General features: G+C 75.9%; 51 protein-coding genes, 1 tRNA gene and 1 pseudogene (1 of these 53 running past the window's edge). 25 read left to right on the top strand and 28 right to left on the bottom strand.

Going from position 1 to position 56,936, the window contains the following annotated elements:
- Window positions 1-107: 107 nt before the first annotated feature.
- Together ACI79V_RS16780 and ACI79V_RS16785 are read right to left on the bottom strand one after the other, a co-directional pair.
- Complete coding sequence (locus ACI79V_RS16780; RefSeq protein ID WP_456890951.1) at window positions 108-1,337, bottom strand: saccharopine dehydrogenase family protein; 1,230 nt, start codon at window positions 1,335-1,337, stop codon at window positions 108-110.
- A 37-nt stretch (window positions 1,338-1,374) separates the two neighbouring features.
- The gene (locus ACI79V_RS16785) at window positions 1,375-2,088 is read right to left on the bottom strand and encodes a trimeric intracellular cation channel family protein (RefSeq protein WP_456890953.1); all 714 of its coding nucleotides are present in this window, start codon (window positions 2,086-2,088) and stop codon (window positions 1,375-1,377) included.
- Between the two features lie 125 nt (window positions 2,089-2,213).
- Here ACI79V_RS16785 and ACI79V_RS16790 point away from each other — a divergent pair, with 125 nt between their 5' ends.
- Window positions 2,214-4,211, top strand: coding sequence for a putative bifunctional diguanylate cyclase/phosphodiesterase (locus ACI79V_RS16790; RefSeq protein ID WP_456890955.1), 1,998 nt, complete (start codon window positions 2,214-2,216; stop codon window positions 4,209-4,211).
- Window positions 4,208-5,119, top strand: a complete 912-nt coding sequence (locus ACI79V_RS16795) for an ABC transporter substrate-binding protein (protein ID WP_456890957.1) — start codon at window positions 4,208-4,210, stop codon at window positions 5,117-5,119. Before ACI79V_RS16790 ends, ACI79V_RS16795 begins: the two co-directional genes overlap by 4 nt.
- A 33-nt stretch (window positions 5,120-5,152) precedes the next feature.
- On the opposite strand, the gene nagA is transcribed toward ACI79V_RS16795, so the two are convergent.
- Window positions 5,153-6,283, bottom strand: coding sequence for an N-acetylglucosamine-6-phosphate deacetylase (nagA, locus tag ACI79V_RS16800; RefSeq protein WP_456890959.1), 1,131 nt, complete (start codon window positions 6,281-6,283; stop codon window positions 5,153-5,155).
- 122 nt (window positions 6,284-6,405) lie between these two features.
- On the opposite strand from nagA, the gene ACI79V_RS16805 reads away from it, so the two are divergent.
- The 6 genes from ACI79V_RS16805 to ACI79V_RS16830 all read left to right on the top strand — a co-directional run bounded on the left by ACI79V_RS16805 (window position 6,406) and on the right by ACI79V_RS16830 (window position 12,752).
- On the top strand, window positions 6,406-7,929 hold the full coding sequence (locus ACI79V_RS16805) for an ABC transporter substrate-binding protein (RefSeq protein WP_456890961.1): 1,524 nt from the start codon (window positions 6,406-6,408) through the stop codon (window positions 7,927-7,929).
- Between the two features lie 8 nt (window positions 7,930-7,937).
- Entirely contained in the window at window positions 7,938-8,870 is a 933-nt protein-coding gene (locus tag ACI79V_RS16810) for an ABC transporter permease (protein ID WP_456876252.1), read from the top strand.
- Window positions 8,867-9,805 (top strand): ABC transporter permease, encoded by a 939-nt coding sequence (locus tag ACI79V_RS16815; protein WP_456890963.1) that lies wholly within the window; start codon window positions 8,867-8,869, stop codon window positions 9,803-9,805. The genes ACI79V_RS16810 and ACI79V_RS16815 overlap by 4 nt, the downstream gene beginning before the upstream one ends.
- Window positions 9,802-10,836 carry an ABC transporter ATP-binding protein gene (locus ACI79V_RS16820; protein ID WP_456890965.1) on the top strand — a complete coding sequence of 345 codons (1,035 nt, stop codon included), beginning with the start codon at window positions 9,802-9,804 and terminating at the stop codon, window positions 10,834-10,836. Before ACI79V_RS16815 ends, ACI79V_RS16820 begins: the two co-directional genes overlap by 4 nt.
- Window positions 10,833-11,900 carry an ABC transporter ATP-binding protein gene (locus ACI79V_RS16825; RefSeq protein ID WP_456890967.1) on the top strand — a complete coding sequence of 356 codons (1,068 nt, stop codon included), beginning with the start codon at window positions 10,833-10,835 and terminating at the stop codon, window positions 11,898-11,900. The genes ACI79V_RS16820 and ACI79V_RS16825 overlap by 4 nt, the downstream gene beginning before the upstream one ends.
- Before the next feature lie 99 nt (window positions 11,901-11,999).
- Window positions 12,000-12,752 carry an MIP/aquaporin family protein gene (locus ACI79V_RS16830; RefSeq protein ID WP_456890969.1) on the top strand — a complete coding sequence of 251 codons (753 nt, stop codon included), beginning with the start codon at window positions 12,000-12,002 and terminating at the stop codon, window positions 12,750-12,752.
- 22 nt (window positions 12,753-12,774) lie between these two features.
- On the opposite strand, the gene ACI79V_RS16835 is transcribed toward ACI79V_RS16830, so the two are convergent.
- The 6 genes from ACI79V_RS16835 to ACI79V_RS16860 all read right to left on the bottom strand — a co-directional run bounded on the left by ACI79V_RS16835 (window position 12,775) and on the right by ACI79V_RS16860 (window position 18,426).
- A complete protein-coding gene (locus ACI79V_RS16835) occupies window positions 12,775-14,448 on the bottom strand; it encodes a helicase-related protein (protein WP_456890971.1) in 1,674 nt (557 codons plus the stop codon).
- Window positions 14,449-14,719: 271 nt separating this feature from the next.
- Complete coding sequence (locus ACI79V_RS16840; RefSeq protein WP_456890973.1) at window positions 14,720-16,213, bottom strand: protein kinase domain-containing protein; 1,494 nt, start codon at window positions 16,211-16,213, stop codon at window positions 14,720-14,722.
- A gap of 250 nt (window positions 16,214-16,463) precedes the next feature.
- On the bottom strand, window positions 16,464-16,898 hold the full coding sequence (locus ACI79V_RS16845; RefSeq protein ID WP_456890975.1) for an arsenate-mycothiol transferase ArsC: 435 nt from the start codon (window positions 16,896-16,898) through the stop codon (window positions 16,464-16,466).
- Window positions 16,895-17,707, bottom strand: coding sequence for an aquaporin (locus tag ACI79V_RS16850; protein ID WP_456890977.1), 813 nt, complete (start codon window positions 17,705-17,707; stop codon window positions 16,895-16,897). The genes ACI79V_RS16845 and ACI79V_RS16850 overlap by 4 nt, the downstream gene beginning before the upstream one ends.
- Entirely contained in the window at window positions 17,698-17,994 is a 297-nt protein-coding gene (locus ACI79V_RS16855) for an ArsR/SmtB family transcription factor (RefSeq protein ID WP_456890979.1), read from the bottom strand. Before ACI79V_RS16855 ends, ACI79V_RS16850 begins: the two co-directional genes overlap by 10 nt.
- Before the next feature lie 78 nt (window positions 17,995-18,072).
- Entirely contained in the window at window positions 18,073-18,426 is a 354-nt protein-coding gene (locus ACI79V_RS16860) for a metalloregulator ArsR/SmtB family transcription factor (protein ID WP_456890981.1), read from the bottom strand.
- A 147-nt stretch (window positions 18,427-18,573) separates the two neighbouring features.
- Here ACI79V_RS16860 and ACI79V_RS16865 point away from each other — a divergent pair, with 147 nt between their 5' ends.
- The 3 genes from ACI79V_RS16865 (at window position 18,574) to ACI79V_RS16875 (ending at window position 21,503) form a co-directional block, all read left to right on the top strand.
- Window positions 18,574-20,022 carry an NAD(P)-binding domain-containing protein gene (locus tag ACI79V_RS16865; RefSeq protein ID WP_456890983.1) on the top strand — a complete coding sequence of 483 codons (1,449 nt, stop codon included), beginning with the start codon at window positions 18,574-18,576 and terminating at the stop codon, window positions 20,020-20,022.
- A 9-nt stretch (window positions 20,023-20,031) separates the two neighbouring features.
- Complete coding sequence (locus ACI79V_RS16870; protein WP_456890985.1) at window positions 20,032-21,348, top strand: MFS transporter; 1,317 nt, start codon at window positions 20,032-20,034, stop codon at window positions 21,346-21,348.
- A 68-nt stretch (window positions 21,349-21,416) separates the two neighbouring features.
- Window positions 21,417-21,503: transfer RNA gene (locus ACI79V_RS16875), tRNA-Ser, on the top strand.
- 94 nt (window positions 21,504-21,597) lie between these two features.
- Here the strand turns inward: ACI79V_RS16875 and ACI79V_RS16880 are convergent.
- Window positions 21,598-22,461, bottom strand: a complete 864-nt coding sequence (locus tag ACI79V_RS16880) for a hypothetical protein (protein ID WP_456890987.1) — start codon at window positions 22,459-22,461, stop codon at window positions 21,598-21,600.
- Window positions 22,462-22,699: 238 nt separating this feature from the next.
- Complete coding sequence (locus ACI79V_RS16885) at window positions 22,700-23,707, bottom strand: hypothetical protein (protein ID WP_456890989.1); 1,008 nt, start codon at window positions 23,705-23,707, stop codon at window positions 22,700-22,702.
- Window positions 23,708-23,962: 255 nt separating this feature from the next.
- Between ACI79V_RS16885 and ACI79V_RS16890 the strand changes: the two genes are divergently transcribed.
- Entirely contained in the window at window positions 23,963-24,934 is a 972-nt protein-coding gene (locus ACI79V_RS16890; protein WP_456890991.1) for a GGDEF domain-containing protein, read from the top strand.
- Between the two features lie 58 nt (window positions 24,935-24,992).
- Here ACI79V_RS16890 and ACI79V_RS16895 read toward each other — a convergent pair whose 3' ends face one another.
- Window positions 24,993-26,102 carry an NAD(P)/FAD-dependent oxidoreductase gene (locus tag ACI79V_RS16895; RefSeq protein WP_456890993.1) on the bottom strand — a complete coding sequence of 370 codons (1,110 nt, stop codon included), beginning with the start codon at window positions 26,100-26,102 and terminating at the stop codon, window positions 24,993-24,995.
- A 121-nt stretch (window positions 26,103-26,223) separates the two neighbouring features.
- Between ACI79V_RS16895 and ACI79V_RS16900 the strand changes: the two genes are divergently transcribed.
- Window positions 26,224-26,772, top strand: coding sequence for a mycothiol transferase (locus ACI79V_RS16900; RefSeq protein WP_456890997.1), 549 nt, complete (start codon window positions 26,224-26,226; stop codon window positions 26,770-26,772).
- Window positions 26,773-26,794: 22 nt separating this feature from the next.
- Complete coding sequence (locus ACI79V_RS16905) at window positions 26,795-27,304, top strand: NUDIX domain-containing protein (RefSeq protein ID WP_456891000.1); 510 nt, start codon at window positions 26,795-26,797, stop codon at window positions 27,302-27,304.
- Here the strand turns inward: ACI79V_RS16905 and ACI79V_RS16910 are convergent.
- Window positions 27,301-28,113, bottom strand: a complete 813-nt coding sequence (locus ACI79V_RS16910) for an endonuclease/exonuclease/phosphatase family protein (protein ID WP_456891003.1) — start codon at window positions 28,111-28,113, stop codon at window positions 27,301-27,303. The genes ACI79V_RS16905 and ACI79V_RS16910 overlap by 4 nt on opposite strands.
- A gap of 65 nt (window positions 28,114-28,178) precedes the next feature.
- Here ACI79V_RS16910 and ACI79V_RS16915 point away from each other — a divergent pair, with 65 nt between their 5' ends.
- From ACI79V_RS16915 to ACI79V_RS16925, 3 genes are all read left to right on the top strand, one after another.
- The gene (locus ACI79V_RS16915) at window positions 28,179-29,069 is read left to right on the top strand and encodes a 1,4-dihydroxy-2-naphthoyl-CoA synthase (protein ID WP_456876241.1); all 891 of its coding nucleotides are present in this window, start codon (window positions 28,179-28,181) and stop codon (window positions 29,067-29,069) included.
- A gap of 18 nt (window positions 29,070-29,087) precedes the next feature.
- Window positions 29,088-29,420 (top strand): hypothetical protein, encoded by a 333-nt coding sequence (locus ACI79V_RS16920; RefSeq protein WP_456891005.1) that lies wholly within the window; start codon window positions 29,088-29,090, stop codon window positions 29,418-29,420.
- 127 nt (window positions 29,421-29,547) lie between these two features.
- Window positions 29,548-30,144 carry a TetR-like C-terminal domain-containing protein gene (locus ACI79V_RS16925; RefSeq protein WP_456876446.1) on the top strand — a complete coding sequence of 199 codons (597 nt, stop codon included), beginning with the start codon at window positions 29,548-29,550 and terminating at the stop codon, window positions 30,142-30,144.
- A gap of 30 nt (window positions 30,145-30,174) precedes the next feature.
- Here the strand turns inward: ACI79V_RS16925 and ACI79V_RS16930 are convergent, their stop codons facing one another.
- Window positions 30,175-30,882, bottom strand: coding sequence for a TetR/AcrR family transcriptional regulator (locus tag ACI79V_RS16930; RefSeq protein WP_456891007.1), 708 nt, complete (start codon window positions 30,880-30,882; stop codon window positions 30,175-30,177).
- A gap of 107 nt (window positions 30,883-30,989) precedes the next feature.
- Here ACI79V_RS16930 and ACI79V_RS16935 point away from each other — a divergent pair, with 107 nt between their 5' ends.
- Window positions 30,990-31,943 carry a Gfo/Idh/MocA family protein gene (locus tag ACI79V_RS16935; RefSeq protein WP_456891009.1) on the top strand — a complete coding sequence of 318 codons (954 nt, stop codon included), beginning with the start codon at window positions 30,990-30,992 and terminating at the stop codon, window positions 31,941-31,943.
- Here the strand turns inward: ACI79V_RS16935 and ACI79V_RS16940 are convergent.
- The 6 genes from ACI79V_RS16940 to ACI79V_RS16965 all read right to left on the bottom strand — a co-directional run bounded on the left by ACI79V_RS16940 (window position 31,856) and on the right by ACI79V_RS16965 (window position 38,927).
- Window positions 31,856-33,082 (bottom strand): glycosyltransferase, encoded by a 1,227-nt coding sequence (locus tag ACI79V_RS16940; RefSeq protein WP_456891011.1) that lies wholly within the window; start codon window positions 33,080-33,082, stop codon window positions 31,856-31,858. The two genes, ACI79V_RS16935 and ACI79V_RS16940, sit on opposite strands and share 88 nt — an antisense overlap.
- Window positions 33,079-34,044: a glucosyl-3-phosphoglycerate synthase gene (locus tag ACI79V_RS16945; RefSeq protein ID WP_456891013.1), complete on the bottom strand. Its 966-nt coding sequence runs from the start codon at window positions 34,042-34,044 to the stop codon at window positions 33,079-33,081. Before ACI79V_RS16945 ends, ACI79V_RS16940 begins: the two co-directional genes overlap by 4 nt.
- 167 nt (window positions 34,045-34,211) lie before the next feature.
- The gene (locus tag ACI79V_RS16950; protein ID WP_456891015.1) at window positions 34,212-35,186 is read right to left on the bottom strand and encodes a glucosyl-3-phosphoglycerate synthase; all 975 of its coding nucleotides are present in this window, start codon (window positions 35,184-35,186) and stop codon (window positions 34,212-34,214) included.
- A gap of 89 nt (window positions 35,187-35,275) precedes the next feature.
- Window positions 35,276-37,444 carry a phage holin family protein gene (locus ACI79V_RS16955; protein WP_456891017.1) on the bottom strand — a complete coding sequence of 723 codons (2,169 nt, stop codon included), beginning with the start codon at window positions 37,442-37,444 and terminating at the stop codon, window positions 35,276-35,278.
- On the bottom strand, window positions 37,441-38,121 hold the full coding sequence (locus ACI79V_RS16960; protein ID WP_456891019.1) for a DedA family protein: 681 nt from the start codon (window positions 38,119-38,121) through the stop codon (window positions 37,441-37,443). The genes ACI79V_RS16955 and ACI79V_RS16960 overlap by 4 nt, the downstream gene beginning before the upstream one ends.
- Window positions 38,118-38,927, bottom strand: coding sequence for an MBL fold metallo-hydrolase (locus ACI79V_RS16965; RefSeq protein ID WP_456891021.1), 810 nt, complete (start codon window positions 38,925-38,927; stop codon window positions 38,118-38,120). Before ACI79V_RS16965 ends, ACI79V_RS16960 begins: the two co-directional genes overlap by 4 nt.
- A 125-nt stretch (window positions 38,928-39,052) precedes the next feature.
- Between ACI79V_RS16965 and ACI79V_RS16970 the strand changes: the two genes are divergently transcribed.
- Entirely contained in the window at window positions 39,053-39,328 is a 276-nt protein-coding gene (locus ACI79V_RS16970) for a hypothetical protein (RefSeq protein ID WP_456891023.1), read from the top strand.
- Window positions 39,329-39,367: 39 nt separating this feature from the next.
- On the opposite strand, the gene ACI79V_RS16975 is transcribed toward ACI79V_RS16970, so the two are convergent.
- A complete protein-coding gene (locus ACI79V_RS16975) occupies window positions 39,368-39,706 on the bottom strand; it encodes an ANTAR domain-containing response regulator (protein WP_456891025.1) in 339 nt (112 codons plus the stop codon).
- A 603-nt stretch (window positions 39,707-40,309) separates the two neighbouring features.
- Here ACI79V_RS16975 and glmS point away from each other — a divergent pair.
- The 5 genes and pseudogenes from glmS to nrfD all read left to right on the top strand — a co-directional run bounded on the left by glmS (window position 40,310) and on the right by nrfD (window position 48,091).
- The gene (glmS, locus tag ACI79V_RS16980) at window positions 40,310-42,109 is read left to right on the top strand and encodes a glutamine--fructose-6-phosphate transaminase (isomerizing) (RefSeq protein ID WP_456891027.1); all 1,800 of its coding nucleotides are present in this window, start codon (window positions 40,310-40,312) and stop codon (window positions 42,107-42,109) included.
- 35 nt (window positions 42,110-42,144) lie between these two features.
- Window positions 42,145-42,621, top strand: coding sequence for an MmcQ/YjbR family DNA-binding protein (locus tag ACI79V_RS16985; RefSeq protein WP_456891029.1), 477 nt, complete (start codon window positions 42,145-42,147; stop codon window positions 42,619-42,621).
- A 39-nt stretch (window positions 42,622-42,660) separates the two neighbouring features.
- Window positions 42,661-45,939: pseudogene (fdh, locus tag ACI79V_RS16990) on the top strand (formate dehydrogenase).
- Entirely contained in the window at window positions 45,939-47,012 is a 1,074-nt protein-coding gene (locus ACI79V_RS16995) for a 4Fe-4S dicluster domain-containing protein (RefSeq protein ID WP_456891031.1), read from the top strand. The pseudogene fdh and the gene ACI79V_RS16995 overlap by 1 nt, the downstream one beginning before the upstream one ends.
- A 5-nt stretch (window positions 47,013-47,017) precedes the next feature.
- A complete protein-coding gene (nrfD, locus tag ACI79V_RS17000; RefSeq protein WP_456891034.1) occupies window positions 47,018-48,091 on the top strand; it encodes an NrfD/PsrC family molybdoenzyme membrane anchor subunit in 1,074 nt (357 codons plus the stop codon).
- A gap of 37 nt (window positions 48,092-48,128) precedes the next feature.
- Here nrfD and ACI79V_RS17005 read toward each other — a convergent pair whose 3' ends face one another.
- Window positions 48,129-48,950 (bottom strand): SDR family oxidoreductase, encoded by an 822-nt coding sequence (locus ACI79V_RS17005; RefSeq protein ID WP_456891038.1) that lies wholly within the window; start codon window positions 48,948-48,950, stop codon window positions 48,129-48,131.
- The gene (locus ACI79V_RS17010; RefSeq protein WP_456891041.1) at window positions 48,947-51,016 is read right to left on the bottom strand and encodes a SpoIIE family protein phosphatase; all 2,070 of its coding nucleotides are present in this window, start codon (window positions 51,014-51,016) and stop codon (window positions 48,947-48,949) included. The genes ACI79V_RS17005 and ACI79V_RS17010 overlap by 4 nt, the downstream gene beginning before the upstream one ends.
- 476 nt (window positions 51,017-51,492) lie before the next feature.
- Here ACI79V_RS17010 and ACI79V_RS17015 point away from each other — a divergent pair, with 476 nt between their 5' ends.
- Window positions 51,493-51,786: a hypothetical protein gene (locus ACI79V_RS17015; protein WP_456891043.1), complete on the top strand. Its 294-nt coding sequence runs from the start codon at window positions 51,493-51,495 to the stop codon at window positions 51,784-51,786.
- Here ACI79V_RS17015 and ACI79V_RS17020 read toward each other — a convergent pair.
- From ACI79V_RS17020 to ACI79V_RS17040, 5 genes are all read right to left on the bottom strand, one after another.
- Entirely contained in the window at window positions 51,752-52,957 is a 1,206-nt protein-coding gene (locus ACI79V_RS17020; RefSeq protein WP_456891045.1) for a glycoside hydrolase family 3 N-terminal domain-containing protein, read from the bottom strand. The two genes, ACI79V_RS17015 and ACI79V_RS17020, sit on opposite strands and share 35 nt — an antisense overlap.
- A 110-nt stretch (window positions 52,958-53,067) precedes the next feature.
- Window positions 53,068-54,072 carry a UDP-glucose 4-epimerase GalE gene (gene galE / locus ACI79V_RS17025; protein ID WP_456891047.1) on the bottom strand — a complete coding sequence of 335 codons (1,005 nt, stop codon included), beginning with the start codon at window positions 54,070-54,072 and terminating at the stop codon, window positions 53,068-53,070.
- Between the two features lie 101 nt (window positions 54,073-54,173).
- On the bottom strand, window positions 54,174-54,860 hold the full coding sequence (locus tag ACI79V_RS17030; RefSeq protein ID WP_456891049.1) for a response regulator transcription factor: 687 nt from the start codon (window positions 54,858-54,860) through the stop codon (window positions 54,174-54,176).
- Window positions 54,857-55,582 carry an ATP-binding protein gene (locus ACI79V_RS17035; protein WP_456891051.1) on the bottom strand — a complete coding sequence of 242 codons (726 nt, stop codon included), beginning with the start codon at window positions 55,580-55,582 and terminating at the stop codon, window positions 54,857-54,859. Before ACI79V_RS17035 ends, ACI79V_RS17030 begins: the two co-directional genes overlap by 4 nt.
- On the bottom strand, window positions 55,579-56,936 hold the 3' portion of the coding sequence (locus ACI79V_RS17040) for a hypothetical protein (RefSeq protein WP_456891053.1). Its footprint extends 304 nt past the window's final position; only the last 1,358 of its 1,662 coding nucleotides appear in the window; the start codon falls outside the window, past its right edge; the stop codon is at window positions 55,579-55,581. The genes ACI79V_RS17035 and ACI79V_RS17040 overlap by 4 nt, the downstream gene beginning before the upstream one ends.

Genomic DNA, 56,936 nt, shown 5'->3' on the forward strand with positions numbered 1-56,936 from the left:
CCCCCCCCCCCCCCCCCCCCCCCCCCCCCCCCCCCCCCCCCCCCCCCCCCCCCCCCCCCCCCCCCCCCCCCCCCCCCCCCCCCCCCCCCCCCCCTGCCGCCCGTCCGTCAGAGGGCGGCGACCTCGTAGGTGTGCCCGGCCGCGCGCAGCCGCTCGACCAGCACGTCGCCGAGCGCCGTCGCGGGCGTGAGCGACCCGGCGCGGTCGGGCAGCCGGTCGCCGTCGAGGGCGAGGCCGAGGGCCACCTGCCCGAACATCACCGACGTCGCCGCGTACCCGGGATCCCCCTTCCCGGCCGCGGTGGCGCGGTAGCGCCGCCCGCTCTCGGTGTCGGCGTCGACGACCATGCGGAACCAGCCCTTCTCCCGCTCGGACTCCGACGGGCCGGTGCCCGGCTCGGGCAGCACGCGGTCGACCAGCGCCCGCGTGGGCGGGAAGGCCAGTGCGCCCACGGCGGCGGCCAGGCCGGTGGTGACGCCCGCGGCGGTGAACGCGCCGGTGATGCCGCGGCCGGCGCTCATCGACTCCCCGTAGCGCAGGCCCCGCCCGTAGGCCCACTCCTGCAGCGCGTTGCTGCGCCGCACGATCCGGGTGTTGAAGGACGCCATGACGAACGGCGCGGTCCAGCGGCCGTCGGCGGCGAGGGCGGGCAGTGCGGCATCCGAGGGCTGGCGGGTGTCGGGCTCGGCGGCCCGGTCGGGGGAGAGGGCGAACGGGTCGGCGAGCAGGCGGCGGACGGCCCGGTCGCGGGCCGCGTCCTCGATCATCCCGCGCATCGTGGCGACCGTGCCGCCGCTGGCCCCGCCCCGGAGGCTGGCCACCAGGCGGACGTCGGTGAGCCCGCCCGCGCCGTCCGCCCGCGCCCGCTCGGCCAGGAGCAGCACCGACAGGTCCGAGGGGATGGAGTCGTAACCGGCCGCGTGCACCAGGCGGGCGCCGGTCTCGCGGGCGACGGCGTCGCAGCGGTCGATGGCCTCGCGGACGAACAGCACCTCGCCGGTGAGGTCGGCGTAGTGCGTCCCGGCGCGGGCGCACGCCTCGACCACCGGCAGCCCGTAGCGCCGGTAGGGACCGACGGTGGTCACCAGCACCCGGGTGCCCTCCGCGAGCCGGGTCAGCGAGGCGGGGTCCCCGGTGTCGGCCTCCAGCAGCGGCCACGAGCGGCCGGCAGCGGGCAGGTCGGCGGCGGCCGCGGCCAGCTTCTCCCGCGAGCGGCCGGCCAGCGCCACCCGCAGGTCGGGCGGGGCGGCCTCGGCCAGGTAGCGGGCGACCAGCCGGCCGACGAAGCCGGTGGCACCGAAGAGGACGACGTCGTGCTCACGCTGGGGTCCGGTCACCGCCCGATCCTGCCCCGGGAGGGTCCGGGCCCGCCCGTCAGCCCCGGGTCCCGCGCCGCCGCCGCGGCGGACGGTCGGCCCGCGAGAGCCGGTTGCGTGCGCGTCCGGGCAGGTCGACGGCGACCGGGGCCTCCCACCCGCGCCACACCGACAGCACCCGCAGCCCCGAGACCAGGGCGATGACGACCAGCGCGACGGGGATCGGGTCGAGGCCCAGCGGCCCGGCGAGCACGGTCAGCGCCGTGGCGCCGATGAGCGCGGCGACGGCGTTGTAGGGGCCCGGCTGCACGATGTCGGCGCGCTGGCCGAGCAGGACGTCGCGGATCACGGCCCCGCCGACGGCGGTGAGGGTGCCGATGAACACCACCGAGGCGCTGGGCAGGCCGGCGAGCTGGGCCTTCTGCGCGCCGATCACGGTGAACAGGCCGAGGGTGAGCGCGTCGAGCACCACGAGCAGCGCGGTCAGCCGCGACAGCCAGCCGGAGAACCAGAAGGTGACCATCGCGGTGATCGCCACGGCCGGCAGGTAGGTCCGGTTGGTCAGCGCCACCGGCGGGCCGGCGGCCAGCAGCACGTCACGGATGAGCCCGCCGCCGAGGCCGCCGCTGACCGCCAGCAGCAGCACCCCGGAGACGGCGAAGCCCTCCCGCGCGGCGAGCAGCCCGCCGGTGAGCGCGCCGACGACGATCGCCGCGAGGTCGATCGCGACCGGGACGCGCAGGGTCTCGACCGCCGCCGCGAGGGTGCTCACGGCTGCCCATCCTCCCGCCGGGGGGACGGCGTCCGGGGCAGGTGTACCACCCGGACGGGGGAGGACCGGTCCTGTGGCGGAGGCCACCCCTCAACCCGCGGACGATCACGTCCGATACGAGCGGCATGCGTCGGTCCTCGTCCCCCGGGGTGGCCGGCACCCGGCTGTTCGCCGTGTACGCCGCGGCCAGCCTGGTGCCGGTCGTACTGCTGGGCGGTGGTCTCGCGGCGGGCATCCGGCAGGACGCCGTCGACCGCGCGCTGGAGTACGGCCACGCTCAGGCGGCCGTGGTCGAGGAGATGGCGATCGCACCGGCGCTGCGCGGCCAGGACCTCGCCACCGGGGTGACCGGTGCCGAGCTCGAGCGGCTGCGGGCGGCCACCGACCTGGCCGTCTTCCGCGGCTCGATCCTGCGGCTGCGGCTGCGCGACTTCTCCGGCGCGGTGGTCTTCGCCGACGACGGCGCCACCGGCCCCGAGGCCGCGCTGCCCGACTACCCCGCCGGTGAGGACGTCGTCCCGGCCGCCGACCCCGCGTTCGCCACGGCCGCGACGGGGGGCACCGACGTCGCCCTCCTCGACGACGACGGACTGGCCGTCGGGCGGATGATCCGCGTCCTGCAGCCCATCGTGGCCGACACCTCGGGCCGCTCGGTCGGGGTCCTCGAGCTGCTGCTGCCCTACGACACCGTCGCCGCCGAGGTCGAGGCGGCGACCACCCGCACCTACTGGCGCCTGGGCGCCGGCCTGGGCGCGCTCTACCTCGTGCTCGCCGGGATCTCCTGGTCGACCACCCGCCGGCTGCGCCGCCAGGCCGCGCAGGCCGCGCACGACGCCCTGCACGACCCCCTGACCGGGCTGGCCAACCGGGAGCTGTTCGCCCGCCGGGTGGCCGCCGAGCTCGGGCGCGGCACGCCGGGCGCCGTCGTCCTCGTCGACCTCGACCGGTTCAAGGAGGTCAACGACACCCTCGGCCACCACGCCGGCGACCAGCTGCTGGTCGAGGTGGGCCGCCGGCTGACCGCCACCGTGCGCGCGGAGGACACCGTGGCCCGTCTCGGCGGCGACGAGTTCGGCCTGCTGCTGCCCGGGATGGACCGCGCCGCCGACGCCCGCGAGCTGGTCCAGCGGGTGAGCGACGCGCTGTCGGTCGAGACCGTCGTCGAGGGCGTCCCGCTCGCCGTCGAGGCCAGCTGCGGCATCGCCATGCACCCGGCCGACGCCACCGACGTCGAGACGCTGCTGACCTGCGCCGACGCCGCCATGTACCAGGGCAAGCGCGGCGCCACCGGCGTCGTCGTCTTCGACCCCCGCGCCACCGCCCCCTCGCCGTACTCGCCGGTCCTGCAGCACGACGTGCGCCGGGCCCTGGAGGACGGCGACCTGCGGCTGCACTACCAGCCGCAGGTGGACCTGGCCTCCGGCCGCACCGCCGGCGTCGAGGCGCTGCTGCGCTGGCAGCACCCCGAGCGCGGGCTGATCGGGCCCGGCGGCTTCCTGCCGGCGCTCGAACAGTCCGGCGTCATGGGCGCGCTCACCGAGTGGGTGCTGCGGCAGGCGCTGGCCGACTGCGCCGCCTGGAGCGCCGCCGGCGAGGACTGGACGGTGTCGGTCAACGTCTCGGTGCGCAACCTGGAGACGCCCGGCTTCGCCGCCACCGTGGCCCGGCTCGCCGCCGAGGCCGGTGTGCCGCCGGCCCGGTTGCACCTCGAGGTCACCGAGACCGCGCTGCCCGCCGACCTCGCCACCGCCTCGGCCTGCCTGGCCGAGCTGGCCGCGCACGGCTTCGGCGCCGCCCTGGACGACTTCGGTGTCGGCTTCGCCAGCCTGTCGCACCTGCGCTCCCTGGCGCTGACCGAGGTCAAGGTCGACCGGGCCTTCGTCACCGGCGTGGACGTCTCGGCCGAGGACGCCGCCGTCGTGCGGTCGCTGGTCGAGCTCGCGCACGGCCTGGGGCTGTCGGTCTGCGCCGAGGGCGTGGAGACGCCCGAGGTCGCGGCCTGGCTGCGGGCGGTCGGCTGCGACCGCGCCCAGGGCTGGTTGTTCTCCCGGCCGCGCCCGTGGCCGGAACTCACCTGCGCGGCCGCAGGGGTGTCCGCGCCCTCCGTGGAGGTCCTCGCGTGACCCGCACCCACCGTGCCCTCATCGGCACCGCCGTCCTCGCCGTCGCCCTGGTCACCGCGGGCTGCGGGACCTCCGGGGACCCGGCCGCACCCGCGTCCGACGCGGCGCCGGCCGTGACCGTGGACGAGCGGCTGCACGCCGCGCTGCCCGAGGACGTCCGCGACAGCGGCGTCCTGACCGTGGCCAACGACCCGTCCTACCCGCCGGCCTCGTCCTTCGGCCCCGACGGGCGCACCATCGTCGGCTTCGAGCCCGACCTCGGCGCCGCGCTCGGCGACCTGCTCGGGGTGGAGGTGCAGTTCGAGGCCTCTTCCTTCGACACCCTGCTCGACGACCTCGCCGCCGACCGGTTCGACCTGGTGATGAGCGCGGTCACCGACACCGCCGAGCGCGAGCAGCAGGCCGACTTCGTCAACTACTTCCGCGCCGGCTCCTCGATCGTCGTGGCGCGGGGCAACCCGCACGGCATCCACGACCTGGCCGGGCTGTGCGGGCGCAGCGTCGCCGTCGAGGCCGGGACGGTGCAGGTCGGGCTGCTCGAGCGGGCGCAGGCGGCGTGCGTGGGGCGGATCGACGTCCACGAGCTGCCCACCAACGACGACGCGCTGCTCGAGCTGCGCACCGGCCGCGCCGACGCCGTCGTCGCCGACTACCCGCCGGCGGTCTTCGTGACCACCGACCCGCGGACCCAGAACAGCTTCCAGCTGGTCTCCGACACCCAGTACGAGCCCGGGCTCTACGGCATCGCCGTCGCCCCCGACCGCCCGGAGCTGCGCGACGTGGTGACGCAGGCGCTGCAGCGGCTCGTCGACGACGGCGTCTACCAGCAGCTGCTCGACCGGTGGGAGGTCGGCCACGGCGCCGTCGACGCGGTGACCGTCAACGGCGGCCTGCCCCCGGTGGACTGACCGGGCCGCCGTGCCCCGACGCCGTCCCGGCGGTCAGCGGATCCGCCGCCCGGCCGCCCACACCGCCGTGACGGACCGGTCCGCCGCCAGGGCGACGACGTCCGCCGCGTACCCGGGCGCGAGCCGGCCGAGCCGGTGCCCGAGGCCCAGCGCCCGCGCCGGGGTGGCGGTCAGCGCGGTGACCGCGGCCACCGGGTCGACGCCGGCGGCGAGCGCGGCCCGCAGCGCGGCGTCCTGGGTGAGCGTGGACCCGGCGAGCGTGTCGGTGCCGGTGAGGACCGCCCGGTCGCCGCGCACGGTGACCGCCCGCCCGCCGATGCGGTGCTCGCCGTCGCCGCTGCCCGCCGCGGCCGTCGCGTCGGTGACCAGCGCGACCCGCCCCGGCGCGCCGGCCACCAGCAGCGCGGCGACGACGGGGTGCACGTGCACACCGTCGAACACCAGCTCGAGCGTGACCCGGGGGTCGGCGAGCGCCGCGCCGACCGGGCCCGGGTGGCGGTGGTGCAGGCCGGGCATCGCGTTGAGCGCGTGCGTGAGCAGCCGGGCACCGGCGTCGAAGGCCGCCGCGGTGAGCGCGGCGTCGGCCTCGGTGTGCCCCACCGCGACGACGACACCCGCGGCGGTGAACGCGCGCACGGCCTCGAGCGCGCCGGGCAGCTCGGGCGCGATGGTGACCTGCCGCAGCGTACCCCGGGCGGCGGCCAGCAGCCGGGCGACGTCGCCGGGGGTGGGGGCCCGCAGGTGGCGCGGGTCGTGGGCGCCGCAGCGGGTGGCCGCGAGGAACGGGCCCTCGAGGTGCGCGCCCAGGACCGTCGGCTCCTCCTGCGCGAGGTCGGCGATGCCCGCCAGCGACCCGGCCAGCTCCTCGACCGGCGCGGCGACCAGGCTGACCACCGACCGGGTGGTGCCCGCGGCCCGGTGCACGGCCAGCGCCCGGCGGACCGCACCGGGGCCGTCGTCGAAGGAGTGACCGCCGCCGCCGTGGACGTGCAGGTCGACGAAGCCCGGCACCAGTTCCGCGCCGGCGAGGTCGACGGTCTCGTCGGCGTGCGGACGGGGTCCGGTGCCGGTGGCCGCGACGGTGTCGCCGTCGAGGAGCACCCAGCCGCCCTCGACCGGCCCGCCGGCGTCGAGCAGCCGGTCGCCGGCCAGCAGCGTGCGCACGGACGGGGATCTCCCCGCCCGGGAGGTCGAGGGAACGTAACGATCGGGTTCTCGTTCGGCGCGGACACGGCGACAGGGCCAGGGTCGGGGGCGGACGACACCGCCGAACCCCGGAGGTCAGCGTGCGCACGACACCCCTCCTGCCCCTCGCCGCCGCGGCGGCCCTGGTCCTCACCTCCTGCGGAGGCGGGGAGAGCGTCGACACCGGCGGTGGCGGCGGAGCCGACGAGAACGTGCTGGTCGCCGCGGTCAGCGCCCAGCCCGACCAGTTCGACCCGCACGCCACCAACGCCTACGCGAGCTTCCAGGTGCTGGAGAACGTCTACGACACCCTCGTCGTCCCGAGCGCCGAGGACCTCACCATGCAGCCGAGCCTGGCCGAGTCGTGGACCACCAGCCCCGACGGCCTGGCCTGGACGTTCACCCTCCGCGAGGGCGTCACCTTCCACGACGGCAGCGAGTTCGACTCCGCCGACGTCGTCTACAGCTACCGGCGGATCATCGACGAGGAACTGGCCAACGCCTACCGGTTCGCCACCGTCACCGACGTCGCCGCGCCCGACCCGCGCACCGTGGTCCTCACGCTCAGCCGGCCCACGCCCAACCTGCTGGAGCTCATCGGCTCGTTCAAGGGCATGGCGATCGTCCCGGAGAACGCCGCCGACGACCTCGACCTGCAGACCGAGGCCAACGGCACCGGGCCGTTCCGGCTGGAGAGCTCCGACGCCAACGCCACCGTGCTCACCGCCTTCGAGGAGCACTGGGCCGGTGCGCCCACCGTCGACGGGGTCGAGTTCCGCTACGTCGCCGAGCCCAGCGCGGCCCTCACCGCGCTGCGCAACGGCGAGGTGCAGTGGACCGACAACGTCCCGCCGCAGAACATCGAGTCTCTGCAGGGCGAGGAGGACGTCGAGCTCGGCTCGGTCACCAGCGTCGAGTACTACTACCTGTCGATGAACTACGCCGTCCCGCCGTTCGACAACCGGGACGTGCGCCGGGCGATCGCCACCGCGATCGACCGCGAGGAGGTCACCCAGGCCGCCCGCTTCGGCGCCGCGCAGGCCAACCAGACGGCGATCCCCGAGGGCAGCCCGTGGTTCCTGGACTACGCGCCGTTCACCCCCGACCAGGAGGCCGCCCGGCAGCTGCTCGCGCAGGCCGGCGTGCAGACGCCGCTGACGATGGGGCTGATGGTCACCGACGAGATCCCCGAGACGGTGGCCGCCGCCCAGGTCATCGCCAGCCAGCTGCAGCCGATCGGCGTCGAGGTGGAGATCCAGGAGGAGGACCTCGCCACCTGGCTCGACCGGCAGGACCAGGGCGACTTCGACGCCTTCCTGCTCAGCTGGATCGGCAACATCGACCCGGCGGACTTCTACGAGAACCAGCACCTGTCCACCGGCGGCAGCAACTACCAGGGCTACAACAACCCGCAGGTCGACGCCCTGCTGACCCGGGCGGCCACCGAGCCGGACCAGGCCACCCGCAAGGGCCTCTACGACGAGGCCGCGCGGATCGTCGTCGACGACGTCAGCTACCTGTACCTGTACAACCCCGACGAGGTGCAGGCCTGGTCGGCCGGGCTGACCGGGTACCAGGTTCGGCCCGACGCGGCGATCAACTTCGAGACGGTGCAGCTGCCCTGACCGGGTTCCTGCTCCGGCGCGCCGGCCAGGCCGTGGTGGTCCTGGCCGGCGTCAGCGTCCTGGTCTTCTCGCTGATCCACCTCGTCCGGGGCGACCCGATCCGCCTGGCGCTGGGCACCCGGTACTCCCAGGAGACCTACGACGCCCTGCGGGAGCGCAGCGGCCTGGACCTGCCCCTCGTCGAGCAGTACCTCACCTGGGCCGGGCGGGCGGTGACCGGTGACCTCGGGGTGAGCTTCCGCAGCGGGGAGACGGTCACCTCACTGATCGCCGAGCGGCTGCCGGCGACGCTGACCCTGGCCTTCGCCGCGCTGCTGGTGGCGCTGGTCATCGCCGTGCCGCTGGGCGTGCTCTCCGCGCTGCACCCGCGGTCGCTGGTCGACCGGCTGGCCACCGTCGTCAGCCAGATCGGCATCTCGGTGCCCGACTTCTGGCTGTCGATCATGCTGATCCTGGTCTTCGCCGGGACGCTGGGCTGGTTCCCCTCGGGCGGCTACGTCCCGCTCACCGAGGACCCGCTGGGCTGGCTGCAGCGCCTGGTGCTGCCCGCGGTGGCCACCGGCGTCGTCTCCGGGTCGGTCATCACCCGGTTCGTCCGGTCCAGCGTGCTCGAGGCGCTGGGCTCCGACCACGTGCGCACCGCGCGGGCCAAGGGCGTGCCCGCCCGGCAGGTGCTCACCTGGCACGTGCTGCGCAACGCCCTGCTGCCGCTGGTGACCGTCACCGGCGTCCAGCTGGCCTACCTGCTGTCGGGGGTGGTCGTCGTGGAGATCGTCTTCTCCTGGCCGGGCCTGGGCCAGCTGGCCTACCAGGCGGTGCGCGACCGCGACTTCCCGGTGCTGCAGGGCGCGGTGCTGCTGTTCGCCCTCGTCTTCCTGGTCGTCAACCTGCTGGTCGACCTGCTCTACGGCCGCATCGACCCGAGGATCACCCGCCGATGACCGCACTGCCCACGCCGGGTGCCACCCCGGCGCAGCCCCCGCCGTCCGGGCCGCTGCCGACGAGCACCCCGCCGCGCCCGCGGTGGCGGGAGACCCTCGGCCTGCTCGCGCGCAACCCGACCGCCGCCGTCTCCGCCGTCGTGCTGGTGGTCATCGTGCTCGTCGCGGTCTTCGACGAGACCCTGGCGCCCGACGGGCCCAACGACCAGGACCCCTCGCGGCAGCTGCAGCCGCCGAGCTGGGAGCACCCGTTCGGCACCGACGAGTTCGGCCGCGACGTGTTCAGCCGGGTGGTCCTCGGCGCCGGGACGTCGCTGCGGGTCGGCTTCCTGTCCGTGGCGTTCGCCCTCGTCGTCGGCACGGTCATCGGGCTGCTGGCCGGCTACCACGGCCGGTGGGTCGACGACACGCTCATGCGGATCATGGACGTGCTGTTCGCCTTCCCCGCCGTGCTGCTGGCCATCGCGATCGTGGCGATCCGCGGCGCGGGGCCGGCCAACGCCATCCTGGCCATCGGCATCGTCTACGTGCCGATCTTCGCCAGGGTCACCCGCGCCAGCGTGCTCGGCGTGCGCGAGGAGGTCTACGTGCGGGCCTCGCGGTCGGTGGGCGCGTCGGACTGGCGGCTGGTCACCCGGCACGTGCTGCCCAACGCCGCGCCGCCGATCATCGTGCAGACCTCGGTCAGCCTGGCCTTCGCCGTCCTCGCCGAGGCCGCGCTGTCCTTCCTCGGCCTGGGCCCGCGCCGGCCGGAACCGTCGTGGGGGCTGATGCTCGCCGACGGCCGCGACTTCATCGACCAGGCCTGGTGGTACACGGTGTTCCCCGGCCTGGCCATCGTGGTCACCGTGCTGTGCTTCAACCTGCTCGGCGACGGGCTGCGCGACGTCCTCGACCCGCGCCAGCGCACGCTCATGGCCGGGGGCGGCCGGTGAGCGCGGCCGCGGACACCGCCGTCGAGCCGGTCCTGGCGGTGGAGGACCTGCGCGTGGACCTGCGCACCCCGCGCGGGACGGCGCACGTGGTCAACGGGCTCTCCTACACGGTCGGCCCGGGGGAGACCGTCGCCGTCGTCGGGGAGTCCGGCAGCGGCAAGAGCGTCTCGGTGCTCGCGCTGGTCGGCCTGCTGCCGGCGGGGACGGCCACGGTGACCGGCCGGGCGCTGCTGCGGGGCGAGGACCTGCTGACCATGCCGCCCGAGCGGCTGCGGCAGGTGCGCGGCCCCGGCGTCGGCATGGTGTTCCAGGACCCGATGACCTCGCTCAACCCGGTGCTCACCGTGGGCCGGCAGCTCACCGAGGGCCTGCGCGCCCACGGGCCGGTGTCCCGGGCCGCGGCGCGCGCCCGGGCGGTGGAGCTGCTCGCCGAGGTGGGGCTGCCCGACCCCGGCCGGGCGGTGGACCGCTTCCCGCACGAGCTCTCCGGCGGCATGCGGCAGCGGGTGGTGATCGCGATCGCGCTGGCCAACGCGCCGGCGCTGCTGGTCGCCGACGAGGCCACCACCGCGCTCGACGTCACCGTGCAGGCGCAGATCCTCGAGCTGGTCGAGCGGCTGCAGGCCGAGCACGGCACCGGCGTCGTCTGGATCACCCACGACCTCGGCGTCGTCGCCGGGATCGCCGACCGGGTGCTGGTCGTCTACGGCGGGCGCTGCGTGGAGGACGGCACGGCCGACGACGTCCTCGAGCGGCCGGTGCACCCCTACACCCGCGGCCTGCTCGGCGCGCTGCCCGACCTGGCCGCGGCCGGCGACGGCGACCTGGCCACCATCGCCGGCACCCCGCCCCCGCCCACCGACCTGCCCGCCGGGTGCGTGTTCTGGCCGCGCTGCCCGGTGCGCGGCGACGCCCGCTGCGAGACCGAGCAGCCGCCCCTCACCCCGGTGACGAGCCTTCATCGCGACAGAGGCCCGCGTGGCCTGCCGCACCGGGCGGCGACGTGGTGCGCGGAGGGGGAGGCGTCGTGACGTCGACGGGCGAGCGCGAGGTGCTGGTCTCCGCCCGCGGGCTGGAGGTCCACTTCCCGCTGCGCTCGGGCGGGCCGCTGCGCCGCGCCGCCGGCGCGGTCCGCGCGGTGGACGGCGTCGACCTCGACGTGTACCGCGGCGAGACGCTGGGGCTGGTGGGCGAGTCCGGGTGCGGCAAGTCCACGCTCGGCAACGCGCTGCTGCGGCTGGTGCAGCCGACCGGCGGCACGGTGACCTTCGACGGCGCCGACGTCACCGCGATGTCGCGCCGGCAGCTGCGCGACCTGCGCCGGCGCGCCGGGATGGTGTTCCAGGACCCGTTCGCCTCGCTGGACCCGCGGCGCACCGTGGCGCAGACGGTCGGCGAGCCGCTGGAGGTCCACGGCCTGCACCCGGGGCGGGCGGCGCGCGCGGCCCGGGTCCGCGAGCTGCTCGAGCTCGTCGGCCTCGACCCCGCCGTCGCCGCCCGCTACCCGCACGAGTTCTCCGGCGGGCAGCGGCAGCGGGTCGGCATCGCCCGGGCGCTGGCCGGGGAGCCGGACTTCCTGGTCTGCGACGAGGCGATCGCGTCCCTCGACGTCAGCGTGCAGGCGCAGGTGCTCAACCTGCTGCGCCGGCTGCAGCGGCGGCTGGGGCTGACGCTGCTGTTCATCTCCCACGACCTGGCGGCGGTGCGGCACGTGTCCGACCGGATCGCGGTCATGTACCTGGGCCGGGTGGTCGAGGTCGGGCCCGCCGCCGCCGTCGCCGCGGAGCCGCAGATGCCCTACACGCGGGCGCTGCTGTCGGCGGTGCCGGTGCCGCACCCGGAGCTCGAGCGCTCCCGGCGGCGGATCGTGCTGCGCGGCGACGTCCCCTCGCCGGCGCGGGTGCCCAGCGGCTGCCGGTTCCGCACCCGCTGCCCCGACGTGTTCGGGCCCTGTCCCGACGTCGACCCGGCGCTGCAGCCGGCCGGCGCCGCGCCCGGCCACCTGGCGGCCTGCCACCTGCACGGCGTCACCGGGACGCCGGTGCAGCGGGAGCGGCCCGGCGCGCCGGTCGACGCCGGCGACCCCGCCCGCTGACCAGCGGCACCGCACCGGCTCGTTTCGTCGTGCGGCCGTCCGGCTAACGGGCGCCGGGGAGGCGGCGTACACGGCGCCGCTGCGAGCGGGGAGCGCGTGATGGCGTCGAGCAGGACCGACCGGGGTGCCGTCACCACCGGTCTCTACGGCAGCAGGATCGGCCCGCGGGTGGGGCGCCCGGCGCTCACCGAGTTCGTCGGGACGGCGATCCTGGTGTTCGTCGGGACCAGCGTGGTGGTGGCCGGGCCCGCCACCGGCAACGGCGTCTACGACCTCCTCGCGGTGGTGCTCGCCTTCGGTCTGACGCTCACCGCGCTCGCCGCGGCCCTCGGGCACGTCTCGGGCTGCCACCTCAACCCCGCGGTCACGCTGGGGCTGGCCGTGACCCGGCGCTTCCCCTGGTCGGCCGCCGGCGCCTACGTCGCCGCCCAGCTCGCCGGCGGGCTCGCCGGCGCAGCGCTGACCTGGGCGCTGTACGGCCAGGCGGCGCGGGACGAGGCGCGCCTGGGCGCCACCACGCCACAGGAGTTCGTCTCCACCGGCCAGGCGTTCCTCGCCGAGGTCCTGGTGACCTTCGTGCTGGTGCTCGTCGTGGTGTCGGTCGCCACCGACGCCCGCGCCGAGAACGCCATCGCGCCGGTGGCCGTGGGCCTCGCCCTGGCCGCCGGAATCTTCGTCGCCGGGCCGCTCACCGGCGGCGCGGTCAACCCGGCGCGCGCCTTCGGACCCGGCGTCCTGGCGGGACAGCTGTCGTCGCTGTGGATCTACCTCGTGGCGCCCGTCGTCGGCGGCGTCCTCGCGGCCCTCGTGTACGACCGCCTGCTCTCCACGGGCGAGCCGCCGGAGGCCTGACCGCAGCGCGGCCGCGCACCGGTCAGCCGTGGCCGCTGCGGGTGGGCCGCCGGCCCTGCCGGGAGCCCGACCGCGGGACCCGGCGCCCGCCGCGCCCGGCGTCCCGGCCGCCGGCGCGGGGGTGCCCGTCCCGGGCCCGTCCGCGCGGTGCGCTGCACGGGCGGCAGGTGGAGAACCAGGGGGCGATCGCGGTGCCGCACTCGACGCACGCGCTCGACCGGCTCACCGCGATGGCGTCGGGCAGCAGCTCGCTGATCGCCTCGGCGCACTCCTCCTCGACCCAGGCGGCGTCGTCGCTGCTCAGCCCGGCCACGCCGGGGAACTGCCGCAGCAGCGTCTGGGCGTCGCGCGCGGCCGCGGCGGCCTGCTCGAAGTCCTCGACACCGCCGCCGACCGGGACGTCGGGCAGCACGAGCTCCGGCCGGACCGGCAGCCCGACGGCGTGCCGCAGCGCCGCCCGGGCCAGCACCAGCCAGCGGGTGCGCCGCGGCGGGTCGTAGTCGATCGGGAGGCTCACCAGCCGCCAGACGGTGCGCAGGTCGCCGGCCGCGCCGAGCGGGCCGCGCAGCATCGGCAGCAGCGCCTGCACCCGCAGCACGAGGGAGCTGACGTCGTCGGGGGTCATGGCCTGGTCTCGGGTGGCCGCGCGGGCCCAGGCCTGCCAGCGGACGAGGGCCTCGGGCAGGTCGACGGCCTCGAAGGCACCGAGGTCCTCGAGCTCGGGGCGCAGCCGCGGCCGGCGCCCGGGCAGGTCGCTGGGCCGGTCACCCCGGGCGACCTCGGCGCCGACGGCCACCAGCGCCGCCGACGGCCGCAGCTTCGGCACGCCGGTCAGCACGCCCACGGTCCCGTGCCCGGTCAGGCCGTAGCGGCCGGCCCGCCCGGCGATCTGCGCGGCCTCCCAGCTGCGCAGCGGCCGCAGCTCGATGCCGTCGAACTTCGTCGTCTCGGCGAACAGCACGGTGCTGGCCGGGACGTTGATGCCGTGCCCGATGACGTCGGTGGTGACCAGGACGTCGAGCTCCCCGGTGGTGAACCGCTCGATGACCTCGCGCCGGGTGGCCGGGGGCAGCGCGCCGTAGAGGACGCCCACCTTCCCCGGCCGGTGCCGGTCCAGTTCCGCGGCGACGGCGTAGACGGTCTTGCGGGAGAAGGCGACGACGAGGGTCTGCGGGCGGACGCCGGTGGTGCGGACCGGCGCGCGCAGCACGTCGAGCCGGGACAGCCGCTGGTGGTGGACGACGTCGACGGACCCGGCGTCGGCGACCAGCGGTGCCAGCAGCGGGTGGGCCTCGGCCGCCGCGATCAGGTGCATCTCGCGGTACTCGCCGGTCAGCAGCAGCCGCGCCCAGTGGTGGCCGCGGTCGGGGTCGGCGACCCAGTGCGACTCGTCGAGGACGAGGAGCTCCCCGCGCATCGGGGCCTTCTCCACCGTGCAGCAGACGACGGGCGCGGAGGGGTCGATCTCCTCCTCACCGGTGGACAGGCCGACGGTGCCCTCGGGCAGCACCGCCGCGAGCTTGGCGTAGGCCTCGTGGGCGAGCTGGCGCAGCGGCGCGGCGTAGACCCCGGAGCCGGTGGCGGCCAGCGCCTGCAGCGACTCGTAGGTCTTGCCGGAGTTGGTCGGGCCGAGGTGGAAGACGACCCGCTGGGGCGGCGTCGCGCGGACGGGCAGCTCCGGCGCGGCGCCCTCCACCCACAGCTGCTGGGCGCGCCGCTCGGCGCGGGCCGCCTCGCGGTCGGCCTCCCGGTCGGCACGGCGGTCGGCCTCCCGGTCGGCCGCGGGAGCGACGGCGGGGAGCTCGTCGGCGGGGCGCCGCCTCCGGCGGCGGACGGTGGACGTCGGGGGAGCGGTGTCGGGCAGGGGAGGTCCTCGGGTCGGTCGTGCAGGGGTGCGCGGCCGCCGCGTCTCTCGCGGGGCGACTCCGGGTCAACACCGGACCGGCCGCGGACATGCCCGGGCGGGCTCAGTCGTCGCCCTCCCGGTCCTTGTCCCTGTCCTTGTCCTTGTCCTTGTCGTCCCCGTTGCCGTTCCCGTTGCCCTGGTCGCCCTCGTCGCCGTTGCCGCCGCCCTCGTCCTCCTGCTCCGCCGGTGCCGGCACCGGGGCAGGGGCGGGGGCCGGAGGAGGGGCGACGGCGTGGGTGAGGGTCACCGACTGGCCGGGCAGCAGCTCGCCGACCGGGTCGACGGCGATGACCTGCCCGTCCGCGACGTCGCTCGTGGTCAGCGGGCGCCGCTGCACCTGCAGGCCGAGGGTGACCAGCTCGGCCTCCACGTCGGCGACCGGGCGGCCGACCAGCGCGGCCGGGTCGAGCCGGACCGTGCTCGGCGGGGCCGGGGCGCTCGTGGTCGTGGGCGCGGCCGTGGCGCGGTCGGGCGTGGAGGCTGCGTCCCCGTCCCCTCCGCCCAGCAGGCCCGAGACGCCGAGCACGACGACGAGCGCCGCGACGGCCGCGCCGGCGAGGGCGGCCCACGTCCTGCGCCGGCGCGCAGGGTCCTCCGTTCCCTCCGCGACGGTGGTGTCCCCGGTGCGGTCCGCCGGGAGCAGGGGAGGCGCGGCCGGGCCGGTCGCCGTCGATGCCCCGGTCAGGGGGAGCACCGCCGTGGCGTGGCGGTCCACGTCGGCGCGGGGTGCGGCCGGGGCCAGTGCGTCGACGGCGTCGCGCACGGCGGCACCGTCGGCGAGACGGGCCGCGGGGTCCCTGGCCATCATCCGCGCCACCAGGTCACGGACGCCGGCGGGCACGTCGGGCGGCAGGGGCGGGGCCTGGTCGCGGATCTTCAGCAGCGCGATCTGCACCGGTGACTCGCCCTCGAACGGCAGCCGCCCGGCCAGGCACTGGTAGGCCACGACCCCGAGGGCGTAGACGTCGCTGGCCGGGGTGGCGGGCACGCCGTCGGCCTGCTCCGGGGACAGGTAGTGCGCGGTCCCGAGCACCTGGCCGGTCTGCGTCAGCCGCTCGCTCGCCGCCGACCAGGCGATGCCGAAGTCGGTGATCTTCACGCCGCCGTCGGCGGTCACGAGCACGTTGCCCGGCTTGACGTCGCGGTGCACGACGCCGGCCTCGTGGGCGGCGGCCAGCGCCGTCGCCGTCTGGCGGACGATCCGCAGCGTCCGGTCGACCCCGAGCCGTCCCTCCTGCGCGAGCAGGTCCGACAGCGCGGTGCCGTGGACGAGCTCCATGACCAAGTAGGGCAGCGGTCCGCGGCTGGTGTCGGCCTCGCCGTAGTCGTGGACCGCGGCGATGTGCGGGTCGTTGAGCAGCGCGGCGTGCTGCGCCTCGGAGCGGAACCGGTTCAGGAACGCGGGGTCGCCGCTGTACTCGGGACGCAGCGTCTTCACGGCGACCGACCGCTGCAGCAGCGTGTCCTGGGCTCGCCACACGACCCCCATGCCGCCTGCGGCGATGACCGACCCGAGCCGGTACCGGACGTCCAGGAGGTCTCCTGGCGAGGTCATCGGAACCGCTCCGCATCTGGTCGACCGTCGGGGGGCGCTCGTGCCGTCGCCCTCCCCGGCGGTGTCGACCACCGGGGAGGGCGACGGCACCTCGGGCTCACCGGCCCCGGCCGCGCCGCGCGGGACGCGACGCGGCCCGTCCGCGCGGGACGGGCCGGTTGGCGTCAGTCTACCGCCGGAGGACGGGTTCCCCGGCCGGCGCGAGGGCGTGGCGCGCGGGGGACGGCGCCCACCGAGCCGGGCCCGGCCGTCAGCGACCGAGGACCGACGGAGGGAGCCGGTGGTGCGGCGCAACCTCCGCGAGCAGCTCGCGGACGCGGGTGTCGAGGTCGGCGACGATGCCCCGCACGGTCTCGAGGTCCTGGCCCTTCGGGTCGTCGACCGGCCAGTCCTCGATCCGGGTACCGGGGACGACGGGGCAGGACTCCCCACAGCCGAGGGTGACCACCACGTCGGCGCCCTCGACGAGGTCGTAGCTGAGCGTGGTCGGCGTGTGGTCCCTCACCGGCAGACCCGCCTCGTCGAGTACCGCGGCGACCACCGGGTTCACGGCCGAGGCCGGCTCGGAGCCCGCGCTGCGGACCTCGACGGCGTCACCGGCGTAGTGCCGGGCCAGCGTGGCCGAGGCCACGGAACGGCCGCTGTTGTGGATGCAGGCGAACAGGATGGACGGCTTGTCGGTCACGGGACCTCCGGAGCGGATGAGGGGTCGGCGGGTCGGTGTGAGGGCCGGCGGCCGGCGCTGGTGTCCACCGGGCGGTGGCCCGCGCCGGACGGTGGTGCGATGGGGTCCTCGTGCGGGACGACGGCGTCGGCGGCGACGTCGGCGACCGTCGGGTGGAGCAGCGCCACCACGGCCACACCGGCGGCCCCGCCGACGAGCTGTGCGAGCACGAACGCGGGCACCGAGGAGGGGGCGATGCCGGCGAAGGTGTCCGACAGCATGCGGGCGACGTCGATCATCGGGTTGGCGAACGACGTCGAGGACGACCAGAAGTAGGCCGCGGTGATGTACGCACCGACGGCGAACGGGGCCATGTGGGCCCGGCCGGCGCGCACCAGGCCGAAGACCAGCACGACGAGACCGGAGGTGGCCAGCGCCTCGGACAGCCACAGACCGCCACCCGAGCGCTCGGTCGTGGCGATGCTGACCGCGGGCAGGTCGAACATCAGGTTCGCGGCGACCGCGCCGAGCGCTCCGCCGGCCAGCTGTGCCGGCAGGTACACGGCGACCTGCCGGGTGGTGACGCCGCCGAAGGCCCGGTCGGCCAGGGTGACCACCGGGTTGAAGTGGCCGCCGGACACCGGACCGAAGGCCAGGATGAGCGCGACCAGCCCGGCGCCGGTGACCAGCGCGTTCTCCAGCAGCTGCAGGCCGGTGTCGTCCGGGGAGAGCCGGGAGGCGGCGATGCCCGACCCGATGACGACGGTGACCAGTCCGGCCGAGCCGAGGAACTCCGCGACCGCCTGGCGGGTCAGCAGGCTCAGTCGCACGGCCGCTTCACCGCCACCGCCAGCCGGGCGCGGGAGGCCAGCTGCGCGTAGTGCGCCGACACGGCCTCCAGCACCTCCGGACGCAACCGGTAGTAGGTGAACCGCCCGGCCGGCTCGGCCGTCACGACGCCCAGGTCCCGCAGCACCCGCAGGTGGTTGCTGACGTTCGAGCCGGTCGCGCCGGTCTCCTCGACCAGGTGGCAGACGCACAGCTGCTCGCCGGCGAGCAGGTGGACGATCCGCGCCCGCATGGGATCGCCCAGTGCGCGCAGCAACTCGTCAGCCACCGGTGATGTCAGCACAGGCTGATGAGACGGGCTCCGGATCGGCGGGTCAAGGGAACAACCGGTGAACTCGCGGGTGCCTCAGCGCGGCGCCAGCACCGCGCGCAGGGACTCCAGCGCGGCCGGGTTCACCGCGTACCAGACGTTGCGGCCGCGCTTCTCGCTGACCAGGACGCCGGCGGAGACCAGCCTGCCGAGGTGGTGCGAGACGGTGGGCTGGCTGCGACCGACCGGGTCGACCAGGTCGCAGGCGCACACGGCCTCCCCGGCGGTGGCCAGCAGCGACACCAGGCGCAACCGGACCGGGTCGGCCAGTGCGGCGAACTGCCGGGCCAGGGTCTGCGCGCCGTCCTCGGTCAGGACCTCGGCGGCGAGCGGCGCGCAGCACGCGACCGCCTCGGGCCGGCCGAGCGCCTGCACCTCGATCGCGGTCATCGGCCTCTCCTCGGTCCCGCGGGATGCCCCCGACGTATTGACAGACGTCGATGATACGCGGACCCTCTCACATCGACGGTGATCGATACATCAGCGCCGACCGAACCGCCGGCAGGACGCTCTGCCGGCCCGTGGAGGAGCCGCACCATGACCAGTCGCACGCGCACCAGCCCCCTCACGACCGGCCCCACCGGCGGGCCCGCCGGCACGGACCTGCCGGTCGTCGTCATCGGTGCCGGCCCGGTTGGCCTGGCCGCGGCCGCCCACCTCGGGAAGCGGGGTCTGCGGCCGCTGGTGTTCGAGGCCCGCGACGCCGTCGGCGCCGCGGTGCGCGCGTGGGGGCACGTGCGCACGTTCACGCCCTGGCCGTTCGTCGTCGACGCCGTCGCCGAGGAGTTGCTGGCCCCCACCGGCTGGTCCCGCCCCACCGGCGACACCCCACCGACCGGATCGGAGCTCGTGACCGCCTATCTCGAGCCGCTCGCCGCCGTCCTCGGCCCCGACGTGGTGCACACCGGCACGCGCGTCCTGGCCGTCTCGCGGGACGGGCTCGACAAGGCCCGCAGCGTGGGCCGCGACACCCGCCCGTTCCTCGTCCGCGTGCGAGACGCCTCGGGACGGACCAGGGACGTCCGCGCCCGCGCGGTCGTCGACGCCTCGGGCACGTGGGGCCGGCCCAACCCGCTGGGCGGCTCCGGGCTGCCCGCGGTGGGCGAGGCCGAGGCCGCCGCGGCGGGACTGCTCGTCGGACCGCTGCCCGACGTGCTGGGCGCCGACCGGGCCCGGTTCGCCGGTCGGCGCACGCTGGTCGTCGGCGCGGGGCACTCCGCGGCGAACACCCTGCTGGCCCTGGCGCGGCTGGCGGCCGAGGAGCCGGGCACCGAGATCGTCTGGGCGATCCGGGGCACCGACGCCCGCCGGCTCTACGGCGGTGGCGAGGCCGACCAGCTGGCCGCCCGTGGCCGGCTCGGGTCCGACCTGCGGTCCCTGGTCGCCTCCGGCGCCGTCACCCAGGTCACCGGGTTCTCCACCACCCGGCTGGAGCCGGCCGCCGACGGGCGGTCGGTGACCGTGGTCGGCACCACCGCCGAGGGCGAGCGGCGGATCGAGGACGTGCACGCCGTCGCGGCGGCCACCGGCTTCCGCCCGGACCTCGGCCTGCTGAGCGAGGTCCGCCTCGACCTCGACCCCGGGCTGGAGGCGCCCGTGCGGCTGGCCCCGCTGGTCGATCCCGCCTTCCACAGCTGCGGGACCGTCCCGCCACACGGTCACCGCGAGCTCGCCCACGAGGGCGAGCCGGGGCTCTACGTCGTCGGGACGAAGAGCTACGGCCGGGCGCCGACGTTCCTGATCACCACCGGCAACGAGCAGGTCCGGTCCATCGCCGCCCACCTGTCCGGCGACGAGGCGGCCGCCGCCGAGGTGCAGCTGGTGCTGCCCGAGACCGGTGTGTGCTCGGTCCAGCGGGGGCCGTCCCGGCTCGCCGAGCCGGTGGACGCCGCCCACGCGGCGTGGGCCGGCGGTGGGCCGCGGCTGGGGTTCGCGACCGGCGTCGGGGGTGGCCGGAGCGCGGACACCGCCGCCTGCTGCGGCTGAGCAGCGGCGGTGGGCGACGTCGTCGCGGCCCCCCGCCGGGGAGCCGGGTGGCGGTTCCACGGCTGGCGGATCGTCGCCACCCTGGCCGTGACCGAGACCCTGTCGTGGGCGGTCCTCTACTACGCGTTCGCGGTGTTCCAGCTGCCCATGCGCGCCGAGCTCGGCTTCTCCGCGGCGGAGACCTCCGGCGCCTTCTCCCTCGCCGTGCTGCTCACCGGCGTCGCCGCCGTGCCCATCGCGCGGTGGCTGGACCGGCACGGCGCCCGCGGGTTGATGACGGTGGGCTCCGCGGCCGCGGTCCTGCTCGTGCTGGCCTGGTCCCGGGTGCACACCCTGACCGGCCTGTACCTGGTCTTCGCCGGCATCGGCGTGGTGTCGGCCGCGGTGCTCTACGAGCCCGCGTTCGCCGTCGTGGTCCGCTGGTTCACCGTCGACCGGGGCCGCGCCCTGCTCGCCATCACCCTCGTCGCCGGGTTCGCCTCCACCGTCTCGCTGCCCGCCAGCACGGCGTTGATCGCCGCGCTGGGCTGGCGGGACGCGCTGGTCGTGCTCGCCGGGGTGCTGGCGGTGGCCACGGTGGTCCCGCACGCGCTGGTGCTGCGCCGTGACCCCGCCGACCTCGGGCTGCTCCCCGACGGCGCACCCGGCCCTCCGCCGGCCCCCGTCCGTGCCGGGCCGGAGCCCGCACCCCGGCGCACCCTGGCGGCCACCGCCCGCGCCGCGCTGGCCGACGTCCGCTTCCGCCGGCTGACGCTCGCCTTCGCGGCGAACACCTTCGCCGTCGTCGTCGTGGCGGTGCACCTGGTGCCGTACCTGACCGAGCGGGGACACTCGGCCGCCTTCGCCGCGACCGCCACCGGCGCGCTCGGCGCGCTCTCGGTCACCGGCCGGCTCCTGGTCACCGGCGCCAGCCGCCGCTGGCCGGTCGCGACGGTGACCGCCGTCGCCTTCGGCCTCCAGTCCGTGGCGGTCCTGCTGCTCCTCGTCGCCGGTGCGAGCACCGCCGGGGCGGCCGGCTCCGTCGTGCTGTTCGGGCTCGGCTTCGGTGTCGGCACGATCGCCCGCCCACGGATGCTCGCCGACGCCTACGGCACCCGGGACTACGCCACCCTCGCTGCGCTGCTCGGCGTGGCGCTGACCGCGGCCAAGACGGCCGGGCCGGTGACCGCCGGGGTGCTGCGCACGGCGACCGGCGGCTATGCGACCGCGCTGGTCACCGTCGCCGCCGTCGCGGCGCTCGCTGCGGTCGCGGTGGCCGCCGCCGGCTCGGCTCCCGGACCGTCCACCGGGCCGGACGCCCCCGGCGGCCAGATGGTCATCCGGTGACCGGCGCGGGTAGCGTCGGCGCACCGAACTCCCGTCGCGCGGGGCTCTGCGCCGGTGGTGGGCTCGGAGGAGGGCTCGCCTAGCGGCCGATGGCGGCGGTCTTGAAAACCGCTATGGGGTCACACCCATCGTGGGTTCGAATCCCACGCCCTCCGCACCGATCTGGCCATCCGTCCGGGTGCCGGGTGTCTCCAGGTCCCCGTTCCACCCACGCGGCTGGAGCGGCGCAGGGACAGGGGAGTCGGTCGCTCAGCAGGCGACCGCAGGCCGCGCGCCGTTGCCGAACTCCAGCCGGACGCCGCTGCCGCGCGTGATGAGCAGGGCGGCTCCGTCCTCCCGGCTCCAGCCGGACGGCAGGAGCAGGTACTGACCGCCGGACTGCACCACCATGCGCAGACCGTCGTACCGCCAGCGGTAGGCGGCGTCGGCGTCCTGGCACGGGGTCTCCGTCACCCCGGGGGCCGTCAGGCTGAGGCTCTTCTCGCTGTACAGCGTGACGGCGTAGAGGCCGGGCGGAGCGGCGCCGAGCTGCCGGCCGCGGCTCTCCCCGACGCCGACGGCGTACGTACCGACCGCCCAGAACAGCCCGATGCTCACCAGGACGAACACGGCCGCCCACTCCGTCATCGTCGCGGCGGGTCCGGGGGACCACGGTCCCCGCTTCCCCGCGGCCCCGGCCAGCAAGGAGCGGACGAGGTGAGCCGCGTAGGCGAGGAGCAGCGCGCCGATCGACAGCCCGAGGCCACGGGCCTCCGGGAAGGTGGTGAAGACCGCGCCGTTCCGGACGGTGTCGGTGACGGCGAGCCCGACCAGCACCAGCCCGGTGACCGCGCAGAGCGGGGCGAGCACCGAGAGGAGCCGGCTGCGCACCCCGTCCGGCACCGTGCCGACCAGCAGCTGGTGTGCCCACAGCGCGACGACGGTGGCGCCGGCGACCACCACCAGCGGCGGGATCATCCCGTCGGCGCTGCGCACCAGGTAGTCCTGGGCCGACAGGTCGAGCACCGTGTACTGCACGCCGAGGTACCGGAAGAGACCGGTGGCGTGCATCCGGCCGAAGTAGAGCAGCAGCGCCGTCAGCAACGTCGTGGGGGCGACCACCGTGCTGAACACGCTCAGCACCTTCGGCAGGCCCGTGGCCAGGTCCGTCGTCAGTTCCGCGTCCGGCCCCGGGGGTCCCGGCCGGCGTGTGCGGATCCGACGGGGACGGGTGCCGGCCCCTCGCTCGGGACGCCGGACGCCGTCGCCGCTGCCCTCCGGAGAGCCGGCCGAGCGGCGGCGCGGCGCGGTCCCCTGCCTCGATGGGCGGCTCATCCCACCGCCTTCCGCGCGGGTGCGGGTGCTCCGCTGGTCAGGATCCGGATGCCTGGGTGCCGTCGCACTCCGCCGGCGCGCCCGTCTCGTCGACCCCCGGATCGACCACCGCCACGAGGATGACGGCCTCGCCGGGAGGGCTGCTCTCGACGAGGGCGCTCAGCGCCCCCTCTCCCGGTGGCGGGGTCGTCGCCACCGCACACCACCCGCCGTTCGCCCCCGGCGCGGACCCCTCGGTGTCGATCTGCACGTCGACACAGTCCGGGTACTCGCCGCACTCGGCGAGCTGTGCCTCCCTGAACTGGTCGAAGGTGAAGAAGGCGCCCAGCCGGTCGATGATGTCCGCGTCCGGCGGGGCTCCGCCTGGGCGGGGAGCGGCGCTCGAGCCGGTACCGGGTTCGCCCCCGGGCCGCGCGGTGCCGGGGTCGGGCTGGGGCGCGGTGGTGCCGGGGTCGGGCTGGGGTGCCGGGGCGGTGGTGCCCGGGTCGGGTTGCGGCGCGGGGTCGTTGGTGCCGGGGGCCGGCTGGGGTGCCGGGTCGTCGGTGCCGGGGGCCGGCTGGGGTGCCGGGGCGTCGGTGCCGGGGGCCGGCTGGGGTGCCGGCGCATCGGTGCCCGGGTCGGGTTGCGGTGCCGGCGCATCGGTGCCCGGGTCGGGTTGCGGTGCGGGGTCGTCGGTGCCCGGGTCGGGTTGCGGTGCCGGCGCATCGGTGCCCGGGTCGGGTTGCGGTGCGGGGTCGTCGGTGCCGGGGTCGTCGTCGCCGCTCGGTCCGTTGCCGTCTCCGCCGTCGGCCGGCCCGGTGCCGGGCGGGTCGCCGGCAGGGGCTCCCGGGCCCGGGTCGACGGGGGACCCGTTCCCGTCGCCGGCCGGGTCGCCGTCGCCGTCGCCCGTGTCGTCCTGACTCGGCGGCGTGGGGGCTGCGTCCGCCTGCGGAGCGCTCACCGACGCGTCGGCCGAGCTGCTCGCGGGATCGGTGCCGCCGCACGACGAGAGGACGGTGCTCAGGACGACCACCGAGACCACGACTGCACCCCGCCTGGCGGACATGGTGACCTCCCTAGCCCTGGGACCTCCCTGGGGGACAGAGGCGATGGGCCGTGGTCCCGATACACCGGGGAGCCGTCGTGCACGGTGTCCGGGGAGGCCGGACGGCACCTCGTCCAGGTCGGACGGCCGTCTTCCGCCCCCTTCGGGTGGGTCGGCTCAGGGCAACCCCCCGTTGCCGCCGATGCAGCGGGTGTGGCCGTTCCCCCGGGACTGAGAGCGCGGCAGCCGGGGGCGGCTGCGCGGTCCCTCGTGCTCATGCTCGGCGTCTCCGCCGCCGTCCTCGCCGTGGTCAGCACCTTCGGCACCAACGCGGCGACGGCGTTCACCGTGGGCGCCTCCTGGGCGGGGGTCACCCTCCTCGTGGTCCTGGCCCTCGTCGTCGGGTCCACCGACGCCGAGCGGCTCGACCGCGGCGGGGTCCTGGTCGGGGCCGGGGTCGCCGGCGCACTCCTGGTCTGCGGCCTCAACCTGCTCACCCAGGACTCCTCGGCCGGCGCCCAGGCGTTCCTCGCCTTCCCCGTGCTCTGGGCGGCGTCGCACCTGCGCCGCACCGCGGTCGCCCTCGTGACGGCGACGGCCGTGGCCGCCAACGCCGTCGTCGTGCCGCTGCTGGTCCCCCTCGAGGTGGGCGTCAGCGACGTCCTCATCACCGGGGTCGTGCTCACCGTCGTCGCGTCGATGCTCGAGCGCTCCTGCGCGGTGCAGGAGCGGCTGGTCCGGGCGCTCGAGCAGCAGGCCACCGTGGACACCCTCACCGGCCTGGTCAACCGCCGCGTCCTCGACGACGCCCTGACCGTGGCCCTGGCCGGCTCCGGGACCGACGGCACGGCCCTGCTGCTGCTCGACGTCGACTCCTTCAAGCAGATCAACGACGAGCACGGCCACCCCGTCGGCGACGACGCGCTGGTGCACCTCGCCGGCATCGTCCGGGGGCAGATCCGCGCCGGCGACGCCGTGCTGTCCCGCCTCGGCGGCGACGAGCTCGCCGTGCTCCTGCCCGGCTGCAGCTCCGAGGTCGCAGTGGCCCGCGCCGAGTCGGTGCTCGAGTCGGTCCTGTCCACCCCGCTCACGCTGCCCGACGGCAGCCTGCTGGCGATGTCGGTGAGCGTCGGGGTGGCGCACTCCCGCGGCGCGCTGGGCCGGCGCGAGTTCTACGCCGCCGCCGACCGGGCCCTCTACCGCGCCAAGCGCGGCGGCCGCGGCCGGGTCGAGGTCGCCACGGCCTGACGGACCGGTTCCGGCAACCAATATCGCGATAAAGGCACCTCGTCAGCAGAGGACGTGATCAGCGGAGGTGGCGGGCCGCGGCGGTGAGGGTCCGGGCGGTGAGCCGGCCGTCGGCGAGCCCGAGCGCCACCACGTCGTCGAACACCCGCTGGTCGGCCGCGGCCGCGCGGAAGGCGGCGTCCATCACCACCGGCCAGCGGCTGATCCAGGACGCCGCCGACGCCGACCGGTGGTGGGCGCCCAGCCGGCGGCGCAGCGCCCGCCGGTGCGCCGCTCCCGCGCCCGCCCCGGCCGCCGCCGCGCGCCCGGCCAGCGCCCCGGACAGGACGGCGTAGAAGATCCCCTCCCCGGTCATCGGGTTGACCAGCGACGCGGCGTCCCCGGTGAGCAGCACCCGCCCGTCGGGCTGGCGCGGCCGCCCGGTCGACAGCGGCAGCCGGTGCGCCCGCAGCCTCTCCGGCTCGACCCCCGGCAGCAGCCGGTGCAGCCCCTCCACCAGCGCCGCGCGGGTGGCCCCGCCGGACACCAGCTCCCCGTAGCCCACGTTGGCCCGCCCGTCGCCCAGCGGGAACGACCAGGCGTAGGCCGGCCAGCGCTGCTCGGTGGTCACCAGCACCTGGGTGCCGGCCTGCCCGGGCGGTTCCGGCGCGTACCCGCGCAGCGCCACCGCCATCCGGTCGTCGCGGTTGCGCCGCAGGCCCAGGGCCCGCCGCACCACCGACTCCGCGCCGTCGGCACCGACGAGCACCCCGGCGGTGAGCACCCCGTCGACGACGACCCCGCCGGGTGTCGGCGCCACCGCGCGGACCGCGTGCCGGCGGAACACCGCGCCCCGGTCGAGCGCGGCGGCCAGCAGGCGGGCGTCGAACACCTCGCGCGGCACCACCGACGACGGCCGGGCGGTCGCCCGCTCGACCGCGGCCCCGCCCGGTGAGCGCAGCGCCAGCCGGGGTGCGGGTGCGTATCCGGCGGTCAGCGCGGCGGCGTCGACGCCCAGCCCGGCCAGCACGTCCAGCGCCTCGGGGGCGATGCCGTCGCCGCAGACCTTGTCGCGGGGGAAGTCCGCCCGGTCGAGGACGAGCACCGACGCGCCGGTGTCCAGGGCGGACAGGGCGGCCGCCGCCCCCGCCGGGCCGCCCCCGACCACGACGACGTCCCAGCGCTCCACGACGGCGACGCTAGGCAGCGCGGCGGGCGGCGGCCAGCCGGGCGGCGGCCGCCGGTTCCGGTCCTGGTCCGTCCCGACCGCCCGGCGGAGGATGGCGGCACCGGCGTCCCGAGGAGGCCCCGTGTCCGCACGCGACGAGCCGACCGTGCTGCTGACCCTGCTCGCCGACCAGCGCACCGCCCTCCGCAACGCCCTCCACGGGCTGACCGAGGAGCAGGCCCGGGCCACGCCCAGCGCCAGCGCGCTGTCGCTGTCGGCGCTCGTCAAGCACGTGACGCAGGGGGAGCGGGCCACCGTCGCCGGCCGGATCGGGCGCCGTCCGCACGGGATGGCGGCCGACACGCAGGCGGGGTGGATGGCGGGGTTCACCGTCGCCGCCGACGAGACCGTCGACGTGCTGCTCGACCGCTGGGCCGCGGTGGCGCGGGAGACCGAGGAGGTCGTGCGCGCCGAGCGCGACCTCGACCGCCGGGTCGAGGTCCGCGCGGACGTCGCGCGGTGGCTGCCGCCGCGCACCGTGGTCACCGTCCGCTGGCTGCTGCTGCACCAGGTCCAGGAGCAGGCGCGGCACGCCGGGCACGCCGACGTCATCCGCGAGTCGATCGACGGCAAGGGCGCCTGGCAGCTGGAGGCCGAGGCGCAGGGCATCGCGGCGCCGAGCTGGGACTGACCCGGGGGCGGAGGTCCGGCCGGTGCGGTGGAATGGGGGCGTGGTGACCAGCGGGCTGACCCCCACCGACGGCTGGACCACCTGCTCCCTGGGCCACCGTCACTGGGGCCGCGCCGGCGCGGCGGGCCTGCTGGTCCACCGCGACGGCGCCACCGGCCCGGAGCTGCTGCTCCAGCACCGCGCGCTGTGGTCGCACCACGGCGGCACCTGGGGGACGCCCGGCGGCGCGCTGCACCTGGGTGAGACGCCCGAGCAGGGCGCGCTGCGGGAGGTCGAGGAGGAGCTCGGGCTGCCCGCGCGCGACCTGGTGCTCGGCGCCCGGTCGGTCGACGACCACGGCGGCTGGGCCTACACGACGGTGCTCGCCCGCCCGGTGGGCGACCTCGACCCGTCCCGGCTGCGACTCGACGGCGAGAGCACCGGCGTGGCCTGGGTGGCGCTGGCCGCCCTGCACCAGGTGACGCTGCACCCCGGTCTCGCCGGCTCTCTGGACCGGCTGCGGCCGCTGCTCCTCGACGGGACGGCCGCCTAACCCCTCTCGACGGTCACCGTCAGCGCCCGGTGGTCACCCACCGGCAGCGCCCGGGCGACGGCGTCCCGGCCGGTCGCGGCACGGCCCAGCGCCAGCAGGTGGTCGAGCTGCAGTCGCGGCGCGTGCACCGGGAAGCTCGGCTCCCGCACCAGCCGGGTCGCCCCCAGCAGCCGCGCCGGGACGTTCCCGGGCAGGTTGAGGTCGCCGGCCAGCACGACCGGGCCGGGAAGCGCCGCCGCCCACCGGCGCAGCCGCCGCAGCTGGCGGACGGCGGTCGGCGGCGAGAAGGACAGGTGGGTGGCCACCACGCTCATCCCGTCCAGGCAGGCGGCGACGGCGACGCGCGGCTCGTCCGGGATCCACCACGTCCGCAGCCGGCCGGTGCCCGGGTCGGGTGCCCGCAGCGGCAGCCGCGCCCGCCCGGCGCCCAGTCCCAGCACCGCCCAGCGGCGCACCGGGCGGCGGGACAGCAGGGCGATGCCGTAGGACGGCGTGGCGACGGCGTCCCCGGGCCCGCGCAGGCCCGCCGGGTCGGCCGGGGTCCAGGTGCCGCGGAACGGGCTCGGCGTGCCGGTGAGGGTGGCCGCCGCCCGCCAGTCGACCGCGTGCAGCGCCGCGGCGAGCGCCGCCGCCTGGTCGGTGTCCCCCGAGCGGGGCTGGCAGGCGTCGACCTCCTGCACGGCGAGCACGTCGACGGGGAGGTCGGCGACGGCGGCGCCGAGGCGCGGCGCCGTCAGCACGCGGCCGTCGGGACCGCGGCCGGAGGCGAGGTTGAGGGTGCCCACACGCAGGGCCTCGCCGTCGGGCACGCGTCCGACGCTAGCCGCGCGGCGGCCGCCGCGCCCGGCCGGGCGGGACTCGATACCTTCTCCGGGTGAGCGCCCGCGACGACGTCTCGGAGATCTTCGACAGCGGGGCGTGGCGGCCGGTCGACGGCTTCGACTTCGCCGACCTCACCTACCACCGGGCCGTCGACGCCGGCGTCGTCCGGATCGCCTTCGACCGGCCCGAGGTGCGCAACGCGTTCCGGCCGCAGACGGTCGACGAGCTGATCACCGCGCTCGAGCACGCCCGGCTGTCCACCGACGTCGGCTGCGTGCTGCTCACCGGCAACGGGCCCAGCCCCCGGGACGGCGGCTGGGCGTTCTGCTCGGGCGGTGACCAGCGGGTGCGCGGCCGGCACGGCTACGAGCACGAGGTCGGGCGCACCAGCGGCCGGCTGCACGTGCTCGAGGCCCAGCGGCTCATCCGGTTCATGCCCAAGGTCGTCGTCTGCGTCGTCCCCGGCTGGGCGGCCGGCGGCGGGCACAGCCTGCACGTGGTCTCCGACCTGACGCTGGCCAGCGCCGAGCACGCGCGGTTCAAGCAGACCGACGCCGACGTCGGCAGCTTCGACGGCGGCTTCGGCTCGGCCTACCTCGCCCGCCAGGTGGGCCAGAAGTTCGCCCGCGAGGTGTTCTTCCTCGGCGAGGAGTACTCGGCGGAGGACGCGCACCGCATGGGCATGGTCAACCGGGTCGTGCCGCACGCCGAGCTCGAGGCGACCGCGCTGGACTGGGGGCGGCGGATCGTGGCCAAGAGCCCGACCGCGCAGCGGATGCTCAAGTACTCGTTCAACCTGGTCGACGACGGGCTGGTCGGCCAGCAGCTCTTCGCCGGGGAGACGACCCGGCTCGCCTACGCGGCCGAGGAGGCCGTCGAGGGCCGCGACGCCTTCCTGGAGAAGCGCGACCCCGACTTCTCCCGGTTCCCCTGGCACGTCTGACCCAGTCGAGGAGGACCAGTGATCGTCGAGGTGGTGGGAGGCGCCGACGAGCGTCCCGAGGTGCGGGTCGTCGACGTCGACGACCTCGGCCGGCTGCACCTGGCGCTGGGCCAGGTCACCGACGAGGAGGCCGACCAGGCGCTGCGGGACGCGGGCCTCGGCCGGCTGGAGGACGCCGAGACCGGCTCCCTCGACGCCGCGGCGCTCCGCGCCGCCGCCGAGTCGCAGGCCGACGCCGCGGACTGGGCGCAGCGCTGGGACCGGATGGTCGAGCAGGCCCGCGACCGGGGCTGGGTCAGCGAGGACGGCGCGACGCTGCAGGTCCACGTCGAGAGCGCCGCCGGGGCCTGAATCGGGCCGTGACCTGTGTGTTCGGCCGTCACCGCCGCGGTCCCCGGAATTCGGTCGTTGTGGTCACTCCATCCATTCGTCAGTATGAGGCTGTGCACAACCTGATGACGTGCGAACGGATCCGCTCGTGAGCGGCACGCCCGGGCGCCCGCTGAGCGCTGAGCTGTCCGAGCAGCTGGTCGCGGTCGCCGTCGACATCCTCGCCGAGGAGGGCTGGGGCCGGCTCAACAGCGACCGGGTCGCGGCCCGGGCACGCGCGGGCAAGGCCGGCATCTACCGGCGCTGGCCCTCGATGTCCGCGCTGGCCCGCTCGGCGGTCAGTCGCTTCCGCCTGGTCACCCCGCCCGACGACGAGGGCTCGCCCCGCGCCGACCTGGTCGCGCTGGTCGCCTCCTGGCGCCGCCCGCTCTCCCGCGAGGAGCGGGCCGTGGCCAGCCTCGTCGGCGCCGCCCGCCACGACGAGGACCTGCGGGCCGGCCTCGACGCCGCCCTCGTCCACCCGCTCACCGCGGCGGTCGAGGTCATGGGCGCGCGCTGGGCGGAGCGAGGTGACGAGGTGCCCGACGAGCGGCTGGCCCTGCTGCGCTCGGTGCTCGAGGCCTTCTGGTGGCAGCGACTCACCGTCGCCGGCGACGGCGCCATGGTGGCCGAGCACGTCGAGCAGGTGGTCGACGAGGTGCTGATGCCGATCGTGGCGCCGGCCGTGGAGCCCGTCGCCCGCTGATCCGCGGCCCGCGACCCCGGCGCCGCGCCCTCAGACGGCGCGCAGGACGCCGGGGTCCTCGTCGTCCCGGAGGACGCCGGGCCTGACGCCGAGGTCGGCACCGGCGTCGTCCTGCAGGCGGGCGAGCAGCCGGTCGGTGAGCGCGCGGGTCCGCGCGGCCAGCGCCGGGACGTCCTCGGGGGCGGGCAGCCGGTCGCGCAGGGCGGTGACCAGCGTCCGCGTGGTCGCCAGCCACGTGGCGGCCACCAGCGCGGCGGTCAGCCGGGGGTCGGCGGGCGCGGGCTGTTCGGCGTCCGGGCCGGTCCACGCCTCCTCCAGGGCGACACGCAGCAGCCGCTCGGCCTCGTGGTGCAGCTCCCGCTCGGCCGCCTGCAGCGTCGTCGACCGGTCGAGCGCGCCGACGGTGCACCGCCCCTCGGGCGTGCCCAGGCGCTCGACGAAGCGGCCCATCGCGTCGGTGAGGTGCTCGCGCAGCGCGGTCAGTGGCGGCACGCCGGGCGCGCGGCCCCGCACGGCCTCCGCCGGGCCGGGGACCCACGGCGACCGGCCCGACCAGAACAGCTCCTCCTTGGTCGCGAAGTGGTTGAACACCGTCTGCACCGCCACGTCGGCGGCGGAGGCGACGTCGGCGATGGTCACCGCGTCGAAGCCGCGTTCGTGGAACAGGCGCTGCGCGTTGTCCCGGACGTGGGCGTGCGTCCGGGCCTTCTTCTGGGCCCGGCGGGACTGCTCACTCACGGTCGGCAGGCTAACAACGCGGTGGCGCACGAGCGTGGGATGCGGAACGAGATCAGCCGGAGACGGGGCCGTGGTTCCCCGGGCCCGGACCGGGGCAGTTCCGCGGCATGACGCTGAAGGCGGGCCTGGTCGGGGCCGGTGGGGTGGGGGCGCGGCACGGGCGCACGCTGGCGGGACTCGACGGCGTGGAGCTGGTGGGGGTGGCCGACGCGGTCCCGTCCGCGGGGGCCGCGCTCGCCGCGGAGCTGGACGTGCCCGCCCTCGGCATCGACGAGCTGCTGCGATCCGGCGCGGACGCGGTCTGGCTGTGCGTGCCGCCCTTCGCGCACGGGGAGCTCGAGCTCGCGGTGGTCCGCGCCGGGCTGCCGCTGTTCGTGGAGAAGCCGCTGGGTGCCGGGCTCGCCGTCGCCGAGGAGGTGGCCGCCGCCGTCGCCGCGGCCGGCGTACCGACGGCGACCGGCTACCACTGGCGGCACCTGGACACCGTCGCCGCGGCCCGCGCGCTCTGTGCGGCGCACCCGCCGCGGCTGGTGTCGGTGACCTGGCTGGACAAGGTGCCGCCGCCGGCGTGGTGGCGGCGGGCCGACCGGTCGGGCGGGCAGGTGGTCGAGCAGGCCACCCACGTGCTCGACCTGGCCCGCGTGCTCGCCGGCGAGGTGACCGAGGTCGAGGCGGTGACGGCGCCCTCGTCGGACCCGTCGCGGGACGTCGACGACGCCACCGCGGCGCTGCTGCGCTTCGCCTCCGGCGCCGTGGGCACGCTGACCGCCGCGTGCGCCCAGCCGGCGAAGACCCACGCCGGGCTCGAGCTGTCCTGCGCCGGCGTGGCGGTGGAGCTCACCGAGACGTCGCTGACCGTGACGACGGCGGAGGGCGCCGAGCACCGCGAGCCGTCGGTGGACGCCCGCACCGCCGTCGACCGGGCCTTCGTGGACCTGCTGGTCTCCGGCACCCGGGCCGAGGGCCTGGTCGACTACGCCGAGGCGCTGCGCACCCACCGGGTGGCCGTGGCGGTCGCCGAGTCGGCCAGGACCGGGTCGCGGGTGCGGCTCGACGCCTGAGCGGCGCGCCGCACCACCTCGGCGTAGAGCCGCTCGTAGGTCGCGGCCATCACCGCGGGGGCGAAGCGGCGGCGGCCCTCGGCGGCGCAGACCTCCGGGTCGAGGGTGCCCACCCGGCGCAGGGCCGCGGCCAGACCCGCCTCGTCGTCGGCGAGGAAGCCGGTGCGGCCGTCGTCGACGAGGGCGGGCAGGCAGCCGCGGGCCGTGGCGACCACCGGCGTGCCGGCGGCCAGCGCCTCGCACACCGCCGTCGCGCCCGGCTCGTCCCAGCGCACCGGCGACAGCAGCGCCCGCGCGCGCCGGAGCAGGCCGGCCTTCTCCGCGCCGGCCACGCTGCCCACCCAGCGGGCGCGGTCGCCGTCGAGCAGGGGGTCGACGTGCTCGCGGAACCACACGACGTCGGGATGGCCCGCCCCGGGGTGCCCGGGGGTGGCCAGCGCGGCGTCGAGGGCGGCCCGGTCGGCGAAGGGGCCCACCGGCCCGGCGAGGACCACCGGGACGCCCGCGGCGGCGCCGGCCCGCAGCGCGGTGTCGGTGCCCTTGAGCTCGCAGATGCGGGCCAGGACGAGGACGGCGTCGTCCCGCTGGTCGCGGGGCAGCGGCGGCGGCCCGTCCACCGGCACCGACAGCGGCACCGCGCCCAGCGTCTGGCGGCGCATCCGCTCGGGTCCGCGGGCCACCTGGCTGTCGGACACGCCGGCGAAGAAGACCCGGCCGCGGCCGTCGAAGCGCTCGTAGAAGTCGGCATTGCGGCGCACGTCCCAGTGCAGCGTGTGCAGCACCGGCGGCACGGCCGCTCCGAGCGCGCCGAGCAGCGCCGGGCCCACCACCTCCAGGTGGGTGTGCACCACGTCGAAGGGCTCGGCGGCGCTCATGAGGGCCTCGGCCACGACCAGCGCGTGGGCGTGTGCGGTGCCGACCACCTGCGCGTAGGGCGAGCCCAGCCGGTCGAACCGCCCGGTGGGGAACGCGCTGACCAGCTCGTCGACGGGCAGCGGGGAGTCACCCGACGCCGCGAGGACCACGGTGTGCCCGCGGGCGCGCAGCTCCGTGGTGAGCGTGGCGACGACGTTCTCCAGCCCGCCGTAGCCCTCGGGCGGCACCGGCAGCCACGGGCCGGCGTCCATCAGCACCCTCACGGCCGGCGTCCCCCGTGCCCGCCGGCGGCCGCGCGTACGGTGCGCATCGGTGGCCGCTCGGTGACCGCGACGTCCCAGCTCACCGCCTCGACGCCGTCCGCAGTGCGCAGGAACTGCAGCAGCTCCGAGGCCGGGCTCCCGGCGCCGGGCCGGCGGGCCATCGCGGTCTGCAGGATCTGCCCGGCCATGCGGCCCAGCGCCGCGTCGGACTGGTGGCCGTGGTGACGGGTGCCGAGGTCCACCTGGGCCAGCGCGTCGACCCCGGCCAGCCCCGCGAGGTCGACCAGCAGGCCGAACTCGACGCCGTAGCCGGAGACGAACGGCACCCGCTCGAGCAGCCCGCGGCGCCCGGCGTACTCCCCGGACAGCGGCTGGACGAAGCCGGAGAGCTCCGGCCACCAGGCGTTGAGCAGTGGCCGGGCGAGCAGCTCGGTGACCCGTCCGCCGCCGGAGGGGACGATGCCCTCGGTGGTGGACAGCGGCCGGTCGTAGAGCGCCTTGACGTACCCGATGGCCGGGTCGGTGAGCAGCGGGCCGAGCAGGCCGACGACGAACTGCGGGTCGAAGCCGACCAGGTCGGCGTCGACGAAGACGACCAGGTCCCCGTCGGTGGCGTGCAGTCCCTTCCACAGCGCCTCGCCCTTGCCCGGGACCCGGCCGTGGGCGGCCAGCACCGTGGTGGTGTCGACGACCCGGGCCCCGGCGGCCGCGGCGACGGCGGCGGTGCGGTCGGCCGATCCGCTGTCGACGACGACCACCTCGTCGACCAGCGGCGCGTCCCGGACGAGCGCCTCGCGGATGGCGCCGACGATCGCCCCGACGGTGGGCTCCTCGTCCAGTGCGGGGAGGACGACGCTGACGGTGGTGCCCTGTTCCCGCTTGGCGTCGGCCAGCTCGGCCGCGGTCCAGCTGGACGCGGTGTACGTGCGCCGGCGCAGCCAGCGGTGGACCTCAGGCCGCATGGGCGTTCTCCCCACGGTCGGGTGCCGGTTCCCTCGCCGGCACGGGACCCCCGTCGCGACAGGATGCCGTAGACCCCGCCCGGGGGCACCCCAGGTCGCCGTCCGCCGGTCGGGGCGGTCCCCGCAGGTGGGAGCGCCGCGGGTCACCGGCCGACCCGGGCGGGGTCTCAGACCACCCCGGCGCGGCCGGCCCCGTACTCGGGCACGGTGACCATCGGCGGCCGCTCGTCGACCGTTACCGGCGTGCTCACCGGCACGAAGCCGGCGCCCTCGCTGCGGAACTGGGTGAGCAGCCCGCCGGCGCCCGCGGACCCGGTCGCGGTGCGGGACAGCACCGCCGACACGACCTGCCCGGCCATCCGGCCCAGCGCCTCCTGGTCCTGCGAGGTGTGCCGGCGCACCCCCAGGTCCACCTGCGCGAGCCCGCCCAGGCCCACCAGCCCGAGCAGGTCGACCAGCAGGCCGACCTCCACGCCGTAGCCGGAGACGAAGGGCACCTGCTCGAGCAGCTCCCGGCGGCCGGCGTACTCCCCGCCCAGCGGCTGCACCACGCCGGCCAGCTCCGGCCACAGCGCGTTGAGCAGCGGCCGGGCGGTGAGCTCGGTGACCCGGCCCCCGCCGGCGGGCGTCGAGCGGCCGTCGAGCTCCAGCGGCCGCGTGTAGCAGCCCTTGACGTAGCCGACCTGGGGGTCGGTCAGCAGAGGGGTCAGCAGCCCGGGCACGTAGTGCGACACGTCGCCGAGCAGGTCGGCGTCGAGGAAGACGAGCAGGTCGCCGCTGGTGGCCGCCAGCGACTTCCACAGCGCCTCGCCCTTGCCCGGCCGGGCGCCGTGGGCGGGCAGGACGTCGGCGGCGGCCACGACCTCGGCGCCGGCCGCGCGGGCCACCTGCGCCGTGCGGTCGGTGGAGTCGGAGTCGACGACGAGCACCTCGTCGACCAGGGGCAGCGCCCGCACCCAGCGGTCGACCAGGTCGGTGACCAGCCCGCCGACGGTGGCCTCCTCGTCGCGTGCGGGCAGCACCACGCTGACCCGGTGCCCGCCGCGGCGCTTGGCCAGCAGCAGCCCACCGGCGTCGACGTCGGCGAGGGAGCGGACGGTGGAGGTGCGGCCGGAGAACCAGGCACGGGCGTCGGGTCGCATCGGCCCACTGTCGTGGAGCCCCCGGCGCGGTCGCCACGGGGGGCGCGCGTGTTCACGCACCCGTCGCCCGGCGTTCGGCGGCCGGTGGCTCAGGTGCGGCTGCGGTCGCCCTCGCGCAGCGCCGTGGGGCTCAGCGGGCCGACGGGCGCACCGGCGCCGTCGGGCTCGGGGTGGCCCAGCTCGGTGAGCCAGCCGCGCAGCACGCGGTGCAGGTGCTCGGCGCCGACGATCTCGCCGGGGGCCGACAGCCGCCGCGGGTGGGCGAGGAACCCGTGCTGCTGCGGGCCGCCGAGCCCCCCGTGCGAGCCCACGTGCGGCTCGAACGGCGAGGCCTCGTCGGTGTCGGGGTCGTAGCGGCTGTTGACCACCACGTCGGGGCAGTGCGGGAACCCCGAGACCCGCGCCACCAGCGCCGGCGCGTGCCCGCCGTAGGGCAGCAGGGGGTCCTCGCCGATCACCACGCCGGTGTCGAGCCGGTGCAGGCCGTCGCGGCCGAGCACGACCGGCCCGTGCTCGGTGGAGTGCACCAGCAGGAACCCGACGCCGGCGTGGTCGACCAGCGCGGGCAGCAGGTCCGGCCAGTGCCGCTCGATCTCCTCCAGCGGCACCCGGCCGGGCAGGTCGGCCAAGGAGATCCCCGCGGTGTGGCCGGAGACGACGACCACCACGCCGGGTGCCACCCGCGCGACCTGCCCCGGCCGGCCCGACGGTGTCCGGTGCCGGTGCTCGGTGGCCCCGGCGCTCTCCACCCGGTCGCGCAGCCGCCGGGCGATGAACCCCGGTCCCGACGCCGCCTCGGCGAGCGCGGAGGCGACCTGCCAGCCCTCGGCGGCGCGGCGGCTGTCCCGCGGCTCGGTCCCGCGGTGCCCTGGCGCGGGGGACCCGCCGCAGTGCCGGCCGACGAACGCCTCGATGGTCTCCCCGAACCGCTGCGCAAAGGCCTCGCCCTGGGTCTGGCCGTGGTCGGACAGCAGCACCAGGTGGTAGTCGCGGGGCGCGAGCTGGCCGGCGCGGGCCAGCCGGCCGATCTGCTGGTCGATGCTGCGCAGCACCTCCAGGGTGTCGAAGCGCTCGACGCCGCTGTGGTGGGCGACCTCGTCGTAGCCCAGGAAGTCGGCGTACACCACCGGCCGCCCGGCCAGCACGTCCTCCAGGATCGCCGCCACCACGATGTCGCGGGCGATGACCGTCGTGCCCGGCCGGGCCAGCGGGTAGACGCCTCCCCGGCTCACCCGCGGGCGGACGTCGGCGCGCCGCTGCCGGGCCGCGGCGGCGAGCTCCCGGTAGACGTCGACGAGCGAGACGCCCAGCGTGCGGACGGCGTTGACCGGGTTGGCGAAGTAGGCGTAGTAGCCCGCGCCCACCCGCTCCCGGCGCCGTCCGGCCCGTCGTGTGGTGACCAGCGGCAGCGAGCTCATGGTCAGGCTCACGTACGGCGCGTCGCCGCTGAACAGGTTGCCGCGGCTGGCGCCACCGCCGGCCAACAGCCCGCGGCCGTCGGAGTGCTGCCGCTCCACCTCCGCGGCGTCGGCCGGGTGCGACACCTGGACGACGTGGTCGCGGTCCTTCTCGTAGTACCGGAAGCCGACGATGTCGTGGTTGGAGCCGTGCAGGATGCCGCAGACCGCGGCGCCGGTCTGCGAGCTCCAGTCGGTGTGCCAGCCGGTCAGGGCGTGGCTGCCCGAGCGCAGCCAGGCGGCCAGGGTGGGCATCGACCCGTCGCGGACGGCGCGGCGGACGGTGTCGACGCCCAGGCCGTCGATCTGCAGGAACAGCACACCGGGCGGGAGCGGGGCGGCGGCCCCGGCCCCGGCGGCGCGGCGGCGGGCGCGGCGGAAGAAGAGCTCGTCCTCGTCGATCGCCAGCGCGCTGTTGACCACCGCCGTCACCGCGGCCATCGCCATGACGACGAGCACGGCGGTGCGCAGGTCGGCCACCCGGACCCCGGGGATGGCGAAGGAGACCGCCAGCACCGCCGCGCCCAGCAGCAGGAAGCTGCCCAGCCCCAGGGTGAACAGCGCCAGCGGCAGCGCCACCCGCATGACCAGCGGCCAGACCACCCCGGCGAGCACGCCGAGCAGCAGCGCGGCCAGCGGCGGCTGCCACCAGCTGCGCATCTCGAAGCCCTCGAGCCAGCGGTCGAGGGCGACGAGGGCGAGGGTGGTGAGCAGCCAGGTCAGCAGCACGCGGGCCGGCGCCCGGCCGCGGCCGAGCATGCGTCCGCCGGCGCCCGGGCCGCGGGCGGCCGCGCGGCTCACGGTGCGGGGCCGCAGGGGGTGGCGGAGGCGGGGGCCTCGTCCCCGGCGGGACCGTCGCCGGCCGGGGCGCCGGGCCCGTCGGCCGTGTGCCTGCGCCGGCGCGACTGGGCGACGTTGAGCACGGCGCCCACCAGCAGCACGAGCAGCGTGGCCACCAGCGTGGCGAGCAGCGGGTTGTCGAAGACACCGCCGCTGGCCACGCCGATGAGCGCGTAGGCGACCGCCCACAGCGTCGCGGCCAGCAGCGACGCCGGCAGCAGCCGCCGCCACGGGTACATCAGCGCCCCGGCGGCGAGCAGGACCGGGATGCGCCCGGCCGGCAGCAGCCGCCCGACGACGATGATCTGCCAGCCGTGCCGGCGGAACTGCCCGCGCACCTCCTCGATGCGGTCGGCGTGCTGGCCGCGCGCCACCCACCGCACCGCGGCAGGCCCGCCCCAGCGGCACACCGCGAAGGTGGCGACGTCGCCGGTCCAGGCGCCGAGCGTGGCCAGCAGGAGCACCAGCGCGATGTCCAGCTGCCCGGTGCTGACGGCGAGCGCGGCCGCGGCGCCGACGACGGCCCCGGTGGGGACGACCGGCACGACCGAGCCGAGCAGGACGCCGCCGAAGACGACGGGGTAGCCCAGGGACGAGCCGTCGGTCCAGCTCGCCGCGACCGTCCCGGCGGCGCTCACGGCGTCTCCGCGGCGGTGGGCAGGACGACCGGGTGCCCCGGTTCGGTGAGCGCGACCGTGGTCTCCAGGCCACGGGCGGCGACCGCGGCGGCGAACCGGCGCGGCGGCTCGACCAGCAGCCGCCGGTAGCGGCGGGACAACCCGGGCAGCGTCGTCGCGCCGGGGACGGCCAGGGTCCCCCAGTGCACGGGGACGGCGACCCGCGGGCGCACCCGGGCCACCGCCTCGGCGGCCCGGTGCGGATCGAGGTGGCCGGGGCCGAGGGTCGGGCCCCAGCCCCACACCGGCACCAGCGCGACGTCGACGCCGCGCCCGCCGACGTCCGCCATGCCCGGGAACAGGTCGGTGTCGCCGAGGGCGTAGACGGTCTGCCCGTCGCCCTCGACGAGGTGACCGACCGCCCGCGTGTCGGGCCCGTGCGTCAGCCGCGGGCCCCAGCGGTGGCCGCTGTGCCGCGCGGGGACGGCGGTGACCCGCAGCCCGTCGTGGGTCAGGGACTCGCCCGGGGCCAGCTCGTCGACCCACCGCAGGCCCCGCGACCGCAGCCACGCGCCGGCGCCCCGCGGCACCACGACGCGGACCCCCTCGCCGAGCAGCCGCAGCGACGGCAGGTGCAGGTGGTCGGCGTGCAGGTGGCTGACCAGCACGAGGTCCACCCCGGACCAGGCCGACCCGGGCGGCGGTGCGGCCACCCGCCGCAGCGGGCCGACGGCGCGGGTGAGCAGCGGATCGGTGAGCACCGTGCTGCCGGCCAGGTCCACGCGGACCGTCGAGTGACCGAGGTAGTGCAGCACCGGGTCGCCCACGGGCCAAGTATCGACCCAGGCGGCGACGGAACCGCAGCGTTTTCACCCCGCCGGAACCGGACGGTCCCGATCGCGGCGCGCCGTTCCGGGTGCGGCCGGGACGGATGCGTTCCACCATGATCGCCATGACCTCATCGGGGCACGGCCCTGGGGTACCGACGACGACGGCGGACACGTCCGGCGAGCTGCGCCGCATGGCGCTGCACCTGGAGACCGCCGCGGTCCTGGAGCTGCGCGCCCAGCGGACCACCGACCCCCGGCAGGTGGCCGTGCTGCGGCGCCGCGCCGAGCAGCGCCGGCAGGAGGCCGCCCGGCTCCGCGAGCGGCTGGCCGCCTGCGGGATGGCGCTCCCCACACCGGGGTGTCGACGGATCGTCGCCCGCGGTGTCCCGCCCACCTGACTCCCATACGGGGCGGGGTCGCTGCACGGCCCGTGGCGCTCAGCTGGGTGTGACCACCACCCCGTTCGTCCTGGCAGCGGCGCTGGCCACCTGCTGCCCCACCGGTTGAGCGGTGATCTCCGCGGCGACGTCCCGCACCTTGCGGCGGTGACGCTGCGCCAGGTCGTTGAGGCGGTCGTAGGCCTGTCCCTCGTCGATGCCACGCTCGTGCATGAGGAAACCCTTGGCCCGTTCGATCACCGCACGTGACGCCAGGGCCTCCCGCAGCTGTGCCACCTCCCGTCGCAGAGCGGCGACCTCCTCGTCGCGAGCGGCATCCGCCTCCTGCTCCAGCAGCCGGGTGACCTCTCTCCGGACCTCGTCCAGCATCCGCTGCATCGGAGGGACCCCCTCCTCGAGTGCCCGGAGCAGGTTCTCGGTACGGCGCAGCCCCTCGTGCCGGCTGGTCCGGTCCTGCCTGTTCGCCAACTCTTCTCCCCGCATGGCGCGTACTGTCGCGTAGCCACGCCACGTGGGACCAGACCTCCGGGCACGCCCCCGGCGACTCGCGCCACGGGAACGTGCTCCATGCCTCTCCGTACCCCTGGAGTCACTCAGACGGCCCGACGGATGTGGTGCAAGGGGCATGGCGACGCCCCTTACGCAGCAGGGTCCGGGCTGCTAGCTTTCCCGCCGCGCGGACCCCCAGACCTCGGACCGGTCCACGACGAACGACACTCCAGACGTGAGCGGGGGCGCAGAGGGGCGCACCGTTCGCCGAGGGGCCACGCCGTGCTCCCGACCACCCGGCCCGGGTAGTGCCGTCAGGCAGTGCTCCCGCGTCCCGGCCGCGGTCGGTGTCCCCGTCCTGCCCTCCGGCAACTCTGCCTGAGTGCCTCCACGACGTGGTCGACGGCGTCCCCTGGAGGCGCCGTGCCTCTCTTCCCATCCCGCGGGTCGCTGGCCGGTCCGCGGATCCGCCAGCATCGACGGAGGTCCACCATGTGCGGGATCGTCGCCTGTCGTCGCCCCCGGAGCGCGTCCGCCTACCTGGCGGACGGTCTCCGACGGCTCGAGTACCGCGGCTACGACTCAGCCGGCGTCGCACTGACCGGCATCGGTCAGGACGACATCCGGGTCATCCGGACGGTCGGCCGGGTGGCGACCCTGGGGCGGCTGCTCCAGACCGAGCGCCCACCGTCGGACCTGGGGACCGGCATCGGGCACACCCGCTGGGCGACGCACGGCGGCGTCTCCGAGGTGAACGCCCATCCGCACACCGACTGCACCGGCGCAGTGGCAGTGGTGCACAACGGCATCATCGACAACGCCCAGGGCCTGCGAGAGGAACTCGAGGCCCGTGGTCACGTGTTCTCCTCCGGTGTCGACAGCGAGGTCGTGGCGCACCTGGTCGAGGAGGGCATGGCGGACAGCGGGGCGTTGCCGGAGGCCGTGGTTGCCGCCGTCCGGTCCCTGCGGGGGACGTGGGCGCTCGCGGTGGTCGCCGGCCGGTCGGACGAGGTGGTGCTGGCCTCCCATCGGTCCCCGCTCGTCGTCGGCTCCGGTACCGAGGGCCACGTCGCCGCAAGCGATGCGACCGCGCTGGTCGGAACGGTCTCGTCGGTGAGCGTCCTGTGTGACGGCGACGTCGTCGTCCTGGGCGAGGAGGTCACCTGGCTGGACGCGGAGGCGCGGGTGCAGCCCGCCCGCCCGTCGGTCCGTCTCGAGTGGACCGCCGAGGACGTCGAGCGCGGCGCCTACGACGACTTCATGGAGAAGGAGATCGCGGAGCAACCGTCGGTGGTGTCCCACCTGCTCGAGCGAGTGCTGCCCGGTGTCGCCGACGGCGCCCTGTGGCACGACCTGGGCCTGCCCGCTCCCGGCCTGCTCCGCTTCGTCGCCTGCGGGTCCTCGCTCCACGCGGCCCAGGTGACGGCTCGCACCTTCGGTGCGCTGTCGGGCTGTCCTACCGAGATCGTCATCGCGTCGGAGTTCGACGAGGTGGTGACCCGGCCCGATCCGCGGACCCTACACGTGGCGATCTCCCAGTCCGGAGAGACCACCGACGTTCTGCACGCCCTCGAGGGCGTCCGGGGCCCGGTCCTGGCCATCACCAATCGGCCCGGCTCCACGCTGGCTCGCCGCAGCACCGCGGTCCTCGAGACCTGCTCGGGTCCCGAGATCGGCGTCGCGGCGACCAAGACCTTCACCTCCCAGGTGGTCGCAGGTGTGGCGTTGGCGCTCTCCCACGCCGCGGCCACCCGGGCGATGCCCCAGGCGCAGGTCGCCCGGCTGGGGCTGCGGCTCGGACAGCTCCCCGGACGGCTGGCAGCCGCACATAGCACTGCCTTCCCCGTGGCGACGGCCCTCGCCGAGGAACTTGCGGACGCGCGGTCGTTCTTCTTCGTTTCCCGGGGCGCCGGTCTCCCCTACGCCGCCGAGGGAGCGCTGAAGCTCAAGGAGATCACCTACCGCAACGCCGAGGCGCTGCCGGCCGGCGAGTTCAAGCACGGCCCCATCGCGCTGATCGAGGAAGGCACCCCCGTGCTCCTGATCGAGAGCGGGGACGTCGACCGGCTGGCGGGTGCGGCCGCCGAGCTCGCGTCCCGCGGGGCCCGGATCATCCGGATCGGCAGTGGCGGCACGGACACCTTCCCGGTGCTGCCGTCCGGCCCGGCCCCCGTCTGGGGTCCCCTGGAGGCGGTCCTCGCCCTCCAGCACCTCGCTCGCTGCATCGCGGTCGTCCTCGGGCGGGACGCGGACAAGCCGCGCAACCTCGCCAAGTCGGTGACCGTCCTCTGACCGTGAGGACTGCGGGTCGGTCCGGGACTCCTGCCGTGGCCACCTGGGCGGACGTGCGGCGCCTGGCCCTCGCGCTGCCCGGCACCTCCGAGGGCACCGCGTGGGGCTCGCCGGCCTGGAAGGTCCGCGACCGGACGTTCGTGTGGGAGCGGCCGCTGCGCCGCGCCGACCTCGAGCACCTCGGCGACACCGCACCCGTGGGCCCGGTGCTCGGGGCCGCGGTCGCCGACGAGGGCGTCAAGCAGGCGCTGGTCGCCGACGACCCCGCCGTCTACCTGACGACGCCGCACTTCGACGGCTACGCGGCGGTCCTCGTCCGGCTCGACGCCATCGACGTCGGCGAGCTCGCCGAGCTGGTCACCGAGGCGTGGCTGGCCAAGGCGCCGCGCCGGCTGGCCCGCGAGCACCTCGCCGGCGGGTGTCCCGACCCCGGAGGGCACGCCTCCTCCGTGCACTTCCGCGGAAGTGCACGGAGGAGCGGACGATCCCGTCCGGCACCGGCCGGTCCGTAGAACGCGCCGGATCCGGCGCGTGGTGGCACAGTCGACGCCGTGAAGACCTGGCTCGACGCCTGGCCGGTGTTCCGGCAGCTGACCGGCCCCGATCCGCTCGGCCGCGGCCTGTCCGCGCGGAGCAGGGCGACGGAGAGCGTGGTGAGCCGCACGGCCACCGCCGACCGCGTCGTCCAGAGCGTCTGCCCGTACTGCTCGGTGGGCTGCGCGCAGCGGGTGTACGTCAAGGACGAGCAGGTCGTCCAGATCGAGGGCGACCCCGACTCGCCGGTCAACCGCGGCCGGCTGTGCCCGAAGGGCAGCGCCAGCAAGTCGCTGGTCACCAGCCCGACCCGGGTCACGAAGGTCCGCTACCGCCGTCCGTACGGGACGGAGTGGGAGGACCTCGACCTCGACACGGCGATGGAGATGATCGCCGACCGCGTCCTCGCCGCCCGCCGGGAGTACTGGCAGGACGAGTGCGACGGCAAGCGGGTCAACCGCACCATGGGGATAGCGAGCCTCGGAGGGGCAGCCCTCGACAACGAGGAGAACTACCTCATGAAGAAGCTCTACAGCGCCCTGGGCGCGATCCAGATCGAGAACCAGGCCCGCATATAGCACTCCGCCACGGTGCCCGGTCTGGGTGCCTCGTTCGGTCGTGGCGGTGCCACGAACCCCCAGCAGGACCTGGTGAACTCCGACTGCATCGTCATCGAGGGTTCGAACATGGCCGAGTGCCACCCGGTCGCCTTCCAGTGGGTGACCGAGGCCAAGGCCCGCGGCGCGAAGGTCATCCACGTCGACCCGCGCTTCACCCGCACCAGCGCGATCGCGGACCTGCACGTGCCGCTGCGCGCCGGCAGCGACATCGTCTTCCTCGGCGCGCTGGTCAACCACGTGCTGAGCAACGACCTGTTCTTCCGCGACTACGTCGTCGCCTACACCAACGCGGCGTCGATCATCCGCGAGGACTTCCAGGACACCGAGGACCTCGACGGCCTGTTCTCCGGGTGGGACCCCGACGCGAAGCAGTACGACCAGGCGAGTTGGCAGTACGAGTACGAGGAGTCCCCCGGCGACGGCGTCGCCGAGGACGACCCCGCCGGCGCGGCCGAGCAGGAGCGGCTGTCCCAGCAGGAGTCGGTCAAGGAGGCCGACCAGGCCCAGGCCGCCGGGTCCGGCGGCCCGCCGCTGCGCGGCCGGGCCAAGCGGGACGAGACCCTGCAGCACCCGCGCTGCGTCTTCCAGGTCCTCAAGCGGCACTTCGCCCGGTACACGCCGGAGATGGTCGCCGAGGTCTGCGGCGTCGAGCCGGAGGCCTTCCTGAAGGTCGCCGAGTGGATCACCGCCAACAGCGGCCGGGAGCGGACGACGGCCTTCGTCTACTCCGTGGGCTGGACCCAGCACACGGTGGGCGCGCAGTACATCCGGACGGCGTCGATCCTGCAGGCGCTGCTGGGCAACATGGGGCGCCCGGGCGGCGGGATCCTGGCGCTGCGCGGGCACGCGAGCATCCAGGGGTCCACCGACATCCCGACGCTGTACAACCTGCTGCCCGGCTACCTGCCGATGCCGCACGCCGTCCAGCACCAGTCGCTCGACGACTACTGCGCCGACGCGGCCGGCACCGGCGGCTTCTGGGGCAACAAGCGCGCCTACATGGTCAGCCTGCTCAAGGCCTGGTGGGGCGACGCGGCGCAGCCGGAGAACGACTTCTGCTTCGACCACGTCCCCAAGATCACCGGCGACCACAGCAGCTACCGGACCGTGGCCGACATGGTCGAGGGCAAGGTCGCCGGCTACTTCCTCGCCGGGGAGAACCCCACGGTCGGGCACGCCAACGGCCGGATGCAGCGGTTCGGGCTGGCCAACCTCGAGTGGCTCGTCGTCCGCGACCTGCAGATGATCGAGTCGGCGAGCTTCTGGCAGACCGCGCCCGAGATCGAGACCGGCGAGCTGGTCACCGAGGAGATCCCGACCGAGGTCTTCTTCATGCCCGCGGCCTCGCACGTGGAGAAGGACGGCACCTTCACCCAGACCCAGCGGATGCTGCAGTGGCGGTTCAAGGCGATCGAGCCGCCGGGTGACTGCCGCAGCGACCTGTGGTTCTACTACCACCTCGGCCGGATCCTGCGGGAGCGGCTGAAGGACTCCACCGACCCCCGTGACCGGCCGCTGCTGGACCTGACCTGGGACTACCCGCTGCACGGGGGGACCCAGGACCCCAGCGCCGACGCCGTGCTGCGCGAGATCAACGGCGTGGGCCCCGACGGCCGGGCGCTGTCGGGCTACCTGGAGCTGGAGGACGACGGGTCGACGACGTCGGGCTGCTGGATCTACTCCGGCGTCTACGCCGACGAGGTCAACCAGGCGGCGCGCAAGCGGCCTGGCCGCGAGCAGGGCCAGGTGGCCTCGGAGTGGGGCTGGTCCTGGCCCTACAACCGCCGCGTCCTCTACAACCGCGCCTCCGCCGACCCCGACGGCAAGCCGTGGAGCGAGCGCAAGAAGTACGTGTGGTGGGACGCCGAGGCCGGCCGCTGGACGAGCACCGGCGACGCCGTCGACTTCGAGGCCACCAAGCCGCCGGACTACGTGCCCCCGCCGGGGGCCAAGGCGCAGGCGGCGCTGTCGGGTCAGGACCCGTTCGTCATGCAGAGCGACGGCAAGGCGTGGCTGTTCGCGCCGAAGGGCGTCGTCGACGGGCCGCTGCCGACGCACTACGAGCCGGCGGAGTCCCCGGTGGAGAACGTCCTCTACCCGGTGCAGGGCAACCCGACGACGGAGCACATCCAGGCTCCGTACAACCGGGAGGCCCCCTCGACGGGCGACGTGTTCCCGTACTCGGTGACCACCTACCGGCTCACCGAGCACCACACGGCCGGCGCCATGAGTCGCACGCTGCCCTACCTGTCGGAGCTGCAGCCGGAGTTCTTCGTCGAGGTGTCGCCGGAGCTGGCCGCCGAGCGGGGGCTGGAGAACGGCGGCTGGGCCACGGTCATCAGCCCGCGGGCGGCCATCGAGGCCCGGGTGCTGGTCACCGAGCGGATCCGCCCGCTGCGCACCCGCGGCGGCAAGGTGGTGCACCAGATCGGCGCGCCCTACCACTGGGGCGAGGTCGGCATCTCCACCGGCGACTCGGCCAACGACCTGCTCCCGGTGGTGATGGACCCCAACACCCACATCCAGGAGAGCAAGGCCTCGACGGTGGACATCCGTCCCGGTCGGCGGCCGCGGGGACCGGAGCTCACCGAGCTCCTCGAGGAGTACCGGAGCCGGGCGGGCATCGCCTCGGGCCGGATGCCGGTCGGCGGCCGCGTGGCCGTGGAGGGGACCTGATGACGACGGTGAGCTCGGCGAGCCCGGCCTTCACGGGCAAGGACCCGCAGAACCGGCTGTTCGGGCCGCTGCCCGACGTGCAGGGCGAGGCGGGGTACGACACCGACCACCCGGCGCGGGTCGGCTTCTTCACCGACACCTCGGTGTGCATCGGCTGCAAGGCCTGCGAGGTGGCGTGCAAGGAGTGGAACACGCTGCCGATGGACGACTCCTACGGCGTCCGCGACACCCTCGGCCTGTCCGGCATGTCCTACGACAACACCGGCCAGCTCGGCGCCAACACCTGGCGGCACGTGGCCTTCATCGAGCAGGTGCGCACCGTCGACCTGCCGATGCCGACCGTCGGGCCGCCCCCGGCCGCCGCGGCCGGCCGCCGCGACGGGATCGTCGACGCGCCGGACGAGGCCGAGCCCGGCGACAGCGTGGTCACCGCCCAGACCAGCGTGCTCAACGCCGAGGCCCTGAGCGAGTACGACCCGCAGACCTCGCAGTCCGGCGACCGGGAGGTCCGCTGGCTGATGGCGTCGGACGTCTGCAAGCACTGCACGCACGCCGGCTGCCTCGACGTCTGTCCGACCGGTGCGCTGTTCCGCACCGAGTTCGGCACGGTCGTCGTGCAGGGCGACATCTGCAACGGCTGCGGCTACTGCGTGCCCTCCTGCCCGTACGGGGTGATCAACCAGCGCAAGGGCGACGGCCGGGTCTTCAAGTGCACGATGTGCTACGACCGGCTGACCGACGGCCTGCAGCCGGCCTGCGCGACCGCCTGCCCGACGCAGTCGATCCAGTTCGGCAACCTCGACGAGCTGCAGGCCCGCGCCGACGCCCGGCTGGAGACGCTCAAGCGGCAGGGCGTGGAGTCCGCCCGGCTCTACGGGCGGGACGAGGACGACGGCGTCGGCGGCAACGGCGCGTTCTTCCTCCTCCTCGACGAGCCCGAGGTCTACGGCCTGCCGCCGGACCCGGTCGTGACCACCCGCGACCTGCCCGCGATGTGGCGGTCGGCGGCCGCGGCCGCGGCGATGATGGTCGGGGTCGCACTGTCGGCCGTCCTCGGCTCGCGGCGGCGGTGACCGGCGTGACCGAGGGCCTCACGACGCCGGGCGCCGGGTGGCGGCGGGCCGGCGGGTCCGACGTCGCCGGAGACGGTGTGCGCGCGTACGGCACCGGCCGGCGCAAGGGCGGTCGCCGAGGCGGCCGGAAGGGGCGCGGCGGCGAGGTCCCGATGGTGGAGGAGGCCGAGTTCACCTCCTACTACGGCCGCCCCATCATCAAGCCGCCGGTGTGGAAGAGCCCCGACGTGCCGCTGTACCTCTTCCTCGGGGGCGCCGCGGGCTCGTCTGCCATCCTCGGCGCGCTCGCCGACCTGAGCGGCCGGCCGGCGCTGACCCGGGTCTCCCGGCTGACCGCCGGCGGCGGGTCGATCCTGTCGGTGGTCTTCCTCGTCCACGACCTCGGGCGGCCCGAGCGGTTCCTGCACATGCTGCGGGTCATCAAGCCGACCTCGCCGCTGTCGATCGGCTCCTACATCCTGGCGCCGTTCAGCGCGGCGGCCGGGGCCACGGCCGCGGTGGAGCTGCTCGGCTGGTTCCCCCGGCTCAAGCGGTTCGGTGGCGCGGTGGCCGCGCTCTTCGGCGGGCCGCTGGCCACCTACACCGGGGTGCTGCTGGCCAACACCGCGGTGCCGTCGTGGCACGCGCCGCACCGGGAACTGCCGTTCGTGTTCGGCGGGTCGGCGATGGCCGCGGGCGGCGGCGTCACGATGGTGTTCACCCCCGTGGCCGAGGCCGGCCCGTCGCGGAAGATGGCCGTGACCGGGGCGGCCATCGAGCTCGCCGTGGTGCACCGGGTGGAGAACGGCCACGGCGTCGTCAGCGAGCCCTTCCACACCGGGCGGGCCGGGACGCTGCTGCGGGCGGCCAAGGCCTGCACCGCCGCTGGGGCGGGGCTGACCGTCGTCGCCGGGCGCTCGCGGCCCGGCGCGGTCGTCTCCGGGCTGCTGCTGGCGACCGGGTCGCTGCTCACCCGCTTCGGCGTCTTCGAGGCCGGCATGGCGAGTGCGAAGGACCCGAAGTACACCGTCGTCCCGCAGCGCGAGCGGATCGCCGCCCGGGCGGCGCAGAACGGACACGCCTCAACCGTCTCCCGCTGACGCTCGAGCTCTGCACACACGTGTGTGCAGAGCTCGACTACGCGCGGAGGTGGTCGGCGAAGGTCCGCGGCGGGCGGCCCAACAGCGCGGCGAGCACCCGCGGGCTGCCGGTGAACCCGTGCGCCCGGTACTCGACGAACATCGCCCGCAGGCAGCGCCGCGCGTAGCTGCCGTCGTCGTCCGGCGGGTCGGCGTCGACGGCGGTCACCTCGCGCCCCAGGTGCGTGGTGAGCAGCGCGGCGACGTCGGGCGCGGTGAGCTCCTCGGGGCCGGCCGTCTCGAACGTGCCGCTGTCGAGGCCGTCCTCGGTGAGCAGCACGGCGGCGGCCTCGGCGACGTCGCGCAGGTCGACGAACGACTGCGCCCGCTCCAGTCCCCACGGGCTGCGCAGCTGCCCCGAGCGCGCGGCGGCGGTGACGGCGGCGTCGAGGTTGTCGGCGTAGGCGCACGGCTGCAGCACCCGCCAGCGCGCACCGGTGCCCGCGACGGCGCCGTCGAGCGCCTCCTCGACCCGGTCCTTGGCGGCGTGGTGCGGCATCGACCGCGCCTGCGGGCGCAGCACCGAGTGGTACACCAGCCGGCCGACCCCGGCGCGGGCGGCGGCGCGCAGCACCGCCGGGGCGGCGTCCTGCTCGCGCGGGTCGAAGTTCGGCCACACCAGGTACAGCGCATCGGCGCCGGCCAGCGCGGGGGAGACGTCACCGGCCAGGTCCCCGACCACGACCTCCGCGCCGAGCGCGTCGAGCTCCGGCCGGGGGCCGGGCGTGGCGACGACGGCGCGCACTCGTTCCCCCCGGTCGCGCAGGGCGCGCACGACCGCGGTGCCGGTGGGGCCGCCCGCGGCGGTCACGACGATCACCGGGCCGACCCCGCCGGGCGCGGCCGGTCCTGCGGGTGCAGCCGGACCGCGACCAGGGCGACGTCGTCGTCGGGCCGGCCGTCGACCATGCGCTCGACGAGCAGGTCGCACAGCTCCGGCAGCGGGCGGTCGGACAGCCCGGCCAGCGTCTCGACGAGCCGGGCCTGACCGGCGTCGAGGTCCTCGTCGCGCCGCTCGACCAGGCCGTCGGTGTAGAGCAGGACCGTGGCGCCCCGGTCGAGGCGGACCACCGACTCCCGCCGTCCGCGGGCGGGGTCGACCCCGAGGAGCATGTCCGCGCGGTCCCCGGCGAGGACGGTGACCGCGCCGTCGGGGCCGAGCACCACCGGCGGCGGGTGCCCGGCGTTGGACCAGCGCAGCCGGGTGGTCCCGTCGCCGACCTCCTCGGGGGTCTGCTCCAGCCGCGCGACGGCGGCGGTGGCCAGCGTCGGCAGCCGCAGCAGGGCCATGGACCGGTCGAGGCCGCACAGGACGTCGGCCGGCCCGGCGCCGGTGCCGATCGCGATGCCGCGCAGCAGGCTGCGCAGCTGCCCCATCGTGGCGGCGGCCGCGGTGTCGTGACCGGCGACGTCGCCGATGACCAGCACCGTCGCCCCGCCGGGGGTGAGGAAGGCGTCGTACCAGTCGCCGCCGACCGCGGCCGCCTCGGCGGCCGGGAGGTAGCGGACGACGATCTCGGCGTGGTCGGGCTCCGGGGGCGCGGTGAGCATGGAGCGCTGCAGCTCCAGGGCGAGCTGCCGCTGGGTGCCGTAGAGGCGCGCGTTGTCCAGCGCCATGCCCAGCCGGTCGGCGACGTCGCGCAGCGTCGCGACCTCCTGGTCGGTCGGGACCCGGTCGCCGGTGTAGAGCAGGGAGACCAGGCCCAGCGGGCGGTCCCGGCCGCGCAGCGGGAGGGCCAGGGCGGCGCTGGGCCGCAGGGCGGTCAGGAGCTCGCGGGGCTCGCCGGCGGGCGTGGTGGCCACCGCCTCGTGGCCGGGGAGGTGCAGCACCTCTCCCCGGGAGATGGTGCGGGTCACCGCCGGGAGGGAGGTCAGCGAGGACAGCCGTGACCGGGCGTAGCGCTCGAGCAGGTCGCGCTGCTCCTCGTCGGCGTGCCAGGTGCTCACCGACCGGCCGTGCCCGTGCTCGTCGAGGACGCTGACGATGCAGGCGTCGGCCAGTACCGGGACCACCAGCCGCGGCACCTGCCCGGTGGCGACCTCGGCGTCGAGGGACCCGGCCAGCTCGGTGCTGACCCGGGCCACCGTCGTCACGCGCTCCGCGGCGCGGCGGAGCTCCTCCTGGGCCCGGACCCGCTCGGTGACCTCGAGGAAGTAGACTGACAGCCCCTCGGCCGTCGGCCAGGTGCGCACCTCGTACCAGCCGTCGAGCGGTGCCGGGTAGTAGGCGTCGAAGGTCACCGGCTCCCCGGTGGCGGCCGCGCGGCGGTAGGCCTGCTCGAACGCCGAGCCGCGGGCCGCCGGGAAGGCCTCCCAGATCACCTGGCCGACCAGCTCGTCCCGGGAGCGGCCGAGCATGCGCTCGGCCTCGGCGTTGACGTGCGCGAAGCGCCAGTCGGGGGTCAGCGCGTAGAAGCCGGCCGGCATCGCCTCGAGGACACGGGCCACGCCGAGCTGGTCGGTGACGTCGGAGGCCGCGCCCAGCAGCCGGGTGGCGACGCCCGTCGCGTCGCCCAGCGCGCGGCCACGGGCGGAGATCCACCGGGTGCTGCCGCCGGGGAGCCGGACCCGGTAGAGCGCGTCGAAGCCACCGCAGGTGTCGATGGCGCGCTGGACGGCCGCGGCGACGTCGTCCCGGTCGTCGGGGTGGACCCGGGCGGTGAAGGTGTCGACGGCGCGTCCGGTGCGGGTGCCGTCGTCCCCGAACACCCCGGCCAGCCGCTGGTCGCGCTCCAGCACCCCGCTGACGAGGTCCCAGTCGAAGGTGCCGATGCCGGCGGCCTCCATGGCGAGTTCGGCGCGCAGCGCCGTCGCGATCTCGTCGACGTGCCGCTGCGCCTGCCGCGTGTCCGCACCGAGCGGATCCGGCCCTGCTGAGTCCTCCACTGCGCCTTCCTGCTCCGCCTGTCCGGGGGTGCCCGCCCGGTGGTTGGAGACGCGCTCGACGAGTTTGTCTATCCCACGGGTCCGTCGTGCGCAACAGATCGGGTTGACGTCACCATCCGGGGACGCAGCGTGATTGTTGATCGTGTCCCCGGTAGCGTCGACGGGCAGCGCGGGGGCCGGGACGACGGCTGGGGGACACGTGCCGTGGTGGGGATGGGCGCTCCTGGCGTGGGCCGCCCTCGCACTGTCGCTGGGCCTCGTCCTCGGCAGGATGATCCGGACGGCGGAACGCCGGGAGCGTGGCGACGACGGCTCCGACGCGGACGAGGAGGAGGACGGTCCCCTCGTCGAGGGGCCGGATCTGGCGAGGTGGTGACCTCCGGCCCGATCGCCGCACGATGCCGGGGCCCGGCTCGGATCACCTGACCGGGTAGGTCTGCGCGGCGTCCCCGCGTGACGCGGCTACCGTGCTGCTGGTGTCTCGCTGGACCTGTGCCGTCGTCGTGGGCGTGGTGCTGTCCGGCTTCACCTTCCTGCTCCTCACCGGCGAGTATGTGAGCGAGGGCCCCATCCTGGTGCGAGTGGTACCGGATCACGGCCTGCACCTGGGGGACGTGTTCGTCCTCGCCGGGTGGGCGGTGGCGATGGCGCTGCTGGTGGTCCTGGTGCGGACGCACAGGCGACCGGCCGGCGACGGGAGCCCGCCTCGGAACGCTGCACGCGACCCGTCGGGCGTCAGTCCAGAAGTCCCGCCCGGGCCTTGGCGGTGAGCGCCGTGCGCACGGCGGCGTCGACGATGGTGGCGAACGTCGGATCGGCCTCCGCGCGGGCGAGGACGGCGTCGACCATCTCCGGGTAGACGTCCTCGGTCACGGTGAGCACGAGGGTGCCGCCGGCCTCGAGGAAGCGGACTGCCCGGTCGCCCGGTGGGACGTCCTGGAAGGCGGCGGCCGCGCCGACGTCGTCGGTGATGACCACGCCGTCGAAGCCGAGGAAGCCGCGCAGCAGCGTGGTGATCACCTGCCGCGAGAAGGTGGCCGGCGCGTTCGGGTCCAACTGCGGGTAGGTGGCCGACGACACCATGACGAACGGGTCGGCCTCGGCGCGGGCGAGCTCGCCGAAGGCCGCCACCTGTTCGCTGTCGGCGGTGGTGACGGGGTCGCTGACACCGGCGGCCTCGTCGGTGTTCCGGTCGACCAGGCCCAGGCCGGGGAAGTGCTTGACGGTGGCGGTGACGTCGTGGGCAGCCAGTCCGTCGACGACGGCCTGCACGTCGGGGACGGCCTCCGCGGCCGTGGCGGCGTACTGCCGCCCGAAGGCGCCGATCGGGTCGTTGGCGGCCTCGGTGCCGGCCGGGACGACATCGGCGACCGGCGCGAGGTCGAGGTTGACCCCGGCCGCCGCCAGCGAGGCGCCGAGGCGGTCGGCCAGCGCGGCCAGCTCCTCGGGAGGCAGCCGCCCCTGGTCGATGGCCGGTGGCAGCCGCTCGAAGCCGGGGCCCTTCAGCGCCTGCACCGCGCCGCCCTCCTGGTCGACGGCGATCCACGGCCGGGGGCCGGGAGCCGACTCCACCCAGCGGCCGGTGACGGCAGCGAGATCGACGGCCGGTGCCTGCGAGCGGCCGGCGAGGAAGAGCCCGCCCACTCCGTCGGACACCAGCGCGTCGCCAGGGGAGAGGTCGTCGAGCTCCACGCCGACGACGAAGAGCTGGGCGACCTCGGCGCGGCGGTCGAGGTCGGCGAGCGCGGCGTCGACCTGCGCCTCCACCGGGTCGGCCGACGTCGGCGCTGCGGTGCTGCGGGGTGCGGTGCTGCTGTGCGCCGCCGCGCTGCTGGTGGGCCCGGCACCGGACTCCGGCGACCCGGAGCAGGAGGTCAGGCTCAGGCCGAGGAGCGCGCTGAGGAGGGCCCGGCGGATCCGAGCGGCGGCAGGGGATCGCATCGAACTCCCGAGGTGTGGACGGCAGTCCCCAGTGTGCCCAGGCTGACGCCATCCCGGTGTGACACGGACCGGTCTGCGAGCCGTGTCGGCGTACTGCCTCGGGTGCAGCGCTACACGCGGTCCAGCGGAGCCGCGCCCTCGCGACCGCGCAGGTGGAGCCAGCCCTCCCACGCGGACCTGACCATGTCAGCGACCTCCCACTGTGCACGCCACCCGAGGGCGTCCTCGATCGTGTCTGCCGACGCGACCACCCGCGGCGGGTCACCCGGACGGCGGGGCTCCACCAGGGGCTCGGCCCAGCTCTCCTCGGTCGTGCCGGTCACCGAACGGATCAGGCTGATCATCTCGCGAACGGAGACCCCCTCCCCCCGGCCGATGTTGGCGGTGAGCGCGCCCACCCGGCCCTCCTCGAGGCCACGAGCGGCAGCCACGTGTGCGGAGGCGATGTCAGCGACGTGCACGAAGTCCCTGATGCACGTTCCGTCGGGCGTCTCGTAGTCGTCGCCGAAGATCCGGGGCGGGACCCGCTGGGTCAGCCGCTCGAAGACCATGGGTACGAGGTTGGAGACGCCTCTGTCGGTCAGCGCTCGGTCGGCTGTGCCGGCCACGTTGAAGTAGCGCAGGTTCGCGAACCGAAGGCCACTCGCCGCGGCGACGTCGGTCACCATCCGCTCACCGATCAGCTTCGTCGTCCCATAGGGGTTGATCGGCTGGCAGGGCGTCTCCTCCCGCACCAGGTCCACGTCCGGGCTCCCGTAGACGGCCGCACTCGACGAGAACACGAAGGCGCCGACCCCCACGTCCGTCGCGGCCTCCAGCAGCACCCGCAGGCCCTCGACGTTCTGGTGGTAGTAGAAGAGCGGACGGCGCACCGACTCCTCGACCTGCTTCTTGGCGGCGACGTGCACGATGCCACGGACGTCGCGCTGGCGCAGGATCCGCGTGACCAGGCCGCCGTCGAGGACGGAGCCCTCGAAGAACGGCACGTCGGGGAGCCGGGAGGCATCGCCGGTCGAGAGGTCGTCCAGGACCACGACCTGCATGCCGGCATCCAGCATCGCCCGGGTGATGTGCGAGCCGATGTATCCGGCACCTCCGGTGACCAGCCACGTCATGCCCGCAGCGTAGCCATGCAGACCCCTCGGCCGAGGCGATCCGTGTGCGACAGTCTGCCGCCCGTTCGTCGACCGATCGAGCGCCACGCGCGACGGCGGGTCTACCCGGTGCCCCGCCGTTCGGGCGTGCCGGGGAGACGGGTGCGCGGGAGCTCGAGCAGGCCGTGGGAGACGGCGAGGAGGACCGCCTCGAGGCGCGAGCGCACCCCCAGTTTGTTCAGCACTGCCTGCACGTGGGACCGCACCGTCGCGACGCCGACGCCCATCGCTGTCGCCATCTCCTCCGTGGAGGAGCCCTGGACGAGTCGCTCGAGCACCTCCGACTCCCGCCGGGTGAGGAACTGTGCGGCCAGCTGGACCTGGTCCAGATCGGCACGCGAGGGGCGCAGGGTCGTCCGCAACAGCTCCCTGTCGGTGTAGAACGCGCCCTTGGCCACCATGCGCACCGCCTCGAGGACGACGCTGAACGGCTCGGCCTTGCTCACCACTCCTTCGGCGCCAGCTGCGACGGCCTCGGCGAGCACGCGGCCGTCGACGGCACCGCTGAGCAGCACGACTCTCACACCCGGAGAGCCGGCGGTCAGTGCGCGGATGCCCGCGAGCCCGTCTGGACCCTGGGAGAAGTGCAGGTCCATGATCACCACGTCGGGTTCGGTCGCCCGGGCCGCGGCCAGGGCCTCGGGCACACTGCGGGCGACGCCGACGACCTCCTCCCCGCGGGCCTCCAGCGCCACTGCGAGTGCGTCGATGAAGACGGCGTGGTCGTCGCACAGCAGGAGACGGCTCACGGCTCCACGGCTCCGGGCGGCAACGTGAGTGCGGCGCAGCAACCGCCCCAGGGTGAACGACCGAGCACGAGCCAGCCGCCGGCCGGGAGGACGAGAGAGCGGACGACATCGAGGCCGGTGCCACCGTGTCGGTGGAAGCCGGCCCGACCGGGACCCGGGCCGTCGTCGTGGATCTCGACCCGCACTCGTCGCTGGCCGTGGAGGCCTGGGGTGCCCGTGACAGCCGGGCCGGTGTACCCCGCCTGCAGGAGGATCCTGCCGTTCGAGGAGGTGGCGGCCAGCGCATTCCAGAGCAGGTTGCGCACCGCTCGCATCAGAGCCGTTCTCGGCATCGCCACGTGCAGCGCCGCCGTGGACTGCACGGTGATGCGCCGGCTGTTCGGCGTGTGCGCGGCGGCGGCGGTCCGCAGGACGGCGTCGACGTCGCAGACGTGCCCAGCCGCTGCCGGCCGGTTCCAACGGGACCCCGAACCGGGGGAGTGCCCGTTGGCTGCCGGCGCGGGGTGCGGCTCGGGAAGCGCGTCGACCAGGTCGAAAGCGGCGCCGACTTCGCTCCCCGCGGCCTCGAGGAGCTCCCGGACCCGGCGTGCTCCCAGCGAGGGGTCGGCGGCCGCGTGGATCAGCGTGCGCAGTGTCGACAACTCGTGACGGAGGTCATGGCACACGCCCGTCGTGACGCCCCGTGACCCCGTTGACCGCTTGTCCGATTCTTGAACAGTCATCCGGTGACCATGATGACCGTTTCCGGCGGTGTTGCCCAGAGGACGCCGCACGAAGAGAGAGCGGCGCGGACCTGCGGGTCGTACGACCACTCGGCCACGACGAGCGCCGCCGGGCCCAGGCCCGCGTGCAGGCCGGCGGTCAGCGCGGTGACGAGTGCAGCGCCCTCGGGGCGCAGCACCTCCTGCTGGGTCGTGGGGGAGAGTTCGACGAGGCCGATGTGCCACCGGACGAGCGCAGGGACCTCGATGCGCCCCGACCATGCGCTCACCGCCAGCCGGACCTCGGACTCGGACAGGCGGTGCAGCACGGCGCGCTCCGCGACCAGGATCTCCGCCAACCGGGCCTCGGGGACCTGGAGGACGACCTGCTCCGGTCGTGCGCGGGCCAGTTCGGCGGCTGCCTCGCTCAAGTCCGGCCCCAGGCCGCTGCTCGGCTGGAGGCGGATCACCAGCGTCGAGGCCGAGCCGTCCGTCGCCAGGCCGCGCGCCTGCCGGAGCACCCACTGGTCGAGCGCGGCGGCCAGCCCGGGAGCGGTGACACGGACCGGTGACAGTACGTCCTCGTCGACGGTCCCCACCTCGAGGAGGACCGTCTTCGACGGGGTGACGGTGGCGGGCCTGTCCACCCCTCCGGCGTCTGGCTGTGGATCGGGCGCGAGCGCCTCGATCGCCCTGCGTCCCAGGACGAAGCGTCCGGAGCGCAGTGCCCGCTGGATCTGCTGCCGGCTGCTCGTGCCGTTGACGGTGCCGTCAGGGCGTCCGGCCGGCGTGGTGTCCGGTTGCCAGGGGTCGAGCACGGTGACGCCGCCGTCGAGGGCCACCCGGGCCGCAGTCCGGTGGAGGGAGGCGAGGACGGCGTCGGGGTCGGCGCCGGGATCGGTGATCTCCTGCACGGTGACGGCGACGAGTGGGCCGCCCTCAGGACCGGCGGCACCGCTGCGGCGCAGGGCCGCGAGGGCTCGGCGGGCCATGGCGATCTCACCGCCGTCGGTGGGGTCCTCGACCAGCACGGCGAGCCAGCCCGGTGCGAGGACGACCACGGTGTCGGTCTCCCGGGCCACCTGTCGGACCCGGTCGGCCAGGTCGGCCGTCTGCAGTCCGGGCGGCGGCTGCGGACCCTCGAGCCCGTTCTGCAGGACCGAGACCAGGGCCAGCGCCACACGCGACGGGCGCCGACGCAGGCGCGACAGCGCCGTCCCCAGACGATCGACCAGGTGCCCGCGTCCGTCGCCGATCCTGTCCGGCCCCGGGAGTGCAGCGGAACTGGTGACCTGGGCGTGCAGGACGACGCGCCGGGCCCTCCGACGACGCATGCGGGGAGACAGCCGGCACATCCTGCGGTCCGGGGCCACCA

It is taken from the genome of Geodermatophilus sp. SYSU D00700 (assembly GCF_054050255.1).

Coding starts and splice junctions, on each gene's coding strand:
- glmS (WP_456891027.1), top strand. CDS start 40,310: ATGTGCGGGATCGTCGCCTGTCGTCGCCCCCGGAGCGCGTCCGCCTAC.
- ACI79V_RS16950 (WP_456891015.1), bottom strand. CDS start 35,186: ATGCGACCCGACGCCCGTGCCTGGTTCTCCGGCCGCACCTCCACCGTC.
- ACI79V_RS16975 (WP_456891025.1), bottom strand. CDS start 39,706: ATGCAGCGGATGCTGGACGAGGTCCGGAGAGAGGTCACCCGGCTGCTG.
- ACI79V_RS16840 (WP_456890973.1), bottom strand. CDS start 16,213: ATGACCTCGCCAGGAGACCTCCTGGACGTCCGGTACCGGCTCGGGTCG.
- ACI79V_RS16945 (WP_456891013.1), bottom strand. CDS start 34,044: ATGCGGCCTGAGGTCCACCGCTGGCTGCGCCGGCGCACGTACACCGCG.
- ACI79V_RS16790 (WP_456890955.1), top strand. CDS start 2,214: ATGCGTCGGTCCTCGTCCCCCGGGGTGGCCGGCACCCGGCTGTTCGCC.
- ACI79V_RS16815 (WP_456890963.1), top strand. CDS start 8,867: ATGACCGCACTGCCCACGCCGGGTGCCACCCCGGCGCAGCCCCCGCCG.
- galE (WP_456891047.1), bottom strand. CDS start 54,072: ATGACGTGGCTGGTCACCGGAGGTGCCGGATACATCGGCTCGCACATC.
- ACI79V_RS16830 (WP_456890969.1), top strand. CDS start 12,000: ATGGCGTCGAGCAGGACCGACCGGGGTGCCGTCACCACCGGTCTCTAC.
- ACI79V_RS16860 (WP_456890981.1), bottom strand. CDS start 18,426: ATGACCGCGATCGAGGTGCAGGCGCTCGGCCGGCCCGAGGCGGTCGCG.
- ACI79V_RS16890 (WP_456890991.1), top strand. CDS start 23,963: ATGCTCGGCGTCTCCGCCGCCGTCCTCGCCGTGGTCAGCACCTTCGGC.
- ACI79V_RS17035 (WP_456891051.1), bottom strand. CDS start 55,582: ATGACTGTTCAAGAATCGGACAAGCGGTCAACGGGGTCACGGGGCGTC.
- ACI79V_RS16995 (WP_456891031.1), top strand. CDS start 45,939: ATGACGACGGTGAGCTCGGCGAGCCCGGCCTTCACGGGCAAGGACCCG.
- ACI79V_RS16865 (WP_456890983.1), top strand. CDS start 18,574: ATGACCAGTCGCACGCGCACCAGCCCCCTCACGACCGGCCCCACCGGC.
- ACI79V_RS16935 (WP_456891009.1), top strand. CDS start 30,990: ATGACGCTGAAGGCGGGCCTGGTCGGGGCCGGTGGGGTGGGGGCGCGG.
- ACI79V_RS17020 (WP_456891045.1), bottom strand. CDS start 52,957: ATGCGATCCCCTGCCGCCGCTCGGATCCGCCGGGCCCTCCTCAGCGCG.
- ACI79V_RS16970 (WP_456891023.1), top strand. CDS start 39,053: ATGACCTCATCGGGGCACGGCCCTGGGGTACCGACGACGACGGCGGAC.
- ACI79V_RS16885 (WP_456890989.1), bottom strand. CDS start 23,707: ATGTCCGCCAGGCGGGGTGCAGTCGTGGTCTCGGTGGTCGTCCTGAGC.